This window comes from Prevotellamassilia timonensis, assembly GCF_900106785.1.
GTDB lineage: Bacteria > Bacteroidota > Bacteroidia > Bacteroidales > Bacteroidaceae > Alloprevotella > Alloprevotella timonensis.
This window is the reverse complement of sequence record NZ_LT629845.1, coordinates 1,129,251-1,186,921: the sequence shown is the minus strand read 5'-3', so window position 1 is coordinate 1,186,921 and position 57,671 is coordinate 1,129,251. Positions and strand designations below refer to the sequence as shown.

General features: G+C 49.5%; 48 protein-coding genes and 1 pseudogene (1 of these 49 only partly in view). 10 read left to right on the top strand and 39 right to left on the bottom strand.

Annotated features, from left to right (window positions below):
* The first annotated feature begins 35 nt into the window (after positions 1-35).
* Positions 36-1,553 (top strand): Y-family DNA polymerase, encoded by a 1,518-nt coding sequence (locus tag BQ5453_RS13465; protein WP_071123572.1) that lies wholly within the window; start codon positions 36-38, stop codon positions 1,551-1,553.
* A 23-nt stretch (positions 1,554-1,576) separates the two neighbouring features.
* The gene (locus BQ5453_RS13460; protein WP_083361247.1) at positions 1,577-1,810 is read left to right on the top strand and encodes a hypothetical protein; all 234 of its coding nucleotides are present in this window, start codon (positions 1,577-1,579) and stop codon (positions 1,808-1,810) included.
* Between the two features lie 429 nt (positions 1,811-2,239).
* On the opposite strand, the gene BQ5453_RS13455 is transcribed toward BQ5453_RS13460, so the two are convergent.
* The 10 genes from BQ5453_RS13455 to BQ5453_RS13410 all read right to left on the bottom strand — a co-directional run bounded on the left by BQ5453_RS13455 (position 2,240) and on the right by BQ5453_RS13410 (position 14,034).
* A complete protein-coding gene (locus BQ5453_RS13455) occupies positions 2,240-2,971 on the bottom strand; it encodes a DUF5020 family protein (RefSeq protein WP_071123571.1) in 732 nt (243 codons plus the stop codon).
* Between the two features lie 48 nt (positions 2,972-3,019).
* Positions 3,020-4,315 carry an NCS2 family permease gene (locus BQ5453_RS13450; protein ID WP_071123570.1) on the bottom strand — a complete coding sequence of 432 codons (1,296 nt, stop codon included), beginning with the start codon at positions 4,313-4,315 and terminating at the stop codon, positions 3,020-3,022.
* Between the two features lie 222 nt (positions 4,316-4,537).
* Positions 4,538-5,941 carry an acyltransferase family protein gene (locus BQ5453_RS13445; protein WP_071123569.1) on the bottom strand — a complete coding sequence of 468 codons (1,404 nt, stop codon included), beginning with the start codon at positions 5,939-5,941 and terminating at the stop codon, positions 4,538-4,540.
* 191 nt (positions 5,942-6,132) lie between these two features.
* The gene (locus BQ5453_RS13440) at positions 6,133-7,473 is read right to left on the bottom strand and encodes a phospholipase D-like domain-containing protein (protein ID WP_235860101.1); all 1,341 of its coding nucleotides are present in this window, start codon (positions 7,471-7,473) and stop codon (positions 6,133-6,135) included.
* 169 nt (positions 7,474-7,642) lie between these two features.
* Positions 7,643-8,593, bottom strand: coding sequence for a KpsF/GutQ family sugar-phosphate isomerase (locus BQ5453_RS13435; RefSeq protein ID WP_022103154.1), 951 nt, complete (start codon positions 8,591-8,593; stop codon positions 7,643-7,645).
* A 149-nt stretch (positions 8,594-8,742) separates the two neighbouring features.
* On the bottom strand, positions 8,743-9,534 hold the full coding sequence (gene kdsA / locus BQ5453_RS13430; RefSeq protein WP_262503141.1) for a 3-deoxy-8-phosphooctulonate synthase: 792 nt from the start codon (positions 9,532-9,534) through the stop codon (positions 8,743-8,745).
* Positions 9,535-9,652: 118 nt separating this feature from the next.
* The gene (locus BQ5453_RS13425; RefSeq protein ID WP_071123566.1) at positions 9,653-9,952 is read right to left on the bottom strand and encodes a Dabb family protein; all 300 of its coding nucleotides are present in this window, start codon (positions 9,950-9,952) and stop codon (positions 9,653-9,655) included.
* Positions 9,953-10,089: 137 nt separating this feature from the next.
* Complete coding sequence (locus BQ5453_RS13420) at positions 10,090-11,031, bottom strand: alpha/beta hydrolase family protein (protein WP_071123565.1); 942 nt, start codon at positions 11,029-11,031, stop codon at positions 10,090-10,092.
* 77 nt (positions 11,032-11,108) lie between these two features.
* Positions 11,109-12,113, bottom strand: coding sequence for a hypothetical protein (locus tag BQ5453_RS13415; protein ID WP_071123683.1), 1,005 nt, complete (start codon positions 12,111-12,113; stop codon positions 11,109-11,111).
* A gap of 58 nt (positions 12,114-12,171) precedes the next feature.
* The gene (locus BQ5453_RS13410) at positions 12,172-14,034 is read right to left on the bottom strand and encodes a peptidase U32 family protein (protein WP_071123564.1); all 1,863 of its coding nucleotides are present in this window, start codon (positions 14,032-14,034) and stop codon (positions 12,172-12,174) included.
* Between the two features lie 743 nt (positions 14,035-14,777).
* Between BQ5453_RS13410 and BQ5453_RS13400 the strand changes: the two genes are divergently transcribed.
* Positions 14,778-16,007 (top strand): S-adenosylmethionine:tRNA ribosyltransferase-isomerase, encoded by a 1,230-nt coding sequence (locus BQ5453_RS13400; protein WP_071123562.1) that lies wholly within the window; start codon positions 14,778-14,780, stop codon positions 16,005-16,007.
* Positions 16,008-16,148: 141 nt separating this feature from the next.
* Complete coding sequence (locus BQ5453_RS13395; RefSeq protein ID WP_071123561.1) at positions 16,149-16,658, top strand: NUDIX hydrolase; 510 nt, start codon at positions 16,149-16,151, stop codon at positions 16,656-16,658.
* Between the two features lie 108 nt (positions 16,659-16,766).
* Here the strand turns inward: BQ5453_RS13395 and BQ5453_RS13390 are convergent, their stop codons facing one another.
* Positions 16,767-17,891, bottom strand: a complete 1,125-nt coding sequence (locus BQ5453_RS13390) for a 5-methyltetrahydropteroyltriglutamate--homocysteine S-methyltransferase (protein ID WP_071123560.1) — start codon at positions 17,889-17,891, stop codon at positions 16,767-16,769.
* Between the two features lie 149 nt (positions 17,892-18,040).
* Here BQ5453_RS13390 and BQ5453_RS13385 point away from each other — a divergent pair, with 149 nt between their 5' ends.
* Entirely contained in the window at positions 18,041-18,508 is a 468-nt protein-coding gene (locus tag BQ5453_RS13385; protein ID WP_071123559.1) for an Lrp/AsnC family transcriptional regulator, read from the top strand.
* Positions 18,509-18,646: 138 nt separating this feature from the next.
* On the opposite strand, the gene BQ5453_RS14640 is transcribed toward BQ5453_RS13385, so the two are convergent.
* The 8 genes and pseudogenes from BQ5453_RS14640 to rlmH form a co-directional block, all read right to left on the bottom strand.
* Positions 18,647-19,174, bottom strand: a complete 528-nt coding sequence (locus tag BQ5453_RS14640; RefSeq protein WP_071123682.1) for an O-acetyl-ADP-ribose deacetylase — start codon at positions 19,172-19,174, stop codon at positions 18,647-18,649.
* Between the two features lie 1,413 nt (positions 19,175-20,587).
* Positions 20,588-20,935, bottom strand: a pseudogene (locus tag BQ5453_RS14635) (WG repeat-containing protein); the annotation flags it as partial.
* Positions 20,936-20,947: 12 nt separating this feature from the next.
* Entirely contained in the window at positions 20,948-21,631 is a 684-nt protein-coding gene (locus BQ5453_RS13375) for an SIMPL domain-containing protein (protein ID WP_071123558.1), read from the bottom strand.
* Between the two features lie 42 nt (positions 21,632-21,673).
* On the bottom strand, positions 21,674-22,624 hold the full coding sequence (locus BQ5453_RS13370; RefSeq protein ID WP_071123557.1) for a tetratricopeptide repeat protein: 951 nt from the start codon (positions 22,622-22,624) through the stop codon (positions 21,674-21,676).
* A gap of 399 nt (positions 22,625-23,023) precedes the next feature.
* A complete protein-coding gene (locus BQ5453_RS13365) occupies positions 23,024-23,881 on the bottom strand; it encodes an enoyl-ACP reductase FabI (RefSeq protein ID WP_022103174.1) in 858 nt (285 codons plus the stop codon).
* Between the two features lie 228 nt (positions 23,882-24,109).
* Positions 24,110-25,324 carry a glycoside hydrolase family 27 protein gene (locus tag BQ5453_RS13360; protein ID WP_071123556.1) on the bottom strand — a complete coding sequence of 405 codons (1,215 nt, stop codon included), beginning with the start codon at positions 25,322-25,324 and terminating at the stop codon, positions 24,110-24,112.
* A gap of 39 nt (positions 25,325-25,363) precedes the next feature.
* Positions 25,364-26,413 (bottom strand): endonuclease/exonuclease/phosphatase family protein, encoded by a 1,050-nt coding sequence (locus BQ5453_RS13355; protein WP_071123555.1) that lies wholly within the window; start codon positions 26,411-26,413, stop codon positions 25,364-25,366.
* The gene (gene rlmH, locus BQ5453_RS13350) at positions 26,406-26,879 is read right to left on the bottom strand and encodes a 23S rRNA (pseudouridine(1915)-N(3))-methyltransferase RlmH (RefSeq protein WP_022103177.1); all 474 of its coding nucleotides are present in this window, start codon (positions 26,877-26,879) and stop codon (positions 26,406-26,408) included. The genes BQ5453_RS13355 and rlmH overlap by 8 nt, the downstream gene beginning before the upstream one ends.
* A 198-nt stretch (positions 26,880-27,077) precedes the next feature.
* Between rlmH and BQ5453_RS13345 the strand changes: the two genes are divergently transcribed.
* The 4 genes from BQ5453_RS13345 (at position 27,078) to BQ5453_RS13330 (ending at position 30,641) form a co-directional block, all read left to right on the top strand.
* Positions 27,078-27,593 carry a DUF5063 domain-containing protein gene (locus BQ5453_RS13345; protein ID WP_022103178.1) on the top strand — a complete coding sequence of 172 codons (516 nt, stop codon included), beginning with the start codon at positions 27,078-27,080 and terminating at the stop codon, positions 27,591-27,593.
* 2 nt (positions 27,594-27,595) lie between these two features.
* Positions 27,596-28,267 (top strand): 3'-5' exonuclease, encoded by a 672-nt coding sequence (locus BQ5453_RS13340; RefSeq protein WP_022103179.1) that lies wholly within the window; start codon positions 27,596-27,598, stop codon positions 28,265-28,267.
* 52 nt (positions 28,268-28,319) lie between these two features.
* Positions 28,320-29,498, top strand: coding sequence for a class I SAM-dependent rRNA methyltransferase (locus BQ5453_RS13335; RefSeq protein ID WP_202614976.1), 1,179 nt, complete (start codon positions 28,320-28,322; stop codon positions 29,496-29,498).
* Positions 29,499-29,675: 177 nt separating this feature from the next.
* The gene (locus tag BQ5453_RS13330; RefSeq protein WP_071123679.1) at positions 29,676-30,641 is read left to right on the top strand and encodes an alpha/beta hydrolase; all 966 of its coding nucleotides are present in this window, start codon (positions 29,676-29,678) and stop codon (positions 30,639-30,641) included.
* Between the two features lie 158 nt (positions 30,642-30,799).
* Here BQ5453_RS13330 and BQ5453_RS13325 read toward each other — a convergent pair whose 3' ends face one another.
* From BQ5453_RS13325 to BQ5453_RS13315, 3 genes are all read right to left on the bottom strand, one after another.
* Positions 30,800-32,230 (bottom strand): glycoside hydrolase family 57 protein, encoded by a 1,431-nt coding sequence (locus BQ5453_RS13325; protein WP_071123678.1) that lies wholly within the window; start codon positions 32,228-32,230, stop codon positions 30,800-30,802.
* A gap of 58 nt (positions 32,231-32,288) precedes the next feature.
* On the bottom strand, positions 32,289-33,563 hold the full coding sequence (locus BQ5453_RS13320) for a glycosyltransferase family 4 protein (protein ID WP_071123553.1): 1,275 nt from the start codon (positions 33,561-33,563) through the stop codon (positions 32,289-32,291).
* 74 nt (positions 33,564-33,637) lie between these two features.
* Positions 33,638-35,596, bottom strand: coding sequence for a glycogen debranching enzyme N-terminal domain-containing protein (locus BQ5453_RS13315; RefSeq protein ID WP_022103184.1), 1,959 nt, complete (start codon positions 35,594-35,596; stop codon positions 33,638-33,640).
* A gap of 316 nt (positions 35,597-35,912) precedes the next feature.
* On the opposite strand from BQ5453_RS13315, the gene BQ5453_RS13310 reads away from it, so the two are divergent.
* Positions 35,913-36,617: a Crp/Fnr family transcriptional regulator gene (locus BQ5453_RS13310; protein ID WP_022103185.1), complete on the top strand. Its 705-nt coding sequence runs from the start codon at positions 35,913-35,915 to the stop codon at positions 36,615-36,617.
* Positions 36,618-36,798: 181 nt separating this feature from the next.
* Here BQ5453_RS13310 and BQ5453_RS13305 read toward each other — a convergent pair whose 3' ends face one another.
* The 17 genes from BQ5453_RS13305 to BQ5453_RS13225 all read right to left on the bottom strand — a co-directional run.
* Positions 36,799-37,146, bottom strand: a complete 348-nt coding sequence (locus BQ5453_RS13305; RefSeq protein ID WP_071123552.1) for a hypothetical protein — start codon at positions 37,144-37,146, stop codon at positions 36,799-36,801.
* Entirely contained in the window at positions 37,136-37,336 is a 201-nt protein-coding gene (locus BQ5453_RS13300) for a prevent-host-death family protein (protein ID WP_235860100.1), read from the bottom strand. Before BQ5453_RS13300 ends, BQ5453_RS13305 begins: the two co-directional genes overlap by 11 nt.
* A 1,291-nt stretch (positions 37,337-38,627) precedes the next feature.
* A complete protein-coding gene (trpA, locus tag BQ5453_RS13295) occupies positions 38,628-39,401 on the bottom strand; it encodes a tryptophan synthase subunit alpha (RefSeq protein WP_071123551.1) in 774 nt (257 codons plus the stop codon).
* Positions 39,394-40,011 (bottom strand): phosphoribosylanthranilate isomerase, encoded by a 618-nt coding sequence (locus BQ5453_RS13290; protein ID WP_202614972.1) that lies wholly within the window; start codon positions 40,009-40,011, stop codon positions 39,394-39,396. Before BQ5453_RS13290 ends, trpA begins: the two co-directional genes overlap by 8 nt.
* On the bottom strand, positions 40,008-40,796 hold the full coding sequence (gene trpC, locus BQ5453_RS13285; protein WP_071123549.1) for an indole-3-glycerol phosphate synthase TrpC: 789 nt from the start codon (positions 40,794-40,796) through the stop codon (positions 40,008-40,010). The genes BQ5453_RS13290 and trpC overlap by 4 nt, the downstream gene beginning before the upstream one ends.
* Positions 40,797-40,829: 33 nt before the next feature.
* On the bottom strand, positions 40,830-41,825 hold the full coding sequence (gene trpD / locus BQ5453_RS13280) for an anthranilate phosphoribosyltransferase (protein WP_071123548.1): 996 nt from the start codon (positions 41,823-41,825) through the stop codon (positions 40,830-40,832).
* Positions 41,826-41,829: 4 nt separating this feature from the next.
* A complete protein-coding gene (locus BQ5453_RS13275; RefSeq protein WP_071123547.1) occupies positions 41,830-42,402 on the bottom strand; it encodes an anthranilate synthase component II in 573 nt (190 codons plus the stop codon).
* 11 nt (positions 42,403-42,413) lie between these two features.
* The gene (locus tag BQ5453_RS13270; RefSeq protein ID WP_071123546.1) at positions 42,414-43,826 is read right to left on the bottom strand and encodes an anthranilate synthase component I family protein; all 1,413 of its coding nucleotides are present in this window, start codon (positions 43,824-43,826) and stop codon (positions 42,414-42,416) included.
* A 17-nt stretch (positions 43,827-43,843) separates the two neighbouring features.
* Positions 43,844-45,073: a tryptophan synthase subunit beta gene (gene trpB / locus BQ5453_RS13265; protein ID WP_071123545.1), complete on the bottom strand. Its 1,230-nt coding sequence runs from the start codon at positions 45,071-45,073 to the stop codon at positions 43,844-43,846.
* A 435-nt stretch (positions 45,074-45,508) separates the two neighbouring features.
* Entirely contained in the window at positions 45,509-48,454 is a 2,946-nt protein-coding gene (locus BQ5453_RS13260) for a C10 family peptidase (RefSeq protein WP_083361244.1), read from the bottom strand.
* 108 nt (positions 48,455-48,562) lie between these two features.
* Positions 48,563-50,368, bottom strand: a complete 1,806-nt coding sequence (locus tag BQ5453_RS13255) for a hypothetical protein (RefSeq protein WP_143033418.1) — start codon at positions 50,366-50,368, stop codon at positions 48,563-48,565.
* Positions 50,369-50,683: 315 nt separating this feature from the next.
* Positions 50,684-51,433: a shikimate dehydrogenase family protein gene (locus BQ5453_RS13250; RefSeq protein WP_071123542.1), complete on the bottom strand. Its 750-nt coding sequence runs from the start codon at positions 51,431-51,433 to the stop codon at positions 50,684-50,686.
* A gap of 17 nt (positions 51,434-51,450) precedes the next feature.
* Positions 51,451-53,223 carry a chloride channel protein gene (locus BQ5453_RS13245; RefSeq protein ID WP_071123677.1) on the bottom strand — a complete coding sequence of 591 codons (1,773 nt, stop codon included), beginning with the start codon at positions 53,221-53,223 and terminating at the stop codon, positions 51,451-51,453.
* A gap of 301 nt (positions 53,224-53,524) precedes the next feature.
* Positions 53,525-54,127, bottom strand: coding sequence for an L-threonylcarbamoyladenylate synthase (locus BQ5453_RS13240; protein ID WP_022103199.1), 603 nt, complete (start codon positions 54,125-54,127; stop codon positions 53,525-53,527).
* A gap of 127 nt (positions 54,128-54,254) precedes the next feature.
* On the bottom strand, positions 54,255-56,306 hold the full coding sequence (locus BQ5453_RS13235; RefSeq protein WP_071123541.1) for an enolase C-terminal domain-like protein: 2,052 nt from the start codon (positions 56,304-56,306) through the stop codon (positions 54,255-54,257).
* A gap of 65 nt (positions 56,307-56,371) precedes the next feature.
* Positions 56,372-57,187 (bottom strand): 1,4-dihydroxy-2-naphthoyl-CoA synthase, encoded by an 816-nt coding sequence (menB, locus tag BQ5453_RS13230; RefSeq protein ID WP_022103201.1) that lies wholly within the window; start codon positions 57,185-57,187, stop codon positions 56,372-56,374.
* A 404-nt stretch (positions 57,188-57,591) separates the two neighbouring features.
* Positions 57,592-57,671: the 3' end of an SIMPL domain-containing protein gene (locus BQ5453_RS13225; protein ID WP_071123540.1), read on the bottom strand. The gene runs 631 nt beyond the window's last position; 80 of the gene's 711 nt are visible here — the last part of the coding sequence; the start codon falls outside the window, past its right edge — the gene reads right to left on this strand; it ends in the stop codon at positions 57,592-57,594.

Here is a 57,671-nt window from a genome sequence, read left to right as displayed (position 1 = left end):
CTAAATCCGAAACTTTAGAAAGGAAAACAACAGCAATGCCAGATGCGCAACACATATACTTGGCTATCGATTTGAAATCTTTTTTCGCTTCGGTAGAGTGTGTGGAGCGGGGGCTTGACCCCCTCTCTGCCAATTTGGTGGTGGCTGATGCCAGTCGTACCGAAAAGACTATCTGCCTGGCTGTTTCGCCCTCGCTCAAGGCGTATGGCATAGCAGGGCGCGCCAGATTGTTTGAAGTGGTGCAGCGTGTGCGAGATATTAACCGTGAACGGGCGCGGCACGCACTCGGCGGACGGTTGGTTGGCAAATCGCATTTTGATGCAGAGCTGAAGGCACGGCCCGAGTTGGCGGTTGACTACGTAGTGGCGCCGCCACACATGTCGCGCTATGTGTCGTATAGCGCACGCATCTATGGCGTGTATTTGCGTTATATTGCGCCCGAAGATATTTATGCTTACTCCATCGACGAGGTGTTTATTGACGCCACGCCATATCTTGACACCTATAAACTCACACCGCACCAATTGGCGGTAAAGTTAATACGCGAGGTGCTGGCCGAAACTGGCATAACGGCCACCGCAGGCATAGGCACTAATCTGTATTTGGCCAAGGTGGCTATGGACGTGGTGGCTAAACACGTTGAGGCTGATGCTGACGGTGTGCGAATAGCCGAATTAGATGAGATGAGCTATCGCCGCCAATTGTGGAACTACCAGCCGATAACCAAATTCTGGAGGATAGGCAAAGGCATAGCGCGCAAACTTGCAACTCATGGCATGTATACGATGGGCGATGTGGCGCGGCAGTCGCTGCGCAATGACGAGCTGTTGTACAAATTGTTTGGCGTTAATGCCGAGTTGTTGATAGACCATGCCTGGGGGTGGGAACCCTGCACAATGGCACACATTAAAGCTTACAGACCAACGTCAAAAAGTCTCAGTCGTGGACAGGTGTTGCACCAGGCCTATAATGTGACACAGGCCCGTGTCGTGATGCGTGAGATGGTTGACGAAATGGCTCTGACGCTGCTCGACAAGCAACTGCTCACCAATCAGCTTGTAATAGATGTAGGCTATGACCGCGAGAGCATCAATTTGCCGGACTTTTGGCAGGTGTACCATGGCGAAATCGTGGCCGACCATTATGGCCGCAGTGTGCCAAGACCTGCTCGTGCCACCGCCAATTTGGCAGACAACACCTCGTCTGCCCATTTGATGGCTGAAGCTGTAATGCGGGCTTTTGACGAGGTGGTCAATCCGCATTTGCTTGTAAGGCGCATGAATTTGACTGCCAATCATGTTGTGACTGAGCAATATGCCAGCAGCAAGGCTCGGAGTAGGGTAGTGCAGCTCGACTTGTTTACCGATTATGAGCAGTTGGAGCGTGAGCGTGCTGCAGAGCGTGAACGCCTTGAACGTGAAAGGCGTGTGCAGCAAACCATGTTGAACATTAAAAAGACATTTGGCAAGAATGCCATACTCAAGGGGTTGAACTTTGCCGATGGTGCCACTACGATAGAGCGTAATTCGCAAATAGGTGGCCACAAAGCTTGACGCATACAAATTAAATAAAGGGCATGATGTACGACGATATATTTTACACCGAGGAGATAATAGTAAAGGGCAAGTATGGCGATATGCTCAATATGCCCCATCATCAGTCAGCCCGCCACCGCCCGATGCCGTTGGCTGACCGTGCCATGCAGTTTGGCGCTTTTGCGGCGGTGGCTGGTCATGACGATGCTGTGAAGCAGAGCGAGCTACAGGCTGAACTGAATGCCGAAACCGTATATGATGATGAATGGGATTGACGGGTATACGGAGAGATAGGTTGACGGGGAGAAAACAGAATATTGCTGTCCGGCAAGACGTAAACATGCGAACGGACTCAAGCGCCAAACGTAGCCTCTAAACGCGAGCACTAAACTCTGCCATTAAACGCTTCCACTAAACGCTACCTCTAAACGCTACCTCTAATGGGGGCGACGCGTCCCGCGTCGGTATTTATAAGGCAAAGGCTCACAGACAAGCGTGTAATTAGTGCTGTCTGAGAGCCTTTGTTTATTGTATGAGCCTTTGCCTAAATGCCCGACGCGGGACGCGTCGCCCCCATTAGAGGTAGCGTTTAGTGATAGCGTTTAGTGATAGTGCTTAGAGGTGGCGTTTAGAGGTGGCTTTTAGTGATAGCGTTTGGCGCTTGAGTCCGTTCGCATGTTTACGTCTTGCCGGACCAGCAATATTTAGAACACCCATTTCACGCCCAAGCAGGGGCGGCACTTAAAGCCAAGTTTTGAGCCGAAGTTGTTGCTCAATTCAATCTCTGTGCCCACGTTAAGGTTTTCGCAGCCAAACAAGTCGCCCACGTTGTACCAAAGTTGGGGCTCTGAAATGAATATAGTGTGCTTCTCTTTGTCGTCAATAGTTTTGTCTTCCCACCAAAAGTCGGCAAAACCGTCAAAGGTGAGACGCTTCAATCCGAGAAAGTCTTTGCAGGTCCATACTGCAGTAAACTGCATGGGCACTTTGCTGTCCGTCTTGCGTATGTGTTTGTAGAGCGCTTTCAGGTTAAGCGTGTTGCGATATGTTTGGTCGTGCACAAAATAGTCTACACCAGCCAGCCATGCCGTGTTGATGGGGTAGCTGCGGGTGATACCACCGTCGTATTCCACCTGAAGACTCAGTGGGGCCAGTTTGGTGTTTTGCCAAAAGTTCAGGCAACGCGATATTTCGAGATAGGTGCCGCCGGGGGCCACACCATTGTCGGCATTGCTTTCGTGCTGCTTGTAGTTAAAGTCGTGGTCGATGAAGAAATAGGTGTTACCCCATTTGTCCGCCTTGAACATTTCAAGCGTCATGGTTACATATTTGCGGTCAGAACCAAAGTCGTAGAACACTTGCATGTTAACTTGTGCCAAGACTGTCCGAACGGAGAGCAGGCACAAAAGTACCAAAAGAATTGATTTACGTTTCATGTGATAGAGTGAGATGTGAGATGTAAGAGAGTGAAGTATAATATAGCCCTATCCACAGGCATAGTTGAGTATAAAGAGCAGGGCGAGTATGATAAGTGTTACATTAAGGTCACGCCACTTGCCAGCACACAGTTTGATTATAACATAGCTCAGTATGCCCAAGCAGATGCCGTCGGCAATAGAGTAGCATAATACCATAGTAATCATGGTAATAAAGGCAGGGAAAGCTTCGGATATATCCTCAAGGTTGATGCGCTTGACCGTGTCAACCATCAGCACGCCCACCATGACCAATGCGCCACTTGTGGCAGCAGCGGGAATAAGCAGGAATATGGGTGAGAAGAAGATGGATATGATAAATAGCATTCCCACACAGAATGAGGTGAGACCTGAGCGGCCACCCTCGGCAATGCCCGAAGCACTTTCGACGTAAGTAGTGATTGTACTGCTACCCAAAAAAGCACTGGCTGTGGTGCCGACAGCATCGCTTAACATGGCATTCTTGATATTTGTCATGTCGCCGTTGATAGAGCTTCCAGCCTTTTGCGCCAATCCTATCAGCGTACCGAGCGTGTCAAAGATGTTGATCAACAGCAATGAGAATATCACCATAAACATCTTCAGCGAAAATATTTGGCTGAAGTCAAACTTGCAGAATACTGGTGCTATGCTATGCGGTGTGGCAACGGGCAGCCAACCTTCGGGAATTTGTGTTACATGTAACGGAATGCCAACCAACGTGGTAAGTATGATGCCATAGAACAAGGCTCCCTTCACACCGCGCACCATCAGCATGCCACTAATCAGTATGGAGAATATGCCCAACAAACATTCGGGGGTGAAATTGCCGAGCTTTACAAACGTGTCGGGGTTTGCTACAATGATGTGTGCATTCTTTAGTCCGATAAATGCAATAAACATACCTATGCCGGCCGATATGGCAAAGCGCAAATTGACAGGAATGCACTTCAGTATCATGTCGCGAATGTTGAGAAAGGTTATCACTATAAAGATGACACCTTCGATCAGCATCACGGCCAATGCTTGTTGCCATGTAAGGCCCATAGCCTGGCATAGTGTGAAAGCAAAAAACGCATTAAGCCCCATGCTTGGCGCTTGGGCAAAAGGCAGTTTGGCCATAAAGGCTAACAACAGGGTGGCAATGGCCGAAGCTAAGGCCGTGCTTGTAAAGAGTGCTCCTTTGTCCATACCCGTGGTGGCGAGCAGGGGAGGGTTGACAGCCAAAATATAACACATGGTGAGGAATGTGGTCACGCCTGCCACAATCTCGGTTTTTACTTTCATGCTTGACGCATCAAAGCCTAAGAGTTTTTTGAGTAACATTAAAAGGTATTGATATTTGTGCGTTGGCGGAATTGGTTAACGGGTTGACAGGTTAACGGGTTAACAGGTAAGTTTGCCAGGTTCCTTAGTTTCTTCGCATTCTGACATTAGTAGTGTCTCGCAAACTTACTTGTTAACCTGTCAACTTGTTAACCTGTCAACCAAGCATTCCGCCAACTGGTTGATATTTATTCGATATAGTGTTAAGACGGTTGTGTCAGCTTATTCATCTTTTGTGCTTGATGCGTCAATAACATCCTTTACGCCTTGTGCGATGTTGCGACACGAGTTCAGCACAATCAAGTAAAGCCCTTTGCCTATCAGCGTCAATATCTTAAACAACTTCTGACCGGCAGTGATAGCCAATCCAACTGCTTGCTTTTCCGTAATGCTAACCCTCGATGCAATGTGTTGGTAGCCATACAGCCACAACAGCGGCAGTCCTACACCAGCTATGAGATAGAGCAATATCCACAGCACATTACTTTCGGGTTGCAGCACAGTGGGGTGTCCGCCCACAGCTTGCCATGGCAAGCCGTAGAAAGCAACCTTTAATGCGCTCACCAGTTTGAATGCAACCAGATGAAAGGCAAATATATAAAGCGTGCGGTCGCCAATATACACCAAAGAGCGTTTGGCCACATTGTCGTGGCGGTCAATAAATCCACAGGCATAAACAAGAGCAATAAAAGCTGCCGTGGCTGGCACGGGGAGTGACAAAAACTCAGTCAACGACGGGGCAAAAGTCATACTCGATGGAAACAGGAAAGAGGCCAATATCAACAAGCCGAAGCAAGGTAAGGCCGTTTTCCATGTAACCAGCTCCGTCAGTTTGTACTGTCGTATCAGGAAACCGGCAGCCATGAACGAAAGGCCCATCAGTTCGCGATAGCCACCTTGTGCCACGCCACTCACATTGATGCCTTCAGCCACCTTCCAAAAGGTGAGTGCCAGACCGATGATAAGCATACCCCAACCAATTTGGACGTAATTCTTGAAGTGCTCACTGCGTCGCAGCAGTTTGAACAATATCAAGAACGCGATGCTTGATAGCAGCAGGGCGCGGAAAAACCAGAACGTGCCACACAAAAAGTCGTTGTAACCCGACATGTTGAACACGATGCTCCACAAATGCTGGCACCACTGATGCCAGTTGTAAGGGTGGAGCACACCACCGCTGATGTTGCCATACTGCTCGCTGAGTATGCCGCAAGTGAACAGCAGGTTGTGAATGATCAAGAAAAACACGCTCCACCGCAGGAATGGCCAATACAAGCCCTTGATGCGGTGAACTATAAAGGTGCGGTCGTCGTCAAGATATTTTGTGTGGAAAAAGTAGCCGGCGCACAAAAAGAATATGGGCACATGAAATATGTAAACAAAGTGCGACAGCCAACCACTGATGCCAGCATGCGACAGCACCACACATATAATGGCTATGGCCTTGACTATGGTAAATTGGGTTGACCTGCCTGCAGTTTGTGCGTCTGCTGTCAGGGGGCGTGGTGTACTTGCAGCGTCACCCTCGGTAGTATCTGATGTGTTGGGGCTCACAGCCGTTTCAATCTCCTCCGGCTCTTGTTGTGCCCCGGTATTTACGTCGTTGTTAGTTAAGTCGTTATTCATGACTTTATATTTAAGCAGGTGTTCAAAATTATTTTATACAATCAGTAGGTGCCATTTTCACATTGAAAGCACATTCTCGAGACGCATCTGTCCCCTTCGGCCTCGGTCACATAGCCCGCTATGCTCCCTCACCCGAAGGGAACATCTGCACCCCGATAATGCACTTTCAATGTAAAAATAATTTTGAACACCTACTTAGAGTTCTCGTTTTGCATCTCGTTCATCACATAGTCTCCTAATCCGCTGTTGTCGCCCTCTTTCTTGTCACATTTTACGAAGGGAGTCAGGAAGTGAAAAATCCAGCATTTGGTCTTCTTCCATCTACCCCAGTGCTTCCACACCTCGGGGGTCAACTTAAAGCAGCGCGTGTCGCGGTCGTGTACAAATATCTCTTGCAGTTGTTGCGTTGTGTAGCGATCGGCCACGAGCAAATTACATTCGTAGTCAAATGACAGACTCCGGCTGTTAAGGTTGGCAGAGCCTACAAACGTGTAAAGGCTGTCAACCATCATTATTTTGCTGTGATGAAAACCGCCTGTAAAGAAATATATATTCGCCCCAGCCTTCATCAGCCGATGCGCGTTATATTCAACCACACGCGGCGTAATGGGAATGTCGCTCTTTTGCGACACCATCACCTGCACGTCCACCCCCCGTTTGACTGCTTTTTTCAGTGCACGCTTGATGTGCCGGCACAGAGTGAAGTAGGGGTTGATAATGAGTATCTGCTTTTGCGCATGGCTAATGGCATGTACAAAAGTGTCGTGAATGATGCGCGGTGTGGCATAAGGGTCGCGGTTCACCACGCCCACAATCTTGCTGCCGGCAGTAGGCGTGTCGTCTTGTTTGAGCATGCCAAAGGTGTCGCGTGCATCACGTTCACCTGGATAGTACTCGGCGCCATGTATGTTTTGGTGCGTCACCTTGTTCCAAAAGTCGAGAAACACCTTTTGCAACTGTCCCACGGCATCTCCTTCGACGCGTGTGTGAATGTCGCGCCACTCGCCAAATTCGGGTTTGCCCGTTATATAGTAGTCGGCCACATTCATGCCGCCAGTATAGGCCACCACACCATCAATCACCACTATCTTGCGGTGGTCGCGGTGCAGCACGTGGTTAACCCACGGAAAACGCAGTGGGTCGAACTCATAAATTTCAACACCACGTGCCCGCAAACTGTCAAGGTGGCGGGCACGCAGTGGCCTGTTGTTTGAGCTGTTGCCAAAGCCATCAAACAACGCACGCACCTTGACGCCCTCTGCCGCTTTCTTTACTAAGATGGCAAATAGCTCCTTCGATATGGAATCGTTTCTGAAGTTGAAATATTCAAGGTGTATGCTATGTTTGGCCGCACGCAAGGCCGGGAGAAGGTCTGCGAACTTCTCCTTTCCGGTTTTGAACACCACAAGACGGTTATTGTCGGTAAACTTCACTCCGAAGTCGGATTGCAAATAGTTTACAATGTCAAGGTCGCTATGTCGTGTAGGCCGGCAGCGTTGGGCCAGTGCTGGCAAGTAAATTAAATGGCTCAATAGGCAGGTAATTATGATAATGCAAAAGTGCGTGTTGGCAAATGCGTGTTTGTTTGTAAAGTTAGCGTACATTGTTCGTACTAAATGGCTGGAGCACATTGTCGTAGAGAGCGTGCAAATCACATTTCAGAATAGCAGAACTCTAAAAACAGAATTTTTAGAACCACCATTAAATCATTGTGCTGAACGAATCAACCACTCCAAGCAAATGCTTTTCTTTGTCAACGACCAACACCGAGTGTATTTTGTGCTGGTGCAGTATCTTTTCAATTTGTGTGATTTTGGTGTCGGGGCTAACCTCTTTGGGCGTACGTGTCATGATGTCGGCCACGGTGAGTTTGAAAAAGCTGTCTTGCGAGTTTTCCATAGCTCGGCGTATGTCGCCATCGGTTATGATGCCCACCACCTTGTTGTCCTCGGTGGCGACACAAAGTCCCAATCTGCCGTTACTCATGTGAATAACAGCTTCACCAAGTTTCATTGTTGGCGGTATGACGGGCAAGTCGTCGGTGTGCATTACATCATGCGCTTTGGTTAGCAAGCGTTTGCCCAATGTGCCACCCGGGTGATACTGTGCAAAGTCTGAAGCCTTGAAGTGGCGTGCCTCCATCAAGGCGCAAGCCAGGGCATCGCCCAAAGCCAGTGCGGCCGTGGTAGACGATGTAGGAGCCAATCCTAATGGACAGGCTTCGTGGCTGACAGCGGCATTGAGGTGCGCTGTGGCATACTGTGCAAGCAGCGATTTGGGGTTACCGCTCATGCCAATTACGGGAATGTGGTTCTCAAGCAGATAGGGCAGGAAACGTAACAGTTCATCAGTCTGTCCTGAGTTGGAGATGGCAAGCACCACATCGTCATGCTGAATAACACCTAAGTCGCCGTGGAACACGTCCAACGGATTGATAAAGAAACTCGGTGTGCCGGTCGATGACAGTGTGGCGGCAATCTTGGCACCAATGTGGCCGCTCTTGCCCACACCGGTAACAATCAGTTTGCCCTTGCAGTTCAGTATAATTTCTACAGTTTTATCAAAATCGCCATCAATCAGTGGTATGAGGTCGAGCAGAGCTTTGGCCTCGTCTTCTATACACTTAATGGCAGTATCAGTCCATTTGCTCATGATATGGTTTTAGAATTTGGCAGAGAGAGGGGACTCCCCTTTCTCTTCAGCCATTATATTGTTCAGTAAACTTTAGGTAACGCGTTGGCGGAATTAGTAAACAAGTTGACCAGTTAACGGGTTGACTGAAATATGATTAGAACCGCTCCTTAGTCGGTCACCAGTTTGTCAACAAGTCCTTCAAGTTGGTCAAGGTACAACATGTTGGGTCCATCGCTCGGAGCCTTGTCGGGGTCAGGGTGCGTTTCAAAAAAATACCCTTGCGCGCCGAAAGCCTTTGCTGCCATAGCCATTTGAGGCACAAACTCGCGGTCGCCGCCAGTTTTGCCACCAGCACCGCCCGGTCGTTGCACCGAGTGTGTGCAATCCATAATCACGCGGTCGGCATATTGTGCCATGATGGGCAGATTTCTGAAGTCTACAATCAGGTTGTTATAGCCAAACATGTTGCCGCGTTCGGTCAGCCACACCTCTTGTGCGCCAGCCTCACGGCATTTTTCTACCGGAAAGCGCATGTCTTCGCCCGAAAGGAACTGCGCCTTCTTGATGTTGACAATACACCCCGTGTGTGCGGCCTCAACCAACAAGTCGGTTTGGCGACACAAAAAAGCTGGAATTTGCAGTACATCAACCACCTCGCCGGCGGCCTTTGCCTGGTAACTCTCGTGTATGTCGGTGAGCAAGGGCAGTGCATATTTGCTCTTCACATCGGCAAGCATTTGCAGTCCCTTTTCAAGTCCTGGACCACGATAGGAGTGTATGGAGGTGCGGTTCGCCTTGTCAAACGAAGCCTTGAAGTAAAATGTCAGTCCCGTCTTCTTTTGCAGTCTGGCCACTTCAGCTGCCACGCAGTCGAGCAACTCGGCCGACTCTATCACACAAGGACCCGCTATGAATATAGGTTTCATGTATTGTTTCGTGTTAAAATGAGCCGTATACAAAGGTAATGCAAAGCATTTATAACACAAAGTGTATGCCGCATAAACTTATAAGGGAGTGCCAAAAAACAGTCAAAAACTACCTGGCACCCCCGTTAATCTGTTAAATTACCCGTCAGCGTTACAGTTCAAAGTCCACGCAGGCGCGCTCACCGATGTGTTTCATCAGTTCGCCCGCCACAGCCTTGTGGGCAGGGTGTACGCTGTAAGCCTTTACGTCGTCAAGGTTGTCGAAAGTAGAGTCGAGGCAGATATCCCACTTCTCGGCCGGATTGATGTTGAAACCTACATGCACGCTGCGTATGAAACTGATGGTTGAAGGCAATGCTTCGATGCCCGTTTTGAAAGCCTCGCGTGCGGCGGAACGTACATCGGCTGTCACGTCGTCGCGAAATTTGAACATTACAATATGCTTGGTCATGATCTTGTTGTGATATTATGGTTCGTTATATAATGCGTTGGGGAACTTGGTTGACAGGGCAACAGATTGATAGATAAGTCAGCCATATTCTCAGGCTCCTTACCCGTTAACCCGTTAACCGGTCACCCCGTACCCCCTTAGTTCTTAACAAAGTTGCCAATCAGTGTCGTTACGTCATGGCTCATAATTCCCGGTTCGTAATAGTTGGCCGGCACCGCCATGCGTGGCAAAGGACGCATCAGGTGGTCGAGTGTGTCAAAGTAGTGAAACTCAGCCTTTTGGTGCGATTGTTCTAAAGCCGTCCTCCACAGGTCAAAGTCTTCTTTGGTCACTTGGTAGTCGTGTCCGCCTTGCACAAACAGCATGCGCAACTGCTTGCTCGCTTGGCGGGCAGTGGCAAGTGCGTCATACTCGTCCTGCATTTTCAGATATTCTGCCGGCAGAGTGGCTTTAAGTTGTTGCGCTTGCGCTTCGGCCAACTTCTCGGCCTCGGCGGCAGCCAGTCCTTGTGTGGTGGCAATGTAGCGTATTTGGTCGCGTACGGTGTCCCAAAAGGGGCGTGCAAGGGCAGCCAGGCAGATAATGCCGGCTACTGGCGATTGCGCCTTTGTGGCAATACGTGGCGCCAGTGTGGCACCCAGACTGTGCCCCAACACAAATATGCGTGTGGTGTCGGCCTCGGGCAGTGCGGCAGCCTGTTTGAGTGCTTGCACGGCATCGTCGGTTACCTCGGTGTCATAATCAATGCGCCCCCCGCTCACCTCGGCTGTTCGGGCACCATACACTTTGGTGCGCTTATCGTAGCGAATGGTGGCAATGCCCATGTTGGCAAGCCGCTGAGCCAGCTCGGCAAAGGGCTTGTTCGGCCCTATGGTTTCATTGCGGTCGGCAGGTCCGCTGCCTTGCACCATCACCACTACGGGTACGTGTCCCTCAACGTTGTCGGGCAGAGTGAGCGTGCCAGGCAGCGACACCCCATCGTGATTGATAACGATGTCACGCTCTATGGGGGCAGCCATGCTGCTTATGTAGCAAAACAAGCTGCATAGTAGTGTTGTGATGAATAACTTCTGTGACATTGTATGCGTGTTTTTAATAATGTCTGTAATTAAAGCAATGGTTGAATGTAAAGTGTGTGCAACTCTTGAAAATCAAGTTATTCGTTCATGGCACCGCAGTGCGGACACCGCCCCTTGTGTGGGATAGGCTTGTCGCACACGCCGCATAGCAAGTGCGACGGTTGGTGCTTGATGTACTGCCGGACGGCAAAGGCCCAGTAGACCAACAGCAGGGGGTAGCCAATGTAGATTGGCGTGGTGAGCGTAAAGGTGAGATACAACACTACGCACACACCGCCCAACGAAGCCAGATACGACAGATTGTCGCCAATGTCGGGCTGCCGGCGTATCTCGTCAATCACCGCCACTGCCACAATGAGCATGCACCACACTGAGGCAATGAACAAGGCCATGATGAGTGGTAGCTCGGTGTTGAAGGGGTTGAGCGTGGGCCTGAAGTAAAACTCCACCCAAGTGGCGGGTATGAACCGCTGAATGCTGCCATATAATGCTGCCGAACCGCTGACGCAGATGCACAGCAGTGTGGGGTAGAAACTCGGTATGTCGTTGAAGTGGACAATGCGGAATCGTTTGTGGCGCACGCTTTGTATGAGCCAAAAGAGCACTACCAGCCCGAATACCGACAACACGTAAACAGAGCGGCTGTCGGAGAAGTAATAGATGAATTTCGAAATCGGGTCGTCGGGCACCACGTGTTCAAGCAGTGTGCTTTCGTGTATCCACCCTTGTGTCAGTTGGTCGCGCGCCACCTTTACCCACACCGAGTCGGTGCTGTCGGCCGGCACATACATCACGCGTGCCACCACCAGTTGGTCGTGGCTGTTGATGGCTATGGTGTCGTTCACAATGGCACCATAGTCGGGCAGTCCGGCAAGGGGTGGGGCAGTTTGCAGCGACAGTGTGTCTGTCGATCTGAAATTGTATCCTGTCCAATAGTGGTGGTTGATGTAAAAGTTTACGGAGTCAACAGCGCCCTCGCCGTTTGCCGCCCAATGGTCCATTTTGTTGGGGTGCGAGTAGTAGCAGCCCGAAAGTATCAGGCTGAAACACAGACAAAGCAATATGTAAAGGCGTTTGTGCATGTTGGGCAAACTCTTGTTGATGTTCAAAAAAAACTACTGGCCGACTTGGTGCAAGATGTTATTTTCTGGGGCGCAGCACCTGCATTTCGCAATGTTTACAGTCAAACTTGAGCGGAAAGGTGCGCCCGTCTGGCAGACGCAAGGCCAGCTTGTCGGCTGCATGAGCTGGATTCTTTTTGACACACCACCCCAAGGCGTGGCGTATGCAGTGGCGGCAGGTCATCAAGGGCACCTCGGTGCCTGCCGGTTGTTCCAGTTCAAATGCCGGTTCAATGTTCGACACACCGTGACGCTTGTAAAACGCCTCGGCCAGGTGGTTGGACACATTGGCCGTAAAAGGCAGTTCGTGTGGCAACATCTGTTTCAGGCGCGCCTCGTCGGGGCGTGCTGCACGGTCGCGCTCGTAGCTCGTTTGGTGGTCGGCCAACAACTTGCTGCAGACGGCGCGGCGCCACTCGGTCAGCACCGAGGCCGGTATGAAACGTTCGCCGTTGGTTTGAATGCTGATATGGTGGGCAGTAAAAGGCGTGTCGCCCAATTTTGACAGCTGGCGCACCATGGCGTCGTGCTGTGGCGAGCGTGCCTCGTCGTGAGGGTAGTCAAAACGCAGTGTAACGTGGCAACCGCTCTCGTCGGCCATGTCGATGGCATAGCCGCCTTCAACCTCGCGCAGTGAAATGTCGGCGGCCAGGGTGCGTTTGGCCGTTTCCTTGCTCAGAGCCTTGTCCATGGCAAAGTCGAGGTTGCGGTGCAGGCGGGTGCCACGCTTCAGCGGTGGCATGGTGGCGGGAAATGCCATGTTGCCCTCAACTTTGTTCACGCGGAAGCCTTGCAACTTGCCGTCGGCGTCAACAAAGCACAGCCCATCGCCCGCTGTGAGTGGCGAGGCAAGGTTGGCGTCGGGTTCAAACACAAAACTGCGGCGCTCGATGCGTCCCACTTTGCCCACCACGGGGCCTATGGCCTTGGGAGTGGCAAACGAGTGAATGGGGGCGTCGGTGCGTCCGTACAGAAAATAGTTGGTAAAACCACGGTTGAAGGAGCGCTTGGCATCTGGCTCGAAGGTCAGATGCGAGGTGCCGTATGAGGCGCGCACGTAGGTGTCGGCGCGCTGTGCAAGTATCTTGTCAATTTGTTGGCGATACCATGCCGTCACATTTTTCACATAGTTGGTGTCCTTCAACCGGCCTTCAATTTTGAAAGAGCGCACGCCAGCGTCCATCATGGCTTCGAGGTCGGCGGTACGGTTCATGTCCTTGAGCGACAGCAAATGCTTGTCGTGTACCAGCACATTGCCTCGGTCGTCAACGAGGTCGAAGGCCAAACGGCAAAATTGCGCGCAGCACCCCCTGTTGGCAGACCTGTCAAAACAGTACTGCGAGGCATAGCAACGTCCGCTGTAGCTCACACACAAAGCACCATGCACAAAAGCTTCAAGTGGCACACGCACGGCTTGGGCTATGCGCCGGGTTTGTTCGAGTGATGTTTCGCGAGCCAGCACGATTTGCTTGTAGCCTGCAGCTTCGAGCCATTGTGCCTTTTCGGGCGTACAGTTGTCCATTTGTGTGGAGGCATGCAGGGCTATGGGGGGCAGTTGCATTTGTAGCAATGCCGTGTCCTGCACAATAAGGGCGTCAACTCCCGCATGGTAGAGTTGCCATACCAGTTCCTCGGCGGCTTTGAGTTCGCTGTCCCACAATATGGTGTTCAGCGTTACATAAATGCGGGCGCCATACAGGTGAGCAAAATTGCACAGCCGTGCAATGTCGTCTACCGAATTGCCCGCAGCAGAGCGCGCTCCAAAATTTGGTCCGCCAATATACACCGCGTCAGCGCCGTGTTTGATGGCCTCAATGCCGGTGTCGGCATCGCGGGCAGGTGCGAGTAATTCTATTTTATGCAGTCTGTTGTGGGTGGGCATGGTTTTGTTGTTCTTCGTGGGTGATAAGTTGAACACCTATTTATTTTTGGCGAAGTTACACATTTTCTTTCATAACTCGCGTTTTTATGACGTTGAAAGCAGACTTGTGCATACGCCTTTGCGTTGTGTGCACGTGCCGTTTCCTCGCGCGCACACGCGTCTGCTAATATTTGTGTTTTTGCTTGCATTCTGCACTTTTACTCGTAACGCGTTGATATTCAATGGTAAAAGCAGTGTAGGTATATATGCACTTTGTCTGCACTGTTGTCTGCACTTCAATCGCAAAATCTAACAAGCAGGTGTGCGCGGCAATGAGGCGTGATATTCGGTTGTGAGGCAAGCACCGTGTGGCGTGGCGTGCGGTAAACAGGTGGCGGCAGACAGTAAAATCTGTCACGTGCGGGCGGATTTTCTTTTGCTCCGATAGCATTTCCTGCCGCCCGTGACAGAAAAGCCCGTGGGGTATGACCGTATTTTTGTGTTGTGATAACGGTGTAGTGCAGACACTGGTGTAGACAAAGTGTATATGTGTCTACACTACTTTTAGCGATGAAAATCAGTAACTTACGAGCGAAAGTGTAGAGTGCAGGCAAAATTGCAAAATTTGATTATAAGGTATGTGGCTGATGGGGTGACGGGGACTTTTTTGACAATGTCAGGCTGCACTTTAGTAAAATATCCAAGTCTGCTTGATATTTTGCGCTCGGTTTGCACTAACTTTGCAGCATAAAACAATATTGAACATGCAAGACCCAAAACACATACACATAGCAGATTATAACTATGACCTGCCAGATGAGCGCATTGCAAAGTACCCGAAAGCCGTGCGCGACGAATCGAAATTGCTGCTCTATCGTGGCGGCCAAATCAGCGAGGACGTATTCTACAATTTGCCCAACTACTTGCCTAAGGGCGAGTTGCTGGTGTTTAATAATACAAAGGTAATTCAAGCACGTTTGCACTTCCATAAGTCGACGGGTGCGTTGATAGAGGTGTTTTGCCTCGAGCCGCACACGCCGCACGATTATCAGGTGAACTTTGCCACCACTCGCCGTGTGGCTTGGACGTGCTTGATAGGCAATTTGAAAAAATGGAAGGAAGGAAAGCTTGAACGCACTATAAATGTTGGTGGCAAAGAGGTGTTGCTGACAGCCGAAAGAGTAGGGGTGAGCGGCACCGGCTACGAGGTGGTGTTTGACTGGGGAGACGACACCGTTGCCTTCTCTGAGGTGCTGGAGGCTATTGGCGAACTGCCCATACCGCCATATCTTAACCGCGAGACAGAGGCAAGCGATTTGAAAACCTATCAGACGGTGTACAGCAAGGTAAAAGGTTCGGTGGCAGCACCGACAGCCGGTCTGCACTTTACTGAACGTGTGCTTGCCGCACTTGACAATAATGGTATTGAACGCAATGAGATAACCCTGCATGTGGGGGCTGGCACGTTCAAACCTGTAAAGAGTGAGGAAATTGGCGGACACCCCATGCACTCGGAGTGGATTGCTGTAAAACGTGAGAGCATAGAACGCCTTTTGGCACATGGCGGACACTGTGTGGCGGTGGGCACCACATCGGTGCGCACGCTCGAAAGTCTGTACTACATTGGTGTGATGCTGCACCGCAACCCCGATGCGCATCAAGATGACTTGCATGTGCCGCAGTGGATGCCTTATGAGTATGCTGCATCGCCAGAGTTAAAGTTGACAACGGTTGAGGCTTTGCGGGCTATAGTTGACTGGCTCGACCGCAACAAGTTGCCCGTGCTGCACACATCAACACAAATAATTATAGCACCGGGATATGAGTATCACGTAGTGAAGGCTATGGTGACGAACTTTCATCAGCCCAAGTCGACACTGTTGCTGTTGGTTTCGGCCTTGATTGGTGACAACTGGCACCGCGTGTACGATTATGCCTTGTCGCACGATTTCCGTTTCTTGAGTTATGGCGACAGTTCGCTGTTAATTCCGTAATTGTTGGTAAAGGGGGTAACAAGTAGACGGGTTAACGGGTAAGTAAGTTTTACACTACTTAAAGCCATTGTTAAAAGACTTGGCAAACTTACCCGTTACCCCGTCAACCCGTTAACTGATTCTGATTACAACCTATTTGACATGAAGCACGATAATAATAAAGAACTGTTGCCGCTGGTTGACGAAGAAGGGCACGTGGTGGGTTCGGCCACACGTGGCGAGTGTCATGACGGCATGAGCTTGTTGTTGCACCCGGTGGTGCATTTGCATGTGTTTAATGAGCGTGGCGAGGTGTATGTGCAGCACCGGCCAGAATGGAAAACGGTGCAGCCCGGCAAATGGGATACCGCCGTGGGCGGGCATGTTGATTGTGGCGAGACGGTGGAGGCGGCTTTGGCACGCGAAGCACGCGAGGAAATAGGATTGTCGCAATTTACGCCAGAGTTTATGTGCCGGTATGTGCACCAATCTGCTGTGGAGCGCGAGTTGGTTTATGTTTATCGCACAACAACTGATGCGCCTTTGGCTCCGTCTGATGAGTTGGACGGTGGACGTTTCATGACGCCTGACGAGCTTTGGCAGCACATGGGGCATGGCTTTTTTACGCCCAATTTTGAGGCGGAGTGGAAACGTGTGTTTGGTGATGAATAAAGCATTAGAACGTGTGTTTTGATGTTTCGCTGGACAGCATAAAGAACGTGAGACAACGCCTAAGGTGCTGCCTCACGTTTCTTTCTGTTTTGACCAATCGGTTGATTGTTACCCCCAAACTTCGTTGGCAATGCTTTGTACCAGTGCAATTTTAGCCCATTGCTCTTCTTCGGTAAGTTTGTTGCCTATCTCGCATGAGGCAAATCCACATTGCGGGCTGAGGCATAAACGTTCTAAGGGAATATATTTGGCGGCCTGGTGAATGCGGTCGATGATGGTTTGACGGTCTTCGAGTTTGGGGTTTTTGGTAGTAATAAGGCCCAACACAACTTTCTTGCTTGCCGGCACATATTTTAATGGTTCAAAGCCACCTGAGCGTTCATCATCATATTCCAAATAGAACGCATTGACTTTCTCTTGGGCAAAAAGGATTGGCGCAACCCTGTCGTAAGGGCCTTTTGCAGCCCATGTAGAATGGTAATTCCCTCGGCAGACGTGGGTGTTGACAACTAAGTCGGAAGGCAGATTTTCAAGCGACTTGTTGTTGACTTCAAGGTAGATGTGCATCAATTCTTCCACATCATAACCGCACCCGGTCATTGTTTTCCAGAAATCGGTGTCGCATACCATGCCCCAAGTGCAGTCGTCAAATTGTATGTTGCGGCACCCCGCAGCATAAAGTTCCTCGATTACTGTGCGGTAAGCGGCTGCAATGTCGTTGATGAGTACTTCGTGGTCGGGATAAAATCGGAGTGTGTTCTTGGTGTTCTCCTCTCCGCGGAATAATTCGGCGTAGAATTGTGACGGAGAAGGAATTGTTTGGCGAGCGACTACACCATTGCTCTCAAATTGCTTGACGTATTTGAAGTGTTCTACAAACGGGTGATTCTCTCCACTTATCTTTCCTGTAACGATACACGACCCCTTTGTGGTTTCTTCTCCATGAAACTGGTAACCGTGGTCGAGTTCGATGTGTTCCACACCATTCAGTCCCCACATGAAGTCGAGGTGCCAGTAGCTGCGTCTGTATTCTCCGTCAGTGATGACTTTTAATCCCGCTTCTTTTTGTTTGCTGATCAGGGCCGCAATACATTTGTCTTCGATAGTCTTGAGTTCTTCTGAATCGATCTCTCCGTTTTCAAAAGCGGCTCTTGCTACTTTAATCTCTTGTGGACGTAGGAAACTTCCCACGATGTCTGCCCTAAAGGGGGCGTTGCTTGTTTGATATGTCATTGTTCTCAATTTTTTAGTTTGCGGTTGCAAAGTTATAGTTTTCTCTTCTATCAGAAAATAGTGTTGCTTAATACAGGAAAATATACTATATTTGCATATCAAACTGCTTTATTGCAGAATGTAGTCCTTTAGAGTGTTATTATTGCAGAATGGAGAATTTAGACAAGACCGATAAGGCAATCTTGCGCGCTTTGCAGGTCAATGCAAAACTTACGACCAAAGAACTGGCAGACAAGGTGCATTTATCTTCCTCCCCCACATTCGACCGTCAAAAGCGTTTGGAACGTGAGGGGTATATTAAAAAGTATGTGGCTTTAGTGGACTCCCGCAAGGTTGGGAATAACATCGTTATTTGGTGCAATATTCGTTTGAAGCAACATACGCATGACTATATCAAGGAATTTATGGATGCTGTGCAGAATATTGAGGAAATAACGGATTGCTACAATACAAGTGGCGATTTTGATTTTCTTATAAAGGTGCATACGCGCGACATGGAGGCATATCAAGACTTTATGTTGAACACTTTGGGCAAGATGCATTGCCTGGGAAGTTTGAATAGTGTGTTTGTTATCGGAAACGTGAAATCCACAACGGAAGTTCCTATAAAGGAATGACCTTGACTCACAAACAACAATATACGATACGACAGCCGCCTTACGCACAGACTCTTTGCCGTGTGCGCAAGGCGGTTTTTGGGTGCTTTGGGGAGGTGGCGGAATATGCTGTTGAACCGTTGCTGATCAATAATGAATTCAAAACTGATTGTCGGCAAGCAGAGCCTTGTAGATGTCGGCGTCTTCGGTACAGAAACAGCATATTGTGACATCGCCCTCGAACTTGTTTTGGGTGATGTATTCTTTAATCACGTTGATAGCAATTTGCGCAGCCCTTTGTTTGGGGAAATGGTAAACGCCCGTGCTGATGCAAGGGAAGGCGATGCTTTTTAGCCCATGCTGTGCCGCAATGTCGAGAGAGGTGCGGTAGCAGGAGGCAAGCAGCTCGTCCTCGCCCTGATTGCCACCATGCCATACCGGACCAACGGTGTGTATGATTTTTTTGCACGGCAGGTTGTAGCCTTCCGTTATTTTGCTCTGCCCTGTGAGGCAACCGCCCAAGGTGCGGCATTCAGCTAAAAGCTCCTTGCCGGCAGCGCGGTGTATGGCACCATCGACGCCGCCGCCTCCAAGCAATGAGGTGTTGGCGGCATTGACAATGGCATCAATGCGCAGACGTGTGATGTCGCCAATTACGATATTAAGGCTGTGGGTTGTGTACTTCATAAAACGGTATTCTAACCAATCGTTGTCGCGATTGTTGGACATGATGTTGTAAAATTCTTCGAAGGTGTATTGGTAGTCAAGTCCTTTGTAGTCGGCTTGAATGGGGGGCGAATCGTAGTCGCGCTCCGTACAGACGGGCTTCATTTTATTGTCGAGCCCGATGGGGTGGTACATGGCTGTGCTCCATTCTTCACTCAATGAGTAGCCGTGAACTTTTTTGGACATTTTGTTGCAGAAATCGCAGCGTGCAAAATCTTTCAACTTGAAATCAGAGAACTTGCCGTCGAAGTTGAAATATCGGAACTTAATGCCATGTTTGATGCCAAGAGTATATGCAGCATAGGGTATGTTGAGCAGCAAAATCTGTGTTTTGCCCGCGTAGTTATATACATCTGACACCACAAAACAATCGTTGCGGTGAATGATATGCTCCTTGAATGGGAAGGGATTGATAACCTTGTGGCAGAATTTGAGATATTGGTCGATAGAGAACAGGCTGGGGGCGGCAATCATGAAACGCACTTTGGTGGTGGGGCGCAGCAGTTTGGTGGTAGCCTCCATAAATTCGCCAGCTCTGATGAGACGCCCTAATTTGTAGTATTTCTTTATGTTGAATGAGGCGTCGGTGTCGCGGTAATATATTTGTAGTCCCGCCGCATTCTGCCAGAGATATTGGCGCAGAGCAAATCCAAAATAGTCTTTGTCGAAAAAGTCGAAATGGTGCTTGACAATGCTTTGGGGCGTGTAGGTGTTGGAAACGAACGTTTCGGGAATGTCGTTGTTTATTTCTGATTGTGGTATGAAAGGCAGACGTGCCCAGTCGCGTTTAGCACTTTGTTTGTCGTACACCTTGCGGCTGCCATCGGGGTAGAGCAGATAGCTGGCTTTGTCGTCCTCGGCATACCAGCAATCTTTCTTTTTGTAGTCATTCCAATGCAGTTTGTGGTATTTCATGGGGAATAGCCATGTGCCATCAAATCTGATGATGCCATAGGTGTAGAGAGGCTGTCTGGTGAGCGGCTCGATGATGGTGGTTCCATGGGAGTCAACGCACTTTATGCAGCAAACAGCGGTGCCATTCTCAAAATGCAGCGGCGAATCAAACCATTTGTTGATAATGGGTTTGCCATCGTAGGTGGCAGCATTGTATTGGTAATTGAGTCCATCGCGTTTAGACACAGAGTACAGTCCATCACGCAGCACGGGGTCCATGGAGTGATAGGTGTAACTGTTGACTTGTTCCATTTGTCTGTTGACGAAGACCCATTCATTGCTCCAGGTATAGGCCGGGGCAATGTCGTTGTGAAACACCTTGACAGCCTTGTATTTGCGTTTGGGCTCGTGGTAGGTTTGGTCTTCGAATGCTGAGAACGAGCCATCATCTTTGAGCCAACCGCGTGTGCCGTCGGCTTTGATGGCATAGTAGCCGTTTTTGCGATGGGTATTGATTTGTTTGAAGTCGAATGGGGTAACAGCATCGCCTTGTTCGTTGACCAGCCCCCACTTGTCGCCTTTGCTGGCACGGGCGGTGCCGTTGTAGAACACACCAAGATGCGTTAGCCCCTTGCTGTGGCTGATGGCTACATCGCCTTGCAAATTGATGGTGCCATACACACCGCCTTTTATCAACCTGATGTATCCATCGTCATCGTAGTCGAGAATTTTGTCGTATGTGCATGGCACCACAATATTGCCCGCATGGTTGCTTAGGCCATACAAACCATTGTCGTTTGAAATGATTTCGAAGTCAGATTTGTTCATGGCACGTGGCTGTTAGTCTTTGCTTGGGGCATCAGCCAAATACCACACCACTTCGACATCGTCGGAAAGTGTCAAATCGTCGGGCTTGATGTCAAGCGACGTGGGGCTGCAACTCATGGCCTCGTCGGCGTCGTGAATGTCGCGGACGTGTACTTCACGCAGTTCATGCAGCTCACTAAAAGAACTGTTGATTTTCTTGACAGGGCCTAAGGCGCAACCACAAGCTTGGGCCATGATGGTGGCTTTGTCCATGGCGTCTTTGACGGCACGTTCGAGCAAAATGAGTTGCGAGGCTCGGGGGTTCTTGACCGTGTAACCGATCTTGATTTCAGCCTGTTTGATTTTTTTGCCAATGAGTTTTATCACATTGTTGAGTAGCACTGTGTCCATGCCCAAATCAATCTTTATTTTGTGATTGAGTTCAAAGCCAAGGAATATTTTCCCCTTGTAGTGGTCATTCTTGTCGTATTCAGAACGCGTCTTCTTTTCGATGTCAAGATTCATTGTCTTTGGAATGTCTGTGCTGAGTTCGACGGTCTTCATGATGTTTTGCAGTCTGTCAACATCGGCTTTGGCTTGTGCGTAGGCCGCATCGTAGGTGTCGTGCAAGCTGACGAGCGACAATTCTATTCGTGTGATATCAGGTACTACATGAATGGTTCCGTATCCGGTGACGGTAATTAGTCTTTCGTCCATGGCAGAATGGGTTTTATGTGGTGAAATATATGGGTGATGGTGTTAGAAGCCGTAGGGATTCATGCGCTTGTAGCGGTCGTTCATTTCGTTTTCGATGTTGGTGTATTCGCCATCAAGGCTTTTGCCCTTGTCGGGGTCAAGTTCGAGAGAGCGCTTGAGGTCCTCGGCAGCACCTGCTACGTCCTTCAAATGATTTTTGACGGCACCACGTGCTTTGTAGGCTGCGGCAAAGTCGGGGCGTTGCTCAATGGCCTCGTTGTAGAGTGCGAGAGCCTTGTCCCATTGTGCCGTTTGCTGGTAGATGCTGCCTAACTTCAGAATGGCATCGTCGCAGAATGGGTTGAGAACCTGCACTTGCTTGAGGTCGGCAATGGCCTCGTCGGTTTTGCTCAATGCAGCGTAAGCCTCGGCGCGCAACAACAGGTAGTCGGTGTTTTCGGCGTCGGCTTTGACCAAACTTTCGGCATCGGTCAGCACCTCGTTCCATTGCGACATGCCTTTGAGCACGTTGGCTCGCAAAAAAAGTGCTTGTTCGTAGTCGCTGCGCAAGGTGAGGCATTGTGTGAGGTGGGCAATGGCCATAAAGTCATCGTGCAGCCCGTGGTCGGCCTCGGCCATCAGGTAAAGGGCGCGTGGCTCATCGGCATGTTGCTGGGTGATACGCTGACAGGTTTCGCGCTCGTTGGCATATTGGCCAAGTTTGCCTTGTGTTTGAGCCAGTAGCAGGTCAACTTCGAGTGTATCCTCGTCAGAGGTTGAAATCTCCTGCAACAAGGGCAGTGCTTGTTCATAATTCTGCATGCGCAGATACACTTCGGCCAGGAAACTGACAGTGCGCAATTCGCGCTTGATGTCGAGTGCGGCTTTCAAACATTTTTCGGCGTATGCGGCTTCGCCCATTTGCATGGCGCGTACACCGTCGTCGCGCAATGTTTCGTATTGGCTTTCGGGGGTTGGCTTGCTGTTGCCAAATATTGATGATAATATGCCCATATTGAAAAGTAAGTGTTTACCCGTTGGTGGAATTGTTGGTTGGCGGGTTGACAAGTAAGTAAGTTGTTATACAACTACTTAAGGTCAGAGTGGCAAGAAGCTTAAAAAAAAACTTGGCAAACTTACCTGTTTCCCCGTTAACTTGTCAACTTGTTTACTTATTCAGCCAACGCGTAAGTGTTTCTAATTATTTTAATATAGTCAGCAAGCGGGCTTTGTGGCATTGACAATGTGCTGTTGGGGCACCGGCACTTCAATGTGAATTAGGTGCCGATAGCCAGCTTGCAGTTGCTTGTTCTATGCAAACTTACAAAAAAACTGCAACATCTCGGTGCACGTGGCGCAGAAGTGTTGCAGTAGTTATGTGTAAGTATGTATAAGAATGTGTCGTGCAGGGGATTATCCGTAGATAACCTTGCCGTGTTCGTCTTCGTAGGGCTTCATGTCCTTTGCATATTGGTTCATGGCGCGAAGGCTCATGCCCATTGATGAGAAGCCACCATCGTGGAAGAGGTTCTGCATGGTTACTTTGCGGGTAAAGTCGGAGAACATCATCACGCAGTAGTCGGCGCAGTCCTCGGCACTGGCATTGCCCAGAGGCGACATTTTGTCGGCAAAGTCCATCATGTTGTCAATCTCCTTGATGCCCTTGCCAGCGGTTGTGGCGGTGGGGCTTTGTGAGATGGTGTTGATACGCACGTGCTTTTCGCGGCCATAGATGTAGCCAAATGAGCGTGCAATGCTTTCGAGCATGCTCTTGGCATCGGCCATGTCGCTGTAGCCGTAGAATGTGCGCTGCGAGGCTACGTAGGTGAGGGCAATCACTGAGCCATACTCGGCAATGGCGTCAAGTTTTTTGGCGCTCTGAAGCATCTTGTGGAATGAGATGGCAGAGATGTCGAGTGTCTTTTGCAGATAACCATAGTCGAGGTCGTCGTATGTGCGGTGCTTGCGCACGTTGGGGCTCATGCCGATAGAGTGGAGCACAAAGTCGATTTTACCGCCAAGAACCTCCATGCTCTTTTGAAACACGTTGGTAAGGTCGTCAACATTTGTAGCATCGGCGGGAATGATGGTGGCACCAATTTCCTCGGCCAGTTTATCGAGCGTGCCCATGCGCAGTGCCATGGGGGTGTTGCTAAGCGTGATTTGTGCGCCTTCTTCGGCAGCCTTCTTGGCCACCTTCCAGGCGATAGAGTCTTCGTTGAGCGCGCCGAAGATGATGCCGCGCTTGCCTTTCAGTAAGTTGTGAGTCATAATACGTTAAGTAGCTTTGTGAAGATAGCTGCTTGTTAACACATGGTAGCGTATCTTTCAAATTTCGTGCGCAAAATTACTGCTTTTGTGCAAAATGAGCAAATAAAGCCTTGCTTTTCTGTTACGGGTGGTTCTAATAATTCTGAAATAGGGATTTGTGCGCTATCGGAAGTGCAAATCACATTTCAGAATGCCAGAACTCTAAAAACAGAATTTTTAGAACCACCCTTACTCTATTACCAAAACGATGGTTTCGTGTGGCTTGACACGGCCCTTCCATCGTTTGGCGTTACTTGCTATTTGCTTGTGCTGCCACACATCGCGCACCTGGTGTTTGCCTTCGATGCCCAAGGCTGCGAAGTCGGCTGTGAGGGTGAGTGGTTTGTCTGCTGTGTTGAGCAGGGCTATGGCATGGCGTCCGCCAGTGAGCTTGCGCACATAGATTTGATAGTCGTTGTTGAACACTTTGCGCTGAGCCGCCAGGCCGAGGCTGTCTTGATTGATAGCAATGATTTCGGGATTGAGCAAAATGCGGCGGTCGGCAGGCGTGAGCTTGCGCAGGTCGTTGGTCATGGCCAAAGGCGATGACATCATGCACCACATGCTCATTTGTGTTTGATATTCGGTATCGCTGCAACCTGTGCCACCTAAGTCGCTCGATGGGCCGCCCTTGCCTCGTAGTCCGACCACGAGCATGTCCATGTCGGGCCACTGTGTGTGGTTGACGTAGGACGCCAACGGGGCTGTGACGTTGATGATGTCGAGTATGCCCATTCCGCCCTGTTTGACCACATCTTTCCACATGTCGCGCACATCGTAGCTTGTGCGCCATAGCTGTCCGCCTACTTGTGCGCACCACTCTTCGGCTTGTCGCTGTCCCCACTCGCACACACCGAGTGCGATGTCGCGTCCCGACTTTTGCAGTGCGGTGGCCATGGCGTGGTAGCGTTGGCGTGCGGTGGCGCTGTCTTCGGGGGCATTGCAGTAGTCGTATTTGAGGTAGTCGATGCCCCATGAGGCAAATGTGCGTGCATCTTGTTCTTCAAAACCCAGACTGGCTGTGGCGCCAGCGCAGGTGAGTTGTGCGGCATCAGAGTAAATGCCAAGTTTCAAACCTTTGCTGTGCACGTAGTCGGCAAGGGCCTTGATGCCTGAAGGAAACTTTTGTGGGTCGGGAATGATGTTGTTGTGTATGTCGCGTCCGCCTTGCCAAAGATCATCGATAAAGATGTATTTGTAACCGGCAGCGGCTAAGCCTTCGCTCACCATGGCGTCGGCTGTCTCGCGAATGAGTTGTTCGTTGATGTCGCCTTTGAACAAGTTCCATGTCATCCAGCCCATTGGTGGGGTGGGGCATAGTTGGCTGCGGCTTGTGGCACTCTGTGCATTGGCGCTGAGGCCAGCGGCCGAAAGTAATAATGAGAGTAAAACTTTGTGTGTCATGAATGTTGGGATATGGTGTGTAACTTGAACACTATTTTATTAGTAATATAAATCGAGTAGTACGGGCAGGTGGTCGCTAAATCCGCCCTGATGAAAGTTGCCGAGATAGGTGCGGAAGGGGTGCGTGCCGTTTCCTTTCTTGTCGGGTTTGAGCAGAAAGGGAAAGTCTGCCAACTTGCACGAGCTTTGTTCGATGTGTAGCGCATCGGGACGTGTGGCGTGCAACAGAGGGGCGTTGACTATAAAATGGTCGAGTTGCGACCACTCACCTTGATACTTGTAGGTGCCGGCCACGTCGTTGCGTCCTTTCATGTTATGCGTCAGCAGGTATAATTGGTTAGTGTTTGCAACGTGTGCGGAGGCGGTGTGCGGCAAGCATACATGAAGGCCCTCGTCAAACACTGCACTGGGGTAGCTTGTGTTGAAGTCGCCTGTAATGACTATTTGTGGGTGCTGCCGCATTGCAGCCAAACTGTCAACCAAATGGCGCATGGCTTTGGCCACGCTCAATCGGTAGTGTTGGGCAGGCCTGCCTCCGCGTTGGCTGGGCAGGTGGCAGACTATCACGTCGAGTGTGTCGCCGCTTGTTACTTGTCCGGCCACGTGCAGCACATCGCGTGTTTGACGCGGCTTGTGGCCTGCGGGCGGTGCAATGCGCAGTGTGTCCTTGACAAATGGCCGGAACCGGTAGGGCAGATACATCAAAGCCACGTTTATGCCGCGGGCATCGTTGGCGTGTGTGATAATAAATTCATAGCCAATCTTATGAAGCTTCGTGCGTTTGGTAAGGTCGTACAGCACACTGTCATTCTCAACCTCAGCCAAAGCTACAATGTCTACCGGACTGCTACCACCAGCAGCTGCTATGACGCTGCCAATGCGTACTAACTTGCGCCAGTAATGATGTGCATTCCAATGGTGTTCGCCTTGTGGTGTAAAATCTGTGTCAGACTTGCCCACGGCATGTAGCGTGTCGAACAGATTTTCGACATTGTAGGTCATGATGCGCAACCTGTCGCGTGATTGTGCCTGTATGGAGTTTATGCCGAGGAAAAGTAGCAAGAATATGATGACGGGGACTTTATTCATGGTGGTAGGGTTCACCGCGCAATATGGTCATGGCGCGGTAAATTTGTTCGACAAAGAACAAGCGAACCATTTGGTGTGAGAAGGTCATTTTGGAGAGTGACACCTTTTCGCGTGCCAACTTGTAGATGGTAGGCGAGAAACCATAGGGGCCGCCAACTACAAATACAAGACGGCGGGCAACCTGGCTCTGCTTCTTTTCGATATAAGCAGCAAACTCTACAGATCGGAATTCTTTGCCGCCCTCGTCAAGCAGTACAACGTAGTCGCCTTCGCGTAACTGCTTTTGCAATAAGTCGCCTTCACGCTCCTTTTGCTGTTCGGGCGTGAGTGCTTTGGTGTTTTTGAGTTCGGGAATAACCTCCATGTCAAAGGGTATGTAATGCTTCACGCGGTTGGCGTAGTCATTGATTAGGGCTGTAAGATGCTTGTCTACCGTTTTGCCAATAACAAGGAATAGTACTTTCATAATGTTGCAAAGGTAATGTAAAACGTTTAATATGACAAAGATTAAGCGGTACGTTTTAAGCGGTTTGTCATGCCAATGATCATAAGCTGTTTTTGCGCATCGACGAAAGTGGCGAATAGTGCTGGCCGTGAAAAGTGTGTAAAAACACGCTCAGAAAGCGCACTACAACGTGACTAAATGACTAACTTTGCACCCAATATGAACGAAGATAATTATTTATACTCACAACCTGTGCTCGACTTTGTGACGGTCAGTACAGAATATTGCAAATACCTTGAGCAATGCGAGGGTAAGGAATTGGACGACTTGCTGCGTGTGATGCGTGGCTTGCTGCCGATGATATACTTGAAGGCCACATTGTTAGGTGATGTGCCTGATGCTGCAGGTTGGAATGAAAAGAAACTAACTGAGGCAGATTATGATTTCGTACGCGGCGCAGTGGCGCAGATAATGGGCGAAAAAGATGATTTTCTCGACGTGTTTGTTGAGGATTTCAGATATTCGGAGCACCCCGTGCTGTGTACGGTCAGCGAAAATTTGGCTGATGTGTATCAGCAGCTGCGCGAACTTGTTGAGGCTTTCCGCGAAGGCTATGAGGAGTCCATGCAAGTGGCCTTGTATGATGTGATGGACGAGTTTAAGATGCAATGGGGACAGAAGCTGCTCAATGCATTGCGTGCCATACACGATGTGAGTGTAAACTTGAATAACTAAAGATGTATACAACCAACGTGCGTCAGTTATTTGTTAGAACAGACAAGAAATTTATCCCGTCATTGCCACGCTACGCTTTTGATGGCAAAATATATGTTGTGCAAAGCGAAAATGAGGCAGAACGCGCGGTCGAGGTATTGAAGAAATCGCCGATATTGGGTATAGACACCGAAACACGCCCTACCTTTCGCAAGGGAGAAAGTCATAAGGTAGCCTTGCTACAGGTGGCCAATGAGCAAATGTGCTTTTTGTTCAGAATGAACGAAATAGGCTTTTTGCCATGTATGGCTAACCTCCTGGCAAGTCCCGACGTGCTAAAAGTCGGCCTCTCGCTTAAGGACGACTTTTTAATGCTGCGCCGTCGCAACAGCGATTTCAAACCAGGTGGCTATATTGACCTGCAGGATTATGTCAAGCAAATGGGCATACAGGATATGAGTCTGCAAAAGTTGTATGCCAATGTTTTTCACAAGCGCATATCTAAAAGTGCCCAACTCTCAAATTGGGAGGCAGACGTGTTGACGGAATCGCAAAAGGTATATGCTGCAACAGATGCTTACACTTGCATTCAACTGTACAAGGAATTAAAGCAACTGAAAGCCACAAATGATTATGAACTGGTAGGCCCCGAAGCCTCAAACACTAATAACAGCAATGAAGCAAAAGAAGCATAATAGTATGCCGGTGGCCGATATGCCGGTCATGACCGATGATTATGATGGTTCCATAACGACGTTATTCCTGCGTCGCGGAAAGAGTGAGAGCCTCAAACGTTTTCACCCATGGGTGTTCTCAGGTGCCATAGCAGGTGCCAATGGCAAATTGAACGAGGGTGATGTTGTGCGCATTGTGTCGAACGAAAACGAGTTGATGGGCTATGGCCATTACCAAATAGGTTCGATAGCTGTGCGTATGCTTACCTTCAGGGAAGAAAAGATTGACCACGCATTTTGGGTGACACGCTTGTCAGAGGCCTTACGTTTGCGCAAAGCTTTGCAACTTACGGGGCGTGCCGACAACAACATTTATCGTTTGGTGCATGGCGAAGGCGATCGCTTGCCAGGGCTTGTAATAGATGTATACGGCAAAACGGCAGTGATGCAAGCACACTCAGTGGGTATGCACATGAGCCGTGAGCAAATAGCCGATGCCTTGATCGAAGCCTCGGAAGGCTTGATAGAAAACGTATATTACAAGTCAGAAACCACCTTGCCCTTTAAGGCCGATTTACACCAAGAAAATGGTTTTTTACGCGGACACGATGAGGGAAACGTGGCTGTTGAAAACGGCTTGAAGTTTCACATTGACTGGTTGCGTGGACAGAAAACGGGCTTCTTTGTAGACCAACGCGAAAATCGCTCATTGCTCGAACACTATGCCAAGGGACGCAATGTGCTGAACATGTTCTGCTACACAGGTGGCTTCAGTGTGTATGCCATGCGCGGTGGGGCTAACTTGGTGCACTCGGTTGACTCATCGGCAAAGGCCATAGACCTTACCCGTGCCAATGCCGAGATGAACTTTCCGGGTGATGCACGTCATGAGGCTTTTGCCGAAGACGCCTTCAAATTCTTGGAGCAAGCTGGTAGCAACTACGACCTCATTGTGCTTGACCCCCCTGCCTTTGCCAAGCACAAGGACGCTTTGCCACGTGCGCTGAAGGGGTATACGCGTCTTAATGCCATCGCCTTTCGCAAGATTAAGCCGGGCGGCATTGTGTTTACATTCAGTTGCTCGCAGGCTGTGAACAAGGATCAATTCCGTTTGGCAGTATTTACGGCAGCGGCGCAGAGCGGACGACACGTGCGCATATTGCATCAGCTGCATCAACCGGCAGACCACCCCATCAACATATATCATCCCGAGGGCGAATATTTGAAAGGCTTGGTGCTTGAAGTGGAATAATGAGTTAGTAAAACAGAGTAAGTAGGTAGGAGCTCAGGATTTGTTTTACATTGAAAGAGAATACCTGCTTATAATGGGCTGGCAAGCATAATGACTTGATATTGTATATGCGTGTCAGCCCATTAATGTTTTTTGTAGAATATAGTGGCAGTATCGTTGCCCAAATTCAGTAGTTTTATGAGAAACAGATTACAACACACACATATATTGACGGCCTTACTGGTGCTTGTCATCATTGTGTTAAGTGCCATATTGGGTGGGGCTTGGTATTTGATAGATTATGCTTTGAAGCCAGGCGACCGTTCGCGCAACGAACAGTTGGCTTGGGCTGAAATGGACAGCCTTTATCCAGGCATGGCCGCATGGCGTGACTCCCTGCAAGCGGTCCATGCGTTGCGTGACACTTTTATAATAGCCAAGGACGGGGCGCGTGTGCATGCGTGGTATGTGAGGGCTCCGCGTCAAACGGCAGCCACGGCTTTGCTTGTGCATGGTTACACCGATTGCAGCATACGCATGATGCCATTAGGACGAATGTATAATCGCAATTTGCAGATGAACATCATCGTTCCCGATTTGCGCAATGCGGGGCGTACTGATGGCGACCACTTCCAGATGGGGTGGTTTGACCGCTATGATGTGCGGCAGTGGGCAGAGGCGGCACCGGCGTTGTTCGGCGACTCAGTGCGTTTGGTAGTGCATGGCGTGTCGATGGGAGCAGCCACCACCATGATGCTCTCAGGCGACAGCGATTTGCCGGTTTCCATCAAGGCCTTTGTTGAAGACTGCGGCTACACTTCGGTAGATGAGCAGTTTGGCAAGGAATTAAAGGAACGCTTCGGTTTGCCAGTCTGGCCGTTAATACCTGTAGCTTCGCAGCTGTGCCAATGGCGTTATGGTTGGAATTTTTACGAAGCCTCAGCCCTCAATCAAGTGCGCCATTGCACCAAACCCATGTTGTTTATTCATGGCACGGCCGACAAGTTCGTGCCTACACGCATGGTCTATCCGTTGTACCAGGCTAAGCCAGGTTACAAAGAACTTTGGTTAGCACCCCGTGCGGAACATGCAAGAAGTTACTGGCTTTATCCCGACGAATACACACAGCGCGTACAACAGTTTGTTAAGCGTGCGGGAATATGATGATGATGCCCGTTTGAAGTTGTAGTAATAATGCGCGCGTAACACGTTGTAATATGCTTTCTGCTACAACGCGCTCTAAAGGCAAAGTCCGCTTTATTTCATGTGTTGTGAAATAAAGCGGACTTTGTGTGTATTATGTAATTGTCAATGCTAACGATTTACTTCGTTGTGGCATTCTTCTTAACTGTTGTTTTGCGGGCTGGCGCTTTGCGCTTGGCGGCAGGGGTAGCTTGTGGCTTTGATGCTTCTTCTGCTTCAACAGGCGAAACCTCAGATTTTGGGGCCTCCTCCTTTTCAAAACGTGCGAGCATGTTCTGAAGTTTGGAAATTTCCTTGTCCTTCAAAGCCAACTCATCACCTTGGTTCTTGATGGTAGTAAGCAAAGAGTTTAGTTCCTCGTTATCAATGTCAAGCGGATAGCGTTCGTTTACGCGTGTAATGAAGTCGCCCAAAATATTCATATAATTGGTAAACGCATCGTAGGGCGAATCGTAGATGCCGCGGTAGCCACCATAGCTGTTGGGTTTGGTGCTCATAAAACGCAGATTGTTCGATGCTTGCAGATAGTCAAAGTCCTGCATCAGTCGGCGGTCACGGCAAATGCGTACGCGGTCGGCAATTGAGTAAAGCTTGTTGAATGCTTCGCGTTGCATCACGTTGCCCAACCATGGTGACATGTCGCGTTCTTCGTCAACCCACGAGGTGGGGTAGGTTACGGTCAAGTCTCCGGCCGACTTCACGCGGCCACATATCTCAGACGGCGTGCTGAAGGTAATGCCGCGCTGCTTGAATTGGGCGGGCAGAGCCTTCATAAATTCGAGAATGTTTGATGACAATGGCTGGAAGATGCCGAGTGCGCAGAGCTCCATAAAGATGTTGATAACTTGTTCCTCCTCGGGCAACTGGGCAATCCAGTCAGCGTAAGTATCGGCAAAGAGTGGATATTCACTCCACGACGAGTCGTTGAAGCGGAAAGAAATGTCCTCGGAGAGTGAGTAGTCGCGCAACAGCAATTTAAGGCGTGGGTCGCGGCAGCAGTTATACACAAAGTGCGGGCTTTTCCAACCTAACACATGCTTGGCGCCTTCGGCCAACATGCCCTTGAAACCCATTGAAGCCACAAGTTCGCCAATGTCGTCAGAATAAATAAGACATGAGTTGCGGAAAATCTTGGGCTCTTGTCCGAAGAGCGATTTTACCTTCTTGCAAAGGCGCTGCACCTCGTCGCGGAAAGTATCTTCGTTGATAAGTGAAGAGAAACCGTGTGAGTAAGGTTCGGCCAAAAACTCTACACACCCAGTGTCGTTGAGCTTTTGTAGCAATTCAATACATTGTGGGGCGTGATTTTCAAGCTGTTCGATGGCGCAGCCCGACAGCGAAATGGCACATTTGAACTCACCTGGGTTAGCTTCAGCCATTTCGATGAGCGTTTGAAGGGCAGGTACGTATGAGCGTTCTGCAGTTTCTGAAATAGAACGCGCATTCTCGTAGTCATCATAATAGTAATGATCCGTGCCGATATCGAAAAAGCGGTAGCGCTTCAGGTGGATATTCTGGTGTATTTCAAAATATAGACAAACTGTTTTCATGATGTCGGTATGTTGATGGTGTGTGCTGCCCATGTTTGCAGGCAGTGACACTTAGTTATCATTTTATAAGGTTGCAGTAAACATCGTAGATGCGTTTTCCAACTTTCTCCCAAGTGATTTGGTCAACCTCCTTTTTGCCTTCCACTTTAAGGTATTCGTGCAGCGACTCATTGGTACATATAGAGTACATGGCATCGGCCATGGCATTGATGTCCCAATAATCGGTTTTGATGCACTTGTCAAGGATTTCGGCGCAACCACTTTGCTTCGAAATAATAGACGGAACGCCACATTGCATAGCCTCAAGCGGAGATATGCCAAAAGGCTCACTCACCGAAGGCATTACATACACATCGGAGTCGGCAAAGGCCTCGTACACTTGTTTGCCACGCATAAATCCCGGAAAGTGAAATCTGTCGGCAATGCCGCGGGCTGCTACCATGTTAATCATGTCGTTCATCATGTCGCCCGAACCGGCCATGCAAAACCTGATGTTATGTGTGCGCTGCAGCACAAGCGATGCCGCCTCAACAAAGTATTCAGGTCCCTTTTGCATAGTGATGCGCCCCAGGAAGGTTACCACCTTCTCTTTGCGGTGCTCGTGTGCCTTGCGTTTCTCCTCCACCATGTTCAGAATGTCGCTCGAGAGCGGATATACGGCATTGTGCATGGTCACCACCTTGGCAGGGTCCTGATGGTAGTGGTTGATAACGGTTTGCCGTGTAAGTTCAGACACACACATGATGCAGTCGGCGTGGTCCATGCCGTCTTTCTCAATTCCATACACAGTGGGGTTAACGTGTCCGCGTGAGCGGTCAAAGTCGGTAGCGTGCACATGAATGACCAAAGGTTTGCCACTCACATTCTTTGCATGAATGCCGGCAGGGTAGGTGAGCCAGTCGTGTGCGTGAATGATGTCGTACTCTTGCTGGCGTGCAATGACACCAGCCACAATAGAGTAGTTGTTGATTTCGTCCTGCAGGTTATCGGGATAGCGTCCAGAAAACTCAATGCAGCCCAAGTCATCGGTCAAGCGGTAATTAAAGTCGGCATAAATATTGTCGCGCAGTTGATAGTAAAGCTCAGGCGACATACGGTCACCCAAACGCTGCTTTACGTAGTCGTAGTCCACGTCGCGCCATACGACAGGCGTTTCGCTCATGCCGATGATGTTCATAAAGCTCTTGTCCTCGTCGCCCCAGGGTTTAGGCAGACAAAAAGTGATATGAACGTCCGGCTGCAGCGACAGCCCTTTAGTGATGCCGTAGCTGGCTGTACCCAACCCACCAAGAATATGCGGGGGAAATTCCCAGCCAAACATAAGAACTTTCATAACGTTTCGTTTTGTGGAAGGTGACAAGCTGTGAACTCCGTTACAGGTAAGGTTCATTGGCTTGAGCATTCACCTTATTCCATGGCATTATTATATTTTTCAAGTAATCGCAGTGCGCGCAATATGCCGCTCACATTCATGGCAAAGGAAATAGCCCCACGTCCGTGGAAGGGTGGATTGCCGTCAAAGAGTTCGGGGATTGTGCCAATGCAATGATAGAAGAGTTCCTCCTCAAATCCAATCAGTTTGCGTTCAATATAGTTGACACCGCTCATGCGGTAAACGCGCAGATACGCTTCGAGGTAGAAACCAGTGAGCCAAGGCCATGCTGTGCCTTGGTGATAGGCCAGGTCGCGTTGCGTTTGCGGTCCAACGTACATGGGGTTGTAGCCGCCGCTCTGTGGTGAGAGTGAACGAATGCCCTTGGGGGTGACAAGCTCCTTGGTACAGATGTCGAGCACCGACTTGCGCTCTTTCATGTCGAGTGGCGAATAGTCAAAGGCAATGGCAAAGAGCTGGTTGGGGCGTACGCTCCAATCCATCATCTGTCCGTCAACATAGTCAAGCAGGTAGCCGTATTCGTTAAGGAACACCTCTTTGAATGAGCGTGCCACTTTCTCGGCCAATTTGCCCACTTCGTCTTTCAGTCCGGCATACTCTTCCTGTCCGTTCTCCTCAATCAGTTGCTCAAAGAACTTGAGCGCATTGTACCAAAGTGCGTTAAACTCTACTATATAGCCTGAGCGTGGCACGATGGGGCGTCCGTCAGACTGAGAGTTCATCCACGTAATGGCACGGTCGCGTCCATTAGCATAGAGCAGTCCGTTATCATGAACAAAGAGGTTGGGGTGCTGCCCATTGCTAATAAAGTCCATGATGTGTTTGAACAACTTGCCGTACTTTTCGTAGCAATCCTTGCGCGATGTATATTTGCTATATTGCTGTATGGTCCACGTAGCCCAGAGCAAGGTGTCAGGTTGCTCCATTTCGTAGATGCCAATCGACATGGGCTCTTTGTTGATAAAGTTGTAGATGGCTTTCGAGGCCGTTTCCATATAAGCTTCGAAACGGTCCTTTTCGCCAATGGCCAAAGTCAGGCCCGGCATAGATATAAATGTGTCGCGGGCACGTGGCTTGAACCAGGGGTAACCAGCCAGAATGTACGACTCATCGTCTTTATTGACACGGAATTGGTGTGCGGCATTAACAAGGCAGTGGTAAAAGCTGTCGCGGTGGTCGATATTGTCCACCTCGTTTTGGCGGAGAACATCAATCTGTTCTGGCTCAATGGGTGCAACGCCAGCGCTGAATGTAATGCTCTCGCCTTTCTTGATAGGCATTTCAAAATATCCTGGCACGAACAAATCTTCCGAGGCATTATAGCCGCGTTCGCGCTCTTTGGGGTAATCAAGTCCCCTGTACCAGTCGGGGCAATATTTCCATTCGGCTTTGGTACTTGTTTGCATGTACAAGTCGGGATAACCCTGATACAGACACATGCGAATGCCATTTTCCACTTCGTCGTAACTCCGGTTGGCCACATTGTTCTCATGTGTCCATTGTCTTACGCTGCGGAAAGCCAAGAACGGGCGCAAGCGCAAAGTCGTTTCGGAGTGGGCGTCAAGCAATGTGTAGCGTACGTAAATTCGGTAAATAGATGTGTCAAACACAATTTGTTTCTTAAGTAGTACGCCTCCCACACGATAAGTCCATGTGGGCACTTGCTCCCATTCAAAACTGACAATGTATTTGTGTCCCTTGGGGCTGTAGTTCTCACCTTGGTATTTGTGCAGGCCAAGGTTAAATTCAGCACCATGCTGAATAATGGTTTCATCAAGTGATGAAAGCAGCACATGGTTTTCGTCGTCAAGCTCGGGAACGGGCATGACGAGCAGACCATGATATTTTCGAATGTTGCAACCGACCAAAGTCGTAGAGCAGTAAGCCCCCGACCGGTTTGTGATGAGCATCTCCTTGTAGAGCGACTCCTGTAAGTTGGTCATTTGCGCCTTGTCAAATCTAAGATAGCACATGGCGATATATGATTTTAAGGTTCGTAATCAGTACGGATTTTCTTTTGGTTCTCAAAAGTAGGAAAAAAAAAGTACAGCCAAAAGGTTTTTGCACGAAAAATGCTTTTCTTCGCGTTTTTGTAACTCCGTTATACAAAATGGTATGAAAAGTTTGGCTAATTTTAATGTTATCACTACTTTTGCCATGTATAGGGGCTTTTAAGAAAGGCTCTTGGTGGCAGTCTGTTAAAATGATGCAACAGGCACAATGCCGCACAATATAAATACACGAAACTGACACTTATATTCTAATAAAAAGCACAAGTGCTTTGGACACATGACAAGGTTAGACAATTTTGACAAGCAGCGGGCTGCGCGCTCGCTGAAAGGTTTGTGGGAACTGTTGGACGCTGATGAACGGCAGTTCTTGATAAACAATTTGAGAGTTGAGCGTTTCAAGAAAAACGAAATTATATATAAGGAGGGTGATCAGCCAACCAATTTGCTTTGCTTGCTTTCGGGCAAAGTAAAAATATATCGTGAGGGCTTGGGGGGTCGGATTCTGATAAACCGTGTGTTGCGTGCCGTACAATATTTTGGCTATCGGGCCTCAATGGCAGGAGAGGCATACATCACCTCCGCTGCCGCATTCGAGGAGAGTGTAATTGTCATCGTGCCAATGCTTGCCTTGTATCATCTGATGGATAGCAACACACGCCTGTGTCACTTTTTTATGCACGCTCTGGCGGCAGACCTTGGCAAGGCCGACCAACGCGTTGTAAGCATCACTCAAAAGCACGTGAGAGGGCGTTTGGCTGAAACTTTGCTCGATTTGCTTGATGTTTATGGTTATGGCAATGATGGCGAAACACTCGACTTGCACATCACGCGTGAGGATATGGCCAATCTTTCAAACATGACCACAAGCAATGCCATACGCACCTTGTCGGCCTTTGCCGATGAAGGGCTTGTCGAGGTGCACGGCCGCTTTATTAAATTGATTGATGTGGAGGCATTGCAGAGCATATCAAATAATGGGTAAGATGATATATAAGTAGGTACGGTGTATAGTTTGATGGTTACTACATTGTTTTTGGTATCAAAAACAATGTAGTAACCATCAAAATCATTGATAATCATTTGTTAAGTAAAATATAATCTTGTGCGAATCTACATATGATTCTTTGATAGCCCCAAAGTCATATAATTAATGTCTAATTTGCTTATTCAGTTTTATATCCTTCGTCACGAATCAGTTCTTTTACAGTATTGACATCTACTGTAGAGAAATCGCTCTTGTCATAAATGAGTACAAGTACGACCATTCCGTTTTGTTGTTCCGCAAGAACGTTGAATGTGATTACCCTTGCACCGCCAGATTTGCCTTTCCCTTTTGATCTGATAGCCAATCGGATTTTGCGAATGCCTGGTGTTAGTTCATCACCTTGCAAAGGGTTCTCTTGAAGACTATTTTTGAACTCCTCATAATCTTTCTTGAAACTCGGATACTTTTTCGCAAGACGCTTGGCTTCCTTTGCAAAGTTACTGGTAACCTTAATACTATAACTCATCGAACAAGCTATCTGCTGATTGAAGAACTCGTTTGCCCGCAATAGCCTCCTTTACTTCTTGCAGTGCACCTTTCAATTCCATCATCAATTCACGAGGAGTCTTTATTGTATCTCCGTCTTCATCTTCAGGAAAGATGCGGAAACTACCTGCACGTGATTTTAGGACGACGTGCTCACCTGCTTTTGCCAAATTCAGATATTTAGTCTGATTGGTTCTAAAGTCTCTTGTGCTAACTACAACCATAATTGTTTATCATTTGTTCAATGGCAAAGGTAGGGATTAATTTTATATAGGCAACCATTTTAACTATATTTGGTAACCAAAATACTACATAAACACCTTACTCTTTATCCCTCGGGACAAGTAGCTTAAGAGGTCATCTTCGTTGATGTCCTCGTAACAAAAATCAAACTGCTTAGTTGCAATGGGATTATTGGCTAGGGTGTTCGTTTTGATAAACTACAAAAGTTCGCATTCTATATGGCCGGAACCCTTTCGTGTGGGGGCTTCGGATTTTTTTATCTCTAAAAGTAAAACGATTGCCAAACCAATTTGACTCAGAAATGTGGCCTTGGTCGTTTCGTTATTTTTGCTCAAGCTCTTTTTATCGCCTCAAAAAAATGAATGATGACTATCTGACAATACTTTTTTTAATTTTGTCTGCACTCTGCACTATTGTATGCTTATGACTTGATAATCAACGAATAAAAGCGTGTAGACAAGTCTGAAATTTGTATGCACTGCCGTCTGCACTCGTTGCAGGTGGCAGTGTACTTTCACTGCATGGGGGAGAGGGCCTGTCGGACACGGGAGGGCGGATTTTTGGTTGCTCCGATTATTCTTACGCCCTCCCTATGCCGTTAAACCTTGCCCGCACAGTGTGTGTGCCTACTGCGTTATGAGGTTGTGCAGATAGTGTATACAAGCGTGCAGACAGTGCAGACAAGTGCAGATAAAAGTGCAGAGTGCAGACAGTAGTGCATATAAATGACAAGTTTGTCTACACTGCGTAATGACTTGAAAATCAATAAGAATGTAGACAAAAGTGCAGAGTGCAGACAATTCGCACAAAAAGTGCTGTGAGGGGAGTGAAGGCATTCGTATTTGTTGCATTTTAAGTTGCTTGAAACGCGCTGGAAAAAAACGCAAGCACTAATGGCGACGCGTCTCGCGTCGGGATAATTAAAAGGAAAGATACAAACGATACTTAATAATAGGTGAAACTTTTTCCCGATAACGCGAGATGAGACTGCTGAAAAATGCCCCGCGGGACGCGTCGCCCCCATTAGTGCTTGTGTTTGGTGCTTGAGTTTGTTCGCATGTTTGCTTTTCACCGAGCAGCCATAAGAACGAATAGAATTTCCTAAAACGATCTCATTTTTAATGGCAATTCTGAACACCCTACTTCAAAGGGCTGACTCCTCGTTAAAAGTGTCAGCCCTTTATAAAATTATAGCGTGAAAAGTACGTCACGTAACCATTATTGCTGCAACGCCTCGACAAGAGCCGTAACCGCCTCTTGTGCGTTATGTTTTTCGGCCAGGAGCGTGACAAACTTCGAGCCCACAATCACCCCGGCCGTGTGCGCATCTGCGGCTTCGCGCGTGGCACGGTTTGAAATGCCAAATCCCACCAGTTGGGGGTTGTTGAGGTGCATTTGTTCAAGTCGGTTGAAGTATGCCTGTTTGGCGTCGGAGAATGATTGTTGGGCACCCGTGACAGATGCCGAACTTACGGCATAGATAAATGCGTGCGAATAGGCGTCAATTTCGCGAATGCGTGCTTCGGGCGTTTCGGGCGTGACAAGGAATATGACTTCGAGCCCGTATTGCTCAGTCGTTTTTAAGTATTCAGCCTTGAATTGGTCGAAAGGCAAATCAGGAATAATCAGCCCGTCTATGCCAACCTCTTGACAACGTTTGCAAAATGCTTCAAAACCATAGTGTAAAATGGGGTTAAGATAGCCCATCAATATGAGTGGTATGTGAATGTCGTGGCGTATGTTGCTCAGTTGGTCAAATAGTTTGTGCAGCGTCATGCCATTCTTGAGCGCAGTGGCTGATGCTTGCTGAATGGTGGGGCCGTCGGCCAGGGGGTCGCTGAAGGGTATGCCAATTTCAACCATGTCCACCTTGCCGTTTTGCAGTGCTTTGAGCGTGTCGGCAGTACCGTCAAGTGTGGGGTGGCCTGCACAGAAGTATACGGAGAGAATGCCTTTGCTTTTATGTTCAAACAAATCTTTAATTCTATTCATTGCCGTTGTGTATGATGTTAATAAAGTTAGCTATGGCAGCAGCGTCCTTCATGGCAGGTGCCGTTTCAAATCCGCTGTTAAGATCGTAGCCAGCCAAATATTTGTGTTTGAATGTTTTGATGTCGTTGATAGATTGTGGTGACAGGCCGCCACTCAGCAAAAAGGGCGTCGGGCCAGTATAGCGTTGCAGCAAGTTCCAGTTGTAGCGCCGTCCGCTACCGCCAAACTTGAGCGTAGGGGTATCAAACAAGAAGTAGTCAATCTTGCCAGTATATTCAGCCGTGTCGGCCACAAAAGATTCGGTTACGGGCAGGGCGCGTATAACGGTAAGGCCGCGCTGCTTGAACGTGTCGCACATATCGGGTGAAGCCGTGCCATGAAATTGCACAACTTGTAGTCCGAACGCCTTAACCTTTTCAACTACATCGCGAAATTGTGGGTGAACAAACACCCCAACGCGTTTGCACTGCTGTGGCATGTAGGCCGGAATTTCGGCCACATAGCGTGGCGAGGGTTCGTAAAATATAAATCCCATCCAGTCGGGCCCGGCTTGTTCAACCGCCCGAATGTTTTCGGCATTACGCATGCCGCATACCTTTATGAGTTTCATTGGGCAAGGCATTTGATGTAATTGTTAAGTGCGAGTCCGGGGTCGGCCGTTTTCATGAACGCTTCGCCCACGAGAAAACCCTTGTAGCCAGTGCCATGCAGCCTGCGGGCAATGTTGGCATCGAGTAGTCCGCTCTCCGAAATTGGCAGCGCCCCCTTGGGCAGCATGTCGAAAAGTGCTACGGATTGTGAAGGGTCCGTCTTGAACACTTTCAGGTTGCGGTTGTTCACGCCAACAATGTCAACGTTGTGGCTAAACGCCTCCAACTCTTCGGCTTGGTGAATTTCAAGTATCACTTCAAGCCCTATGTTGTGTGCCACCATAGCCAGTTCGTGACAGCGTTCGGCGCCAATGGCGGCAGCTATCAGTAAACAGGCATCTGCGCCTGCCGCACGTGCCTCGTACAGTTGGTAGGCATCAACCACAAACTCCTTGCGCAATATGGGCAGGTGGGTCAGGCTTCTTGCCCTGACCACATCTTGTAGCGTGCCGCCAAAATAGTTGTGGTCCGTCAGTATCGACAGCCCTGCCGCCCCGGCTTTTTCGTATGAGGGTATGATATCCTCTACTTTGGCGTGGCGGTTAATCCAGTCTTTTGATGGCGAACGCCGCTTGAACTCGGCAATGATGCCCCCTTCGTGGTGGCTCTCTATCGACTTTCGCAAACTGCGCACGGGTGGGGCGCTGTCGGCTGCTTTTTTCAGTTCGTCGAGCGAAACCAATAGTTTGGCCTGCTCCACTTCGATGCGCTTGTTTGCAACTATTTCTTCAAGTATGTTTTGCATAGCGTTGTTTTTTATGATGGCACGGGGGAGGGGTCAGGAGTTGAGTGCCACAAAATGCTCAAAAGTCTTCAGCGCCTTGCCGCTAAGCAGTGCGGCACGTGCCTCTTCAAGGCAAGTGTCAATGTCCTTGTCCTGGCAAATGGTGTGAATGCCGAAAGCCGCGTTGGTCAGCACGCAGTCGCGTTGAAAGTCTGTGGCCTTTCCGCGCAGCACGTTGTCGAATATTTGTGCGGCAGCTTCAGGCGTGTTGCCTCCATGCAAGGCTTGTGGGGGAGCCATGACAAGTCCTAACTGCGACGGGCGATAAATGCTTTCAGAGTGGTTTGACATGACTTTGAAATTGTCTGTAAGCGAAATCTCGTCGTACCCGTCAAGACTGGTCACTACCGTAAAACCAATGCCTATCTTTTGCAGTACGTTAGTGTAGAGCCGCATTTGCTGCAGATTGGCCACACCGAGCAGTTGATATGCAGTGTGTGAGGGGTTGACCAACGGGCCGAGCAGGTTGAAGATGGTTTTCACCTTCATTGCCCGCCTGATGGGACCAACGGCCGCTAATGCGGGGTGAAACAGTGGGGCGTGCAGATATACCATGCCGCATTGGTCGATGCTGCGTTTCAGTTTGTCGGTGTCGTTAGTGAATTTAATGCCATGATGCTCGAGCACTGTGCTCGCGCCGCTCACCGATGATGCACCGTAGTTGCCGTGCTTTGCCACTTTGTAGCCGGCTGCAGCCACTACAAAGCAGGCACAGGTTGATATGTTGAATGTGTTCTTGCCATCGCCCCCCGTACCTACAATGTCGAGTGCTGCAAATTCGCTCAGGTCAATGGGCAAGGCGCGTTCGATCAGTGCATCGCGAAATCCGAGCAGTTCGTCCACTCTGATGTCGCGCATACGGTAGACGGTAAGCAGCGAGGCCACTTGTGCGTCATTATACATTTTATCGGCAATGCCCAGCAGCAAATCGTGGGCTTCGGCACGCGACAGGGTGTCATGCTGGTACAGCCTTTCAAGTATAGCTTTCATGTAATCAGTGGTTAACGAAATTTGCAATCATCTGACGTCCCGTAGGCGTCAGAATAGACTCGGGGTGAAATTGTATGCCATGCACATCATATTGGGTGTGTCGCAGTGCCATTATCTGTCCCTCGTCGCTTGTGGCAGTCACTTGCAGGCAGGCGGGCAAGCCTTCGTTCTTTACCACCCATGAGTGGTAACGTCCTACCATGATGTCGTGTGGCAACCCATTAAATATATAATCGTCGGCAATGATGTGTGCTGGAGTTTGCACTCCGTGAAATACCTTTGGAAGGTTAAACAGTTCGCCTCCAAACACCTCGCCAATGGCTTGCTCGCCAAGGCAAATGCCCAAGATGGGCTTGGTGGCGGCATATTCTTTGATAACTGCCTCGAGCAATCCCGCCTCCGACGGAATGCCCGGCCCTGGCGACAGAACGATTTTGTCGAATTTTGCAACGTGCTCCATTTCAAACTGGTCGTTGCGCATCACGCAAATGTGTGTGTCCTTTCCGCCTTCCTCCTCCATATACTGATAAAGATTGTAGGTAAAGGAGTCGTAATTGTCAATAAGTAGAATATTCATGACGCAGCGTGTTATTTGGTTTGTGTTGAGGCGTGTTCGGCCATATCAATGGCTTTGCGCAAAGCGCCCAGTTTGTTGTTAACCTCCTGCAGTTCGTATTCCTCATCGCTTGCGGCCACTATGCCGCCTCCGGCTTGAAACCACAGCTCGCCATTACGGCTGACGAATGAACGAATGGTGATGGCTTGGTTGAGTGTGCCGTTCAGCCCTATAAATCCGATACAGCCGCCATAGGCTCCGCGGTTGTGCGGCTCGTACTGGCTGATGAGTTGCAGTGCCCTCACTTTGGGTGCGCCGCTCAGTGTGCCAGCCGGGAAAGTGTCCGCCAGCAGTTTGATGGCATTTGTGCCGGGGCGCACACGTCCTCTGACGCGGCTCACAAGGTGAATGACATGGCTGTAGAATTGTGTGTCCTTCAAAAATTCAACTTCCACCTCTGAGCAGTGGCGGTTAAGGTCGTTGCGGGCCAGGTCGACAAGCATGGTGTGTTCGGCATTCTCCTTGGGGTCGGCCAGCAGAGCCGCTGCAGCTTTGGCATCAGCCTCGGTGTTGCCTTGGCGGCGTGTGGTGCCCGCTATGGGGTCGATGTAGGCCATGCCATTATCCTCGATGCGGCAGTGCGTTTCGGGCGAAGAGCCGAATATACGAAATCCGCCAAAGTCGAAGTAAAACAAGTAGGGCGAGGGGTTGATGCGGCGCAAGGCACGGTAAAGTTCAAAGTCGTCGCCCTCGTAATGCTGTATAAAGCGGCGTGAGAGTACAATCTGAAACACATCGCCGCGTTTGCAGTGGGCTATGCCGCGGCGTATGTTAGCCTTGTGCTCCTCGTCAGTTAATGGCGATGTGGTCGGGCCCACGGCATGAAATGTGTAGGTGGCGTAGTTGCGGCTCATTACGGCACGCACAATTTCGTCGGCGTGACTGCTTTCACCGTCTGCCAGCATTTCAAGCAATTTGAGTTCGCTGCTGAAGTCGTTAAACACCAACAGGTATTTGTACATAATATAATGTATGTCGGGCGCGTCATTTTTGGCCTCTTTACTATCCTTTACGTCAATGTGTTCAAAGTAGCGAACCGCATTGAACGAGGTGTAACCATACAGACCACAATAGGCACTGTCGTTGCCCTCGACGCTGAACATCTTGATAAAGTCGTCAAAGGCGTCAGACACACTGTAACTGTCGGTAATGTCCACTTGATGCTCCGTCTTGTCGGGGTAGAGCATGATGGCCCTGCCGTGGCTCACGCTGAACGAGGCCAGAGGCTCAAGTCCGATAAACGAACGGTTGTTTTCACTGCCATGATAGTCTGAACTCTCCATCAGGGCGCTTTGGGCAAACAAGTCGCGCACTTTAAGGTAAGTGCTGACGGGGGTGCTGAGGTCGCCTGGCAGTGCTATGCTTTTAATGGTATAATGAAACATTTGTCGATACTGCTTTTTTAGCGAAGGTTGTTCTTGATATCCTCATAGCGTGTGGGGCATTCGCCCTGTGGCGCATGTTTCAGGTAGGTTTCCATGTCCTTGTCGCCGCGTCCCGAAAGGGTTACTACCACAATGTCGGTTGGCTTGAAGGTAAGCCGGTGCAGTGCAGCCAGGGCGTGTGCCGACTCGAGTGCGGGCAATATGCCGTCAATGCGGTTAAGCTCATAGGCTGCGGCAAGGGCCTCGTCGTCGTTGATGGCCAAAGCCTGTGCGCGGCCTGTTTTTACAAGGTGGGCGTGGAGCGGGCCAATGCCAGGGTAATCCAGTCCGGCCGATATGGAGTATGGCTCTACTATCTGTCCGTCATTGTCTTGTATGATGAGTGATCGAAAACCGTGTAACACGCCCTCCTGACCTATGCTGAGTGTGGCAGCCGTCATGCCGCTTTCGGCTCCTTTGCCGCCAGCCTCGGCATATACTATTTTGACATCGTCGTCGTTTAGGAAGTTGAAGATGGTGCCGGCGGCATTCGAGCCTCCGCCAATGCAAGCCACCAAATAGTCGGGTGTGGGGCGGCCTTCCTTTTCCTGCAGCTGCTTGCGTATTTCGGCACTGATTACGCTTTGCAAGCGGGCCACCATGTCGGGGTAGGGGTGTGGCCCCATAGTCGAACCAATCAGATAGAAGGTGTCCTCTGGGTGGCAGCACCAGTCGCGAATGGCTTCGTTGCAAGCATCTTTCAGCGTTTGGTTGCCGCTTTTTACAGCAACTACCTCAGCCCCGAGCAAACGCATTTTCTCCACATTGGGGCGTTGGCGTTGCACATCAAGTGCGCCCATGTACACCACACAAGGCATTCCCATCAGCGCGCACACTGTGGCAGTGGCCACACCATGTTGTCCGGCACCAGTTTCGGCCACAATGCGTTTTTTGCCCATGCGGCGTGCAACCAGTATCTGGCCAATGGCATTGTTAATTTTGTGTGCGCCAGTATGGTTGAGGTCCTCGCGTTTCAGATACACTTTGCAGCCATGGAGCTTGCTCAGGTTCTTTGACAGGTAGAGTGGCGACGGGCGGCCAACGTAGTCGCGCAGCAGAGCATCAAATTCGTTTTTGAAGTCTTCGCTGTCAATTATGCGGCGGTAGTTAATGCGCAACTCTTCAACGCATTTCTGTAAAATTTCGGGAATGTAAGCACCGCCGTAGCGGCCAAAGTAACCATTGTCTGTAACGTCGTATTGGTTCATATATATCAGTTGTTTGTAAGGTTATTGGTTGTAATCAGGTGTTCGTAATAGCTTTAGTTGAATGCCCGCTTATAAAATTAAAGCGGCCTCGTCGTAAGCATTGACGGGCCGCTAAGAATTATCATAATCAACTATGGCATTCTGTTAGGATTGTACGGTAAGTCAGCTTACGACGGAAAGTTGTAAGCAGCGCCACCAATACTCATTATTTAGATTGTTGTAAAGCATATTTGTCGTTTCTTGTTGTCTACGCTTGCAAATGTAAAGTGAATAGCTGAAATAGCAAAGCAAAATGCAAGAAAAAACAATAAATAATTGACTTTGAGGCTGTGTGGCTTTTCAAATACTCTGGTTTGCTACTTTGGGGTAACAAAACTGGGTGTAAAAACGTTGGCGGAGTTAAGGGATTGCCTTAATTCCGCCAACGGAGTCAGATTATGGTTTGCGTATGGTCTTTTTACCATTTACTATGTATAGGCCGCGTGCATTGTTGGGCGCGTAGGTCCGCCCGTCAATGCCATAAATGGCATCGGTAGCATTAACAGATATCTTGCCGGCCTCTTTAATAGAAGTTACTTCGCCAGCAAAGTCCATTGCGAGCGCCTCTATGGTAGAGTCCCATTGCAGGAAAGCTCTGTATTGTGGCAGGTTAGACCCTACTTTGGCACGGTAAAACGCCGTTTCGCCATTGAATGTGCTCAGCACATAGGCGTTGTCGGCAGAGGATATGGCATACGTTTTGTCGGCGCTTCCGTGTAACCTGTTGCCGGTCAAATCGGCCACGGGGGTTGAGGCGGGGGCTTGTTCCATAACAAATGTGTCAATGAATCTTGACGAGGTAAGCAGCACGCCCTGACCAGCAGGGATAGCATATCCGTCGGGTACTGCTGTCATTTTGGCCTTGCTGCCGTCGACAGACTGAACATACCATGCTTTTACCCCCTGCGGAACGGCTGCGTTAAATGGGGCACTGAAGGTGGCTATTCGCTCGACACCTTGTATTTGCTCGGCATCATACATGTTCACTTGCACACTTGTGGGAGCTGCCGCTGTGTATACCACAAATTTGCGGCGTGGTGAGTTGGCATTCCAACGGTCCAGCCATTCACCATCACGCTTGACGTCTACATGCACTTCGTAGGTGCCGCTGCCTAATTGGCTGAGCTTTATGGTGTGGCGTGTTGATGAGGCGAGGTTGGTTTCATTGTTGCGTGGTATGCTCACATTATAGCTGTTGCTTGTGTAAACGGTGGCGCCCGTGGCAGTATTTATCAAACGATAGCGAATGCTCGTGTTGAAGCTGTTTGGCTTCAAATACCTTGAATATCCCGAAATGCCTAATGATACGGTCGGTGTTTGCTCGGGGTCAAAATAGCTACTGGCAGCGGGTGCGCCATTGTCGTCAAGTAGTTTGACCGATGTGATGGTTACACGGTTCTCATAACTTGAGGGCAGTACTTCAAGTTCAAAGTCTTCGGGTAGGGCAATGTCATAAATGGCTGGATTTTTGGTCTCGATGTTGTGGTTAAACTTCAGCGACATTTTGTATTTGCCAGCTTTTAGTGCCTGGCTGCCGTTGGTGCCTGTGTACGCAGTCGCGAATTTCAAAATCCACTGCGTTGTATCCATGCGTTGTGCCACCATGTGTGTGAGGTAGGCGTTCTTCGGCACGGTGTAAGTCTCGCCCTCCAGACTTCCTGTGCCAGTCAGTACGACCTGTGCCTCGCCGCGTGCCTGGTAGCGGCTCAGGTTGGCTATGTTGAGGCTGATACCTGCCAACTCGCCGCTATACTCATAGGCTGGTGCCAACACTTCGGGTTGGCCAACGAGTTGCAGGTGGGGCTTGTTGTCGGCTTGTATGAGGGTCACCTTGCCGTTGTTCACAACCATTGGCACCGTGTTGCCATTAACCATGAGCGTCCAGTTGCCATATTCGCCAGTAGCCTTGTTGAGCAGTCTGCGGCCGAGTGGGCGCAGATAGTAGGTGCCGTCTGACGGACCTTCAATCTCGCCGAGGTTCATGCTCCAAGAGTCGTATTCATAGTTGTATGTGGTGAAATATGTGGACCATGTCAGTTCATTAGTAATGCCAAACACGTGCAGGCAAGTGCCGTCTTGAGCAAAGAGCCCGATGCCAATTTGGCCCGTGTACGCGCCGTCTTCGCCTTGCGCCAAATTGCGTGCCCCCACGCCTTTCAGTTGTGCTGGAATGTTGGACGATGTAGTCATGTTGTCACTTGTCTTAAACTGCAGTCCCTCGTTGTTGTTGACAGACAGCACCACAGGTTTGGGGCTGAGTGGTTCAATCACGCCATTATTGGGGTGTATGAACAGGGCAACTTGTTTTTCGTAGTATTGCCCGTCGCTGCCGTAGCCTCCACCAGTTGTTGCCGCCGTGTTTATGTCGTAATATCCGTCAAATTCACCGTTCCACCCCCAATTGACGTGTACCAGGCCATTTTCGTCATAACCATCATACAGAAAGGCGTGGTCGCCACCCTGAATGTATGTGGGGCAACCCATCGACAACTCGTTGTAGATGGCTTGAACAAACTGGCCTCCAGGCAGAATGTCCTTTTCGATTTGGCGCACCGTGCAGTCATAATTGTCGCGCAGCGCATACCACAGATAGTTTTCGTTACACTGAGTGCCATTAACGCCATAAGTTGCTTTAGCTAAATAGCCCAAGTCGCGCATCAGCGCCCCCACAGCTTGTGCTTGTGTGTCGTTATAGCCTCCGTTGCTATAATTGTTGAGCATATTGTCCCAGTCATAATAGTCGTAGCTCATGGCACCTTTGCCTTTCAGTGCGCCAACAGGGCGCTTTTTAGGCCATTTGTGAGCTGAAAGTATTTGGGCTGCGGCCGTTATCACACAACCTGTGTAGGTGGGCTTTCCGCTTTGGCTACTGCGCGGAGTGTAGTAGTTGTAGGGGTATTCCTGACTCCACTGTGTGCTGACAAGCGGCTCGACAAATGCTTTTGGTGGTTTGGCATAATGCGGCATCACACTTATGCTGTCCACCCTTACGGCTTCCACAGCCTGGGTGTAGCTGTCAAGCAATTCCTTTAGTGGCACGGGCATATTTTGTGCGTCAATTTGGCCGCGGTCGCTGTAGCCCAGTACACCGCCCACGCGGTCATCGGCAGCCACAATTACAAAGCCTTTGCCTTGGTCGTTATTGAAAAGGTACAGCGCCGGTTCCTCGGCTGTGGCTTGTTTGCCTTTGCCCATCGAGGCTGCTGGCGCGTTGTCTACGCTAACTGGCGATGCGATATACTTTTGCGCCATTTTTTTAGCAGTGGCCAAATCTACTGGGCCGGCTTGGGCATTTGTTGCAGCCAAGGATGCAAATAACAGAGCGTATAGGTATGTCTTCATAAACAGATATTTCTAATATAACCCGTTAACTTGTCAACTTGTTTACTAATTCCGTCAACGCGTTAATATAGGTGTGTAGTGAGATGGTTGTTCTTATGTGTGCCTGTCTTACTTTATGGCGGTCTTTTTGCCGTTAACGATGTACAAGCCTGGTGTTGTGGCATTCTGAACCTTGCGACCGTTCACTTCAAATGTGTGGCGTGTTGCAGAGGTGGTAGTGCCAATTTGCTTGATGCTTGTAACAGTAGCATCGTCAAGTTCAAATCCTTGCAAGCGGGCTGCGTTTACGGTTTTGCGGGGCAGTACAAGATAGCATTTGCCAGCTTTGTTGTCAAAGGGCGCACCATTTTCTTCAGCCCAATAAAAGCCTGCTTGGGCGCGGCTGTCATCGTATACCAGTTTGTAGTAATACACATCGTTGTCAGTAAGGGCGGTGTTGCCGGTAGTGGTGTGCTCGTCTTGAATAGAGCCACGTAGTGCCGTGTTGACAATCGTGTTGCTGGTGTCGGTGTACTTAAAGGTGTAGGTGTTGCCTTTTTGCCCCTTCAGCAGCATGGGGGTGTTGGCGGCAATGCTCACATTAGCTCCGGTGCCGTCGGTCACCATTTCAACATCACCTTGTGCATTTATTTGATAGGTGGCCACGCCTTGTGGCACAATATAAGGACGGTCGGTGTAGAGCGTAGCCCAGTCGCACACGTCAAAGTTCATCGTGAACTCTTGTTCGGGCACAGTGATGTGGCATTTTGCCACGTTCTCAATTCTGTCGTTCTTTGTGTCGAACAGTATGGCCACTACCTCCAGTTTGTTGCGGTCTTGAATTAAGTTGTATTGATTGATGTTGTTGAATGTGGTGGCGTGCGTCTTAATTTCGTTTGGTACGAAATCACCAGTCAGTGAGTTGGCTATGCCGTAGCGTATGCCTTGCGATTCGATGGCCACATGATTGAAAGTGTAGCCTTTTACGTAATAATTGTCTCCTACGTAGTTGGACGGGTCGCGGAAGAAATCCATTTCAGGAGGCGCATCTTTGTAGTTGTCGCTCATGTAGTCGCTATAGTTGGCTTGTTGCAACCATTTGTCATTTTTCAGTCCGCTGGCTGTTAGCACATAGCCTATTGCGTAGGTGTTTCCTGCGTCAGGTGTCATGCAGGGTTCTACCTTGGTGGTTACGTTGATGTCGTTGCCTGTCTCGTCCCAACAGGCTTCCACATCAATGTTCATATAGGTTACTTCTGACTTCTCATTTTCAAACATGCTCGTGCCGTCGTATCCCGCAATCTTGTTTTTTCGTGCACACCATAGGGAAGGCAGAGTTGGCGCGTAGTCCGTAAGCATGCCGTTTTGGTAAGCTGTAGCAGAGGCGAGTTTGTCGCCTTTGTGTATGGCAATGGCCACGGCATCATCGGGGTGCTCGCGCACAAGTGCCTCGGTAGCGACCATACCAACGGGACACCATTGGCACCACAGTGCGGTATAATCCTCCAAAAGCACGCGCTTGTGTGGAAGCTTGTTCACGGTGCAACGTGTAATGTAGGTGAAGGGTACCGATGTCTCGTTGTAGCTGTTGTTGACAGAGGTTATGTGAAAGAGCACGTCCACCATGCCATACGTGCTGCCGGCTTTTATAGGAATATTTACAAGTCGTGTCTCACCGTCGGCAAGTGGCGTGTCAAAGTCCATTTTGAATGGCCCATCGCAGTTCTGGGTGTCCATATAGCAGAGCGTATATTCAATGCTCTTCACTTCGCTTTTGCCATAGTTGGTTAATTTTACGGGGGCGGTAGCTTCGGTGTCGCCAATTTTGACAAACACCTTGCCGGCGGTCATCGGAGCCACATTGTTTTGGGCCCACCCTGCGAAGATAGATAACAGGCAAAGTGTGAATAATAAAAGTAATCTTGTCTGTCTCATGTGTAAAAAAGGTATTTAGAAAAGTAAGTAAATGAAAGAGTTAAGGCTACTCATGATGGTGCATCGTACGCATTAAAACAAAGACAAAAGCATACATGTCATCATGAGTAGCCTTTTAGGGCTGGTAAAAATAGTAATTCTCTCGTTGCCTAACAAACGAGAAGTCACCTTTTGTGACAATATAAGATAACTTAACTACCCAACTGTCAGGTTCGGGTCATGTGACCGAACAAACTTTCAGAAACACCTATTCGAGAGCGTGCAAATCACATTTCAGAATAGCAGAACTACAAAACAGAATTGTTAGAATCACTCTTAATCACATTCGTGCCACATATCCCATGCAGCATCGGCTTGCAGGTGCAGCATTTCTAATCCATTCTTTACAGTGGCTCCTTGTGCGGCACCGAGTTGCATAAAGCGGGTTTCGAGCGGATTGTATACAAGGTCGTAGAGCAGGTGGTCTGCAGTGAGCAGCTGATAGGGAATGGACGGTGCTTCGTCCGTGTGAGGATACATGCCAACGGGTGAGCAGTTGACAATAACCGTGTGCTGCTGCATGACCTCGGGCGTAAGGTCATTGTATGTCAGCCTGCCTTCGGCTGGCTTACGGCTGACATAGGTGGGTGTGATGCCGAGCTTCTCCAGTCCGTACTTCACAGCTTTCGAGGCTCCTCCTGTGCCAAGCACCAGTGCCCGTTTGTGTACATCGGGACGCAGCAAAGGATTAATAGAACGGCAGAACCCAATCACGTCTGAGTTGCAGCCATACAATTCTGTGCCATTTGCCCCATGCTTTACGCACACCACATTGACGGCACCTATGGCTTCGGCCTCAACCGACAGCCCTTTCAAGTAAGGCATAACAGCCTGCTTGTAGGGTATTGTCACGTTAAAGCCCTTCAGATTGTCCTGATGTAGCAAAAAAGCCATAGCTTCGTCTACATTGGCATATTCAAAGTTGTGATAAACAGCGTCGATGTGTTCGCGCTCAAATTTGTCAGCAAAATAGCGTGCTGAAAAGCTATGGCCGAGCGGGTAGCCAAGCAAACCGTATAGTTCCATGTCAAGTAGGGGGTGTTTTATTCTTCAGAGAAATCTTTCATAATTTGCCGGTATGAAGCATAAAGTCTGGTGCGCGATACAAATCCTACAAAGGTGCCGTCTGGTTTGAGCACGGGCAGAGTACCCGCATCGCAATGTGCAAATTTGTCCATAACCGTCTGCATATTGTCGTCAGTGCGTAGCACCATTTCAGGCTGTCGCATCAACTGTGTGGCCTTGTACATGCGGTAAAGTTCGCTGCGGAATATGATTTTCCTGATTTTGTTTACATTGATTACGCCCAGCATGCCGCCCTTCATGTCAACCACAGCAAAGTGCAGCGACTTGCTGGTTGACACCGCCTGCACAATTTGCCCTAAATACATATCGGGGTGCAGCAAGGGACGCTCCTTGTCAATGATGGCGTCGAGCGACATCAGCGTCAGCACCGAGCGGTCCTTGTGGTGGGTGAGCAATTCGCCCTTACGAGCCAAACGCATGGCATAGATGCTGTGCTTTTCAAAGGCGTTGATGGTGAGGTACGATGCCACAGACACAATCATGAGCGGAATAAACAGTTGGTAACCGCCAGTGAGCTCGGCAATGAGGAACACGCCTGTCAGTGGGGCATGAAACACACCGCTCATCACACCCGCCATGCCCAAAAGGGCGTAGTTCGTTTCGGGCACAGTTACCTGCCAAAAGCCATATTCATTCCAAAGTCTTGAAAAAACAAATCCACCTATGCAACCAAGGAACAAACTGGGCGCAAACGTACCACCGCAACCGCCACCGCCATTGGTGGCCGTCGTGGCAAATACCTTGAACATAATAATCAGACCAAGGTATACAAGCAGGTATTCGGGGTGACCGTAGAACAATGAGTTGTTGAGCACTCCGTCGGCCTGTGCGCCAGTCTGATTGCCCAATAGCATTGATATGGTGCTATAACCTTCGCCATAGAGTGGCGGAAAGAAATAGATGAGTATGGCCAGCACTGTGCCACCAAGTGCCAGTTTGGCGTACATGTTGTTCAGCCTTCCAAACACTTGCTCAAACGAGTTCATGACACGCGTGAAATAAAGCGAGATAAATCCACAGAAAATGCCAAGCATAACCGATGTCGGTACGCGGTTGACTGCGAAAGGCTCCATCAGTTCGAAATTGAACATAGGGCTGATACCCGTCCAGGCATAGGTGATGCAGGTGGCAGTAAGGCAACTTACCAACAGGGGCAGCAGCGATGCCATGGTAAGGTCTACCATCAGCACCTCCAGTGTAAACATCAGTCCTGCAATAGGTGCTTTGAAAATACCTGCCACAGCGCCCGATGCGCCACAACCTATGAGCAGCATCATGGTTTTGTGGTCGAGGTTGAAGAATTGTCCCAAGCGGCTGCCTATGGCCGACCCCGTCAGCACAATAGGCGACTCGGCACCGACCGAACCACCAAAACCAATGGTGAGGGCTGAGGCCACAACACTCGACCAGCAGTTGTGCCCCTTGATGTTTCCTTGTTTGCGCGAAAGGGCATAGAGTATTTTTGTCACACCATGTCCAATGTCGTCACGTACAATGTATTTAATAAAGAGAGCTGTAAGGTAGATGCCCACAATAGGGTATACCAAAAACAGCCAGTTGGCGTGTGTTACGTCAAATTGTGATGTCAGTATATGCTCAATTTCGTGAATTAAAAATTTAAGCACCTGTGCGGCCACTGCGGCTCCAACACCAACTAAAAGAGCCAATAGTAGTATAAACTGCTTTTGGCTCATGTGTTTGGCAATCCACACCGACAACTTACGCCACATCTTGCTGTTAACTTGTACTGTGGTGTAAGCTCGTGTGCTATTGTTGTGCGCTATATTGTCCTGATAGCTTAAGGCTGTGGACTCTGTTTGCATATTTGTTGTGTAATATTTATGGATTGACGGGTAAGTATGCTTTATACTACTTATTATGTTATTCAAGTTTCGGATTTAGCCCGTCCTTGCTAAATCCGAAAATTGAGTGAGAAACTTAAATAACTTGGCAAACTTACCCGTTAACCTGTTAACCTGTTTGCTAAATCTGCCAACGCGTAACGGTTAATTTGCCTGTTCGCATTTCTCCTTATCTGATAACCTTAACTTCGCCACCAACTCCTAACTTGATGATGTTTGAAGCAGGTGGGTTCTGCGTTTCGTTGCGGCGCGAGGTGCATACGTAATCCACGGCTTCTAATATTTCGGGTGCAATGTCGGCAAAGCATTTGGGTGAAGGTTCACCGCTGATGTTGGCCGAAGTCGAAACAATGGCGCGTCGCATTCGCATACACAGGTTTTGGCTGAATTCCTCATGTGTCACGCGTATGCCGGCACTGCCATCTTCGGCCAGCAGGTTCGGGGCCAGGTTGCGTGCTCCGTCATAAATGATCGTCAGCGGTCGTGTAGCCACTTCCATTAGTTGCCAGGCCACATCGGGCACTTCACGCACATAAAACTCTATCTTCGCTTCAGAGTCCACCAATGTAATGAGCGCCTTGGCGTCATTGCGCTTCTTTATTTCAAACACACGTTTAACGGCCTCCTCGTTTGTAGCATCACAACCGATGCCCCATATTGTGTCGGTAGGGTAGAGTATGATACCACCTTTGTTCATCACGTCAATGGCCTGTTTAATGTCATCGCGATATTCGCGCAAGTGCCCCGTGATATTCTGCTTTTCTTTTGACATTGTATGTAATCTTTTGCTGAAAAATTGTCCAAAAATACACCAAAAAAACGACATATTCAAGCCGGAGCGCTGCAAACCCTGTGCGTGAGGGTAAAAACAAGTCTCCAGAGCCGTTTGTCACCATTACTTAGTGACACCTCAATTCAGCCATGCGGCGTGCCTCACTGCGTGCCGGTTTGCCCGTTTCGGTGCGTGGCAGTTTCTCTACGCGTATATAATGGCGTGGCACCTCGTATTTGCCAAGCAGTGTGCGGCATAGCGTGTCGAGTGTGTCCGCCATGTCAGTTTCGGCCTCGTATAGTAATGTGATGGCTTCGCCCAAACGTTCGTCAGTCACTGCGGTAATTTGGAAGTTTACCCCGAGCGACATCAGTCTCCGTTCAATATCTTCAATTTGCAGCTTTATGCCACCCGAGCAAACCACATTGTCGCGTCGGCCCAGGATGCGAAATCTGCCACCTGGTAAAAGGTCTGCCACATCGTTTGTCACAAGTCGTTCGGCATTCACCTTGGGGGCGTAAATGCAAAGGGTGCCCTCGTCTGAAAGCGACACTTCCACCCCTTCGAGCGGTGTATAGGCATCATCGGCTGTGGGGCCGTTAATGCGGCGCAACGCAATGTGCGACAGCGTTTCGGTCATGCCGTATGTGCTGTATATGGGGTGCGGAAAGTTGTGGAGCGCTTTGGCCATATCGGGCGAAATGGCTCCGCCGCCAATAATCAGGCAGAGTGTGCGTCGCAGCAGTGAGCGCTCGTGGGGCACTTTTAGTGTTTCGTACACCTGCATGGGGGTGAGTGCTGCAAAGTCAGGTGCTTCGTGCAAGTGGGCGTATGGGTGCGAGGTTGGTGCCACCGGTATGAGTTGCAATCCGCCAGCCATGGCTCGTACCACCATCATTTGTCCCGCTATGTAGCGTAGCGGCATGCACAACAGGGCCGTATTGCCCTCTTGCAGGCCGAGTGCTTGCAGTGTGGTAAGTGCGCTGTCCCACATGCGCACTTTTTCCACCTGCATCTCTTTAGGTTGCCCCGTGCTGCCCGAGGTGTGAACCGTTACCGTAGGCACAGGTTCCCTCCATATATCCTTATACTGCTCAATCTCGTTCATGAAGGCACGTTGCTGGGGAGAGCCATACCACATGCAGTCACCCTCAATGTGCAGGGGGGCATTGTCAAAGTTCTCCACAAACAGTTGTCCGGTGCCGAGCCCCTGTGGCATGGTTGTATGCTCGTCAATAGCTGCACACCATTGGGCTATAGCGTTAAGTCCCACGTTGCTCTCAAGGGCCGAAGTCGTCCAGTAGCCAATGCCACGGTCGCGTGCCAGCGACATCCATTCGCCTGCACCGGTAAATGCACCATGCAGTGAAGGTTTCAGCACAATGTATTGCGGCTTGATGGTGTCGAGCAGCGCATTCTTCTGTTCAAAATCATTCACCCCAATCAGTTCCTCGTCAAGTGCAACAGGCAGTGGCGTGTTGGCGCAGAGTTTGGCCATCTCGTCCCATTGCCCTTGGCGTATGGGCTGCTCTATGCTGTGAATGTCGTATTGTGCCAGAGCCTCAAGCCGTTTGGGGGCGTCGGTAGGTGTAAAACCACCGTTGGCGTCAACACGCAGCTCCACCACCTCCTTGCTATAACGCGAGCGCAACTGACGTATCAGTGCCAGTTCGCTCTCAAAGTCTATTGCCCCAATTTTAAGCTTCACACAGCGGAACCCCTTGTCAAGTTTCTCCTCCATGCGTTGGCACATTTGCTCGTAGCTGCCCATCCACACCAATCCGTTGATAGGTATGCCGCGTTTGCCCTGTGTAAAGTCCGAAGGGTACAGTTTCAGGTAGTTTCCAGCCAACGATCCCGCAGCCGAACGGAATGCCGTCTGCAGTCCGAATAGCATAGACGGCAGGTGCCGCCATTTGTTCGAGTCCAGGTTCTGTGTGCGTTCCACCTCGGCACACACCTCGCGCAACCGTTGTTCGTAGTTGTCGTCATAATCGCAACTAAGGTCATGGAGTGGGGCGCACTCGCCCAACCCCGTAAAGCGAATTTGCGGGTCGGTCGAGGTTAGCACGATGTACCACACCTTGCGGTCGTAATATATGCCGCGTGAGGTGCCGGCTGGTTGCTTGAATTGCAGTGTGCGCGGAACAATGCGCAGTTTGAAAGGAAGGAAGTGCATCTGTCAGGGTGTTACGTTGATAGGAAATGGTGCTGTGTTTGAAGTTTAGGTCGAATACCTGCTTATTAAGGGAGTTTGGGGTATTTCTTAAAGTCAGGCTTGCGTTTTTCCAGAAAGGCACGTCCGCCCTCTTGTGCTTCGTCGAGCATATAATATAGCATAGTGGCATCGCCAGCCAGCTCCTGTATGCCCGCTTGTCCGTCAAGTTCAGCATTCAGTCCGGCCTTTATCATGCGCAAGGCCAATGGCGAGCGTTCCATCATGGTTTCAGCCCATTCCACCACCTCGTCTTCGAGTTTGTCAAAAGGCACAACCTTGTTCACCATGCCCATGCGTTCGGCTTCGGCGGCAGTATATTGGCGGCACATAAACCATATTTCGCGTGCCTTCTTCTGTCCCACGATGCGTGCCAGATACGATGCGCCAAATCCGGCATCAAACGAGCCAACCTTCGGGCCAGTCTGTCCAAAGATGGCATTTTCCGAGGCAATGGTCAGGTCGCACATCAAGTGCAGCACGTGTCCGCCCCCAATGGCATAACCGTTAACCATGGCAATGACGGGTTTTGGCAGCGAGCGAATTTGCTTTTGCACATCAAGCACATTGAGGCGGGGCACACCATCGCCGCCCACATAGCCGCCGCGTCCTTTCACGTGCATGTCACCACCCGAGCAAAATGCCTTGTCGCCAGCTCCGGTCAGCACCACCACGCAAATGTCCTGTGCCTCGCGGCAATAGCGCAGGGCATCGCCCATTTCGGCCACAGTCAGTGGGGTAAAGGCGTTGCGGTAGCGCGGTCGGTTAATGGTAATGCGTGCAATGCCGTTGTAGGCATCAAACAATATCTCCTTGTACTCTTTAATAGTTGTCCAATTTCGCATAGTAAATATTTGTTTAGGTGAGTGTACATTAAAGGCGTGTTGTCGAAATGCAGTTGCTTTGTTCAGAATGGCGCCACCTCGGCAACAGGGTAGTCTGTGGCATAGCGCAGAAAACAAAATAGCCTGTCAAATCGTTAACCCGTTAACCAAGAATTAGGTCAACGGGTTAAGCATGCAGTTCTATGAAACTTGAGTATAAAATAAACTTGAACGCCTGCTTGGTCATACAAAGTTCGTCATTTTTGCTGAGATGGCCAAGGCATAATGGAGATTGGGTTAGTGGGTTAGGGTGGGTTAGAAGGTTAGTGGGTTAAACGAATACCGCTATTTGTCTACTCATGAGGGCGACTTTTTAACCTTCTAACCTTTTAACCCACTAACCCCTTAACCCTATCCTCCCTTCATCAATTTTCCAGGAAGAAGTCAACAGATGTAACTACGCGCACCTTTTTGATGTAAGGCGTGCTTGGGTCGCGGTCTTCAA

What these genes read in the sequence shown, in the direction of transcription:
- BQ5453_RS13260 (WP_083361244.1), bottom strand. Translation starts at nt 48,454, where the DNA reads ATGAAGACATACCTATACGCTCTGTTATTTGCATCCTTGGCTGCAACA.
- BQ5453_RS13445 (WP_071123569.1), bottom strand. Translation starts at nt 5,941, where the DNA reads ATGAATAACGACTTAACTAACAACGACGTAAATACCGGGGCACAACAA.
- BQ5453_RS13240 (WP_022103199.1), bottom strand. Translation starts at nt 54,127, where the DNA reads ATGTCAAAAGAAAAGCAGAATATCACGGGGCACTTGCGCGAATATCGC.
- BQ5453_RS13460 (WP_083361247.1), top strand. Translation starts at nt 1,577, where the DNA reads ATGATGTACGACGATATATTTTACACCGAGGAGATAATAGTAAAGGGC.
- BQ5453_RS13270 (WP_071123546.1), bottom strand. Translation starts at nt 43,826, where the DNA reads ATGTTTCATTATACCATTAAAAGCATAGCACTGCCAGGCGACCTCAGC.
- BQ5453_RS14640 (WP_071123682.1), bottom strand. Translation starts at nt 19,174, where the DNA reads ATGAAGTACACAACCCACAGCCTTAATATCGTAATTGGCGACATCACA.
- BQ5453_RS13465 (WP_071123572.1), top strand. Translation starts at nt 36, where the DNA reads ATGCCAGATGCGCAACACATATACTTGGCTATCGATTTGAAATCTTTT.
- BQ5453_RS13435 (WP_022103154.1), bottom strand. Translation starts at nt 8,593, where the DNA reads ATGAGCAAATGGACTGATACTGCCATTAAGTGTATAGAAGACGAGGCC.
- BQ5453_RS13450 (WP_071123570.1), bottom strand. Translation starts at nt 4,315, where the DNA reads ATGTTACTCAAAAAACTCTTAGGCTTTGATGCGTCAAGCATGAAAGTA.
- BQ5453_RS13355 (WP_071123555.1), bottom strand. Translation starts at nt 26,413, where the DNA reads ATGAATAAAGTCCCCGTCATCATATTCTTGCTACTTTTCCTCGGCATA.
- BQ5453_RS13365 (WP_022103174.1), bottom strand. Translation starts at nt 23,881, where the DNA reads ATGACTCACAACTTACTGAAAGGCAAGCGCGGCATCATCTTCGGCGCG.
- BQ5453_RS13395 (WP_071123561.1), top strand. Translation starts at nt 16,149, where the DNA reads ATGAAGCACGATAATAATAAAGAACTGTTGCCGCTGGTTGACGAAGAA.
- BQ5453_RS13345 (WP_022103178.1), top strand. Translation starts at nt 27,078, where the DNA reads ATGAACGAAGATAATTATTTATACTCACAACCTGTGCTCGACTTTGTG.
- trpD (WP_071123548.1), bottom strand. Translation starts at nt 41,825, where the DNA reads ATGAAAGCTATACTTGAAAGGCTGTACCAGCATGACACCCTGTCGCGT.
- BQ5453_RS13330 (WP_071123679.1), top strand. Translation starts at nt 29,676, where the DNA reads ATGAGAAACAGATTACAACACACACATATATTGACGGCCTTACTGGTG.
- BQ5453_RS13315 (WP_022103184.1), bottom strand. Translation starts at nt 35,596, where the DNA reads ATGTGCTATCTTAGATTTGACAAGGCGCAAATGACCAACTTACAGGAG.
- BQ5453_RS13415 (WP_071123683.1), bottom strand. Translation starts at nt 12,113, where the DNA reads ATGCACAAACGCCTTTACATATTGCTTTGTCTGTGTTTCAGCCTGATA.
- BQ5453_RS13340 (WP_022103179.1), top strand. Translation starts at nt 27,596, where the DNA reads ATGTATACAACCAACGTGCGTCAGTTATTTGTTAGAACAGACAAGAAA.
- BQ5453_RS13420 (WP_071123565.1), bottom strand. Translation starts at nt 11,031, where the DNA reads ATGTCACAGAAGTTATTCATCACAACACTACTATGCAGCTTGTTTTGC.
- BQ5453_RS13245 (WP_071123677.1), bottom strand. Translation starts at nt 53,223, where the DNA reads ATGTGGCGTAAGTTGTCGGTGTGGATTGCCAAACACATGAGCCAAAAG.
- BQ5453_RS13455 (WP_071123571.1), bottom strand. Translation starts at nt 2,971, where the DNA reads ATGAAACGTAAATCAATTCTTTTGGTACTTTTGTGCCTGCTCTCCGTT.
- BQ5453_RS13310 (WP_022103185.1), top strand. Translation starts at nt 35,913, where the DNA reads ATGACAAGGTTAGACAATTTTGACAAGCAGCGGGCTGCGCGCTCGCTG.
- BQ5453_RS13305 (WP_071123552.1), bottom strand. Translation starts at nt 37,146, where the DNA reads ATGAGTTATAGTATTAAGGTTACCAGTAACTTTGCAAAGGAAGCCAAG.
- BQ5453_RS13320 (WP_071123553.1), bottom strand. Translation starts at nt 33,563, where the DNA reads ATGAAAGTTCTTATGTTTGGCTGGGAATTTCCCCCGCATATTCTTGGT.
- BQ5453_RS13360 (WP_071123556.1), bottom strand. Translation starts at nt 25,324, where the DNA reads ATGACACACAAAGTTTTACTCTCATTATTACTTTCGGCCGCTGGCCTC.
- BQ5453_RS13250 (WP_071123542.1), bottom strand. Translation starts at nt 51,433, where the DNA reads ATGGAACTATACGGTTTGCTTGGCTACCCGCTCGGCCATAGCTTTTCA.
- menB (WP_022103201.1), bottom strand. Translation starts at nt 57,187, where the DNA reads ATGCGAAATTGGACAACTATTAAAGAGTACAAGGAGATATTGTTTGAT.
- BQ5453_RS13275 (WP_071123547.1), bottom strand. Translation starts at nt 42,402, where the DNA reads ATGAATATTCTACTTATTGACAATTACGACTCCTTTACCTACAATCTT.
- BQ5453_RS13390 (WP_071123560.1), bottom strand. Translation starts at nt 17,891, where the DNA reads ATGACATATCAAACAAGCAACGCCCCCTTTAGGGCAGACATCGTGGGA.
- BQ5453_RS13425 (WP_071123566.1), bottom strand. Translation starts at nt 9,952, where the DNA reads ATGACCAAGCATATTGTAATGTTCAAATTTCGCGACGACGTGACAGCC.
- BQ5453_RS13235 (WP_071123541.1), bottom strand. Translation starts at nt 56,306, where the DNA reads ATGCACTTCCTTCCTTTCAAACTGCGCATTGTTCCGCGCACACTGCAA.
- BQ5453_RS13370 (WP_071123557.1), bottom strand. Translation starts at nt 22,624, where the DNA reads ATGGGCATATTATCATCAATATTTGGCAACAGCAAGCCAACCCCCGAA.
- BQ5453_RS13385 (WP_071123559.1), top strand. Translation starts at nt 18,041, where the DNA reads ATGGAGAATTTAGACAAGACCGATAAGGCAATCTTGCGCGCTTTGCAG.
- BQ5453_RS13255 (WP_143033418.1), bottom strand. Translation starts at nt 50,368, where the DNA reads ATGAGACAGACAAGATTACTTTTATTATTCACACTTTGCCTGTTATCT.
- BQ5453_RS13400 (WP_071123562.1), top strand. Translation starts at nt 14,778, where the DNA reads ATGCAAGACCCAAAACACATACACATAGCAGATTATAACTATGACCTG.
- rlmH (WP_022103177.1), bottom strand. Translation starts at nt 26,879, where the DNA reads ATGAAAGTACTATTCCTTGTTATTGGCAAAACGGTAGACAAGCATCTT.
- trpC (WP_071123549.1), bottom strand. Translation starts at nt 40,796, where the DNA reads ATGCAAAACATACTTGAAGAAATAGTTGCAAACAAGCGCATCGAAGTG.
- trpA (WP_071123551.1), bottom strand. Translation starts at nt 39,401, where the DNA reads ATGAATAGAATTAAAGATTTGTTTGAACATAAAAGCAAAGGCATTCTC.
- trpB (WP_071123545.1), bottom strand. Translation starts at nt 45,073, where the DNA reads ATGAACCAATACGACGTTACAGACAATGGTTACTTTGGCCGCTACGGC.
- BQ5453_RS13290 (WP_202614972.1), bottom strand. Translation starts at nt 40,011, where the DNA reads ATGAAACTCATAAAGGTATGCGGCATGCGTAATGCCGAAAACATTCGG.
- BQ5453_RS13410 (WP_071123564.1), bottom strand. Translation starts at nt 14,034, where the DNA reads ATGCCCACCCACAACAGACTGCATAAAATAGAATTACTCGCACCTGCC.
- BQ5453_RS13375 (WP_071123558.1), bottom strand. Translation starts at nt 21,631, where the DNA reads ATGGACGAAAGACTAATTACCGTCACCGGATACGGAACCATTCATGTA.
- BQ5453_RS13325 (WP_071123678.1), bottom strand. Translation starts at nt 32,230, where the DNA reads ATGAAAACAGTTTGTCTATATTTTGAAATACACCAGAATATCCACCTG.